This is a genomic window from Chryseobacterium vietnamense (assembly GCF_031454475.1).
GTDB lineage: Bacteria > Bacteroidota > Bacteroidia > Flavobacteriales > Weeksellaceae > Chryseobacterium > Chryseobacterium vietnamense.
Genome location: NZ_JAVDQX010000005.1, coordinates 230,687 through 284,608, shown reverse-complemented (window position 1 = coordinate 284,608; position 53,922 = coordinate 230,687). Strand labels below are relative to the sequence as shown.

Genomic DNA, 53,922 nt, shown 5'->3' with positions numbered 1-53,922 from the left:
TAGATAAGATCAAATATAACCTTGCGACCATAGCGTTTATTTAATTTAATACATTTTAACGCAGAGTACGCTAAGATATTTCTAATATTTAAAAATGATCGCAATGGCGTTTCACTCAGCAATTAACAAACTGACACACTAGCTGAACGAAGGGCCTTTGCGAACGAAATAGATAAGATCAAATATAAACATTGCAACCATAGCGTTTATTTCAACTATTCAATAGTATTAGTTGATTATTAAAATGTATATTTTTTTCATTCAAACATATAACTCCCTCAGTTATAATTTATCAATCCTGTAGCAATACAGGATTTTTTCTTGAATTAACAATAACAATATGGCATAATTTAACTCACAATCCAAAATAATATCTAATAAATAATTATATTTGGAAAACGAAAATATCAATTATAAAAAAATGAGAAGAAACCTTACTGTTTTATTTGCTTTATTGACCATAAGTTTTGCTTTTGGACAGGGAAAATACGGCAAATATCTGAATTCAAAGAAGCTTGCTTTGGCTTATAAGAGTGTGAAAGACCAAGATAAGGATGACTACTACCAACAATTCTACTGGCTGGTTAAAGCAGAGCAACTGAAAACTTATCCTCACCTTAAAGATATAAAACCTGTCGTTTTATATGAATTTGTAAAATATGTAAACCCTCAGAATCCGACCAAAAAACTGGATGCCAGAGGAAAAGAACTTAGAGCGACTGCAGAATTATCATTAAATCAATATTTTAAAAATAAAAAATTTGAAAATAATTCTGTTTTAATGTACAACCTTGAAACATATGTAGATCCTTCAAAAGGACAGTATTATACTAAGGTTGATCCGGAAAAAATCAAGGAACTTGTTCCGAAGGAATTATTTGCTTTCAACTCATTCAACAGAAATATAGGAGAAGAAAAAACCTACTATCTTTGGATTGACAAGAAAAAAGATGATCTGAATATTGTAGATATCATCCCTAGCGAAAAAGAAGACAAAGCTTTCTACGCAAGATTGAAACAATATCTTCCAAGCTATAAATTTTCAAAATACGTTCCTTCTGTAAAAAAGGGAAACAAGTCTGATAAAACAGATATCGAATATTATTATATCATGCCTTTTGAACAGAATACCGATAACATCGAATATAAAACAAAGGATTTCAAAACTTTTACCTTAAGCCAGTATAGAAAAGCCGGTGATGAATGGAAAGGAGTAGAAAAACCTAGAAAATAAATCAAAAAGTCCTGTGAAATTTCACAGGACTTTTTTAATTTTATATGGATTTCTTTATCTAAGAATCAAAGCGCTTAGAGTAAGCCGTTCTTCAAATCAAATAAGTCTGGGATTTTTTATAACCCAGCCGGTACAAAATGACAGAAGCAAATACACAACAGACATCCGTAAAAAAAATACTCCCCTTAATTCTGGCTACTGCTATTTTCATGCAAATGCTGGATTCCACAATCCTGAATACTTCTTTACCCGCTATTGCAAAAGATCTGAATGAGTCTCCACTCAATATGCAAAATGCTATTATCAGTTATGTTCTAACCCTTGCTGTTTTTATGCCAGCGAGTGGATTTCTTGCAGACCGGTTTGGGACAAAAAAAATATTTATATTTTCTCTGGTATTATTCAGTCTGGGTTCGCTGTTTTGTTCTTTGTCCCAAAACCTTACCCATCTTGTTATTTCAAGGGTAGTTCAGGGAGTTGGAGGAAGCCTGATGACTCCTGTCGGAAAACTGGCATTGATCAAAACATTTGACAAAAACGAACTGCTCAAAGCCATGAACTTTGCCATTATTCCAGCTCTCATTGGCCCTGTATTGGGACCATTAGTTGGAGGGTATATGGTAGATTACCTTTCGTGGCACTGGATATTCCTCATCAATATTCCGATTGGGGTGCTGGGAATTGTTTTGGGGTTAAAATTCATGCCCAATTACAAATCCGATGATGTTGATTTTGATTTGAAAGGTTTCCTGATTTTTGCAGCAGCTTCTCTCCTGCTTTCTGTTTCACTGGAACTTTTCGGAGACATTCAGAATATTACCCCTGTCTTATTGGTATTTATCATGGGATTCCTGTTTCTGTACTATTATTATAAACATGCAAAAAGAGGAGGAAATCCTATTTTCCCATTAAATCTGTTTCAGGTACGAACTTTCCGTGTGGGTATTGTAGGAAACCTGGCCACCAGATTAGGGATCAGTTCCGTTCCGTTGTTACTTCCATTGATGATTCAGATTGCCTATAAACAGTCTGCGGTAACTTCGGGCTGGATCATTGCGCCCATGGCTTTAACAGCAATATTTGGAAAATCCTCTGTAATAAAAATTTTAGATAAATATGGCTATCGTCAGACCTTAATGGTGAATACCTTCATTATCGGTACGCTGATCTGTCTGCTTGCCATTCCTGATATCCACACTTCTTTATATTGGTTTGTTCCCATTATTGCGATACTGGGCTTTTTCAACTCAATACAGTTCACTTCCATGAACACTATTTCCATTGCCGACCTCCGAAATTTCCAGACCAGCAGCGGAAACTCATTAATCTCCGTTAACCAGCAATTAGCAATCGGTTTCGGAATTGCCTTCGGACTGATTGTTTTAAAGCTGTTTGAAAATACAGATCTGATTAATGGCGAAATTCACAACGCATTCCGGTTAACCTTTCTCACAGTAGGAATATTAACAATTTTATCCGGATTGGTGTTCAGAAGGCTCCATATTTCGGATGGGAAAAACATGCAGTCTAAGGAGGAATAATCAGAAGTAAAGTCGTAAAATAACGAAACATAAGGCAGATCAATAAACAGTTCTGCCAATTTGCATTTTCTGTATTCTGCCCTTGCTACGAACTTAACACAGATCAATGCTTTTCGCAGATAAGTATGGTAATTTTGTTTACATAATCAACAATGTGATGGCAACTAAAAAAATAGAAATCGTAGTATCTCCAAGACCTGCACACTTTGTAGGCGATGGATTCAGGGTTCACAATTTCATTCCGGGAGTACCTGGATTGGATATGAAAAGAATGGACCCGTTTATTATGCTGGATTACAATTCAAAATTTCATTTCAATGGTTCAGACAGACCAAGAGGTGTAGGAGTACATCCGCACAGAGGCTTTGAAACGGTAACGATAGCGTATAGCGGAAAAGTAGAACACCATGACAGCGCTGGCGGCGGCGGTGTTATCGGAGAAGGTGATGTTCAATGGATGACTGCCGCCAAAGGAGTTCTCCATAAAGAATACCATGAAACGGAGTGGGCAAAAGAAGGAGGAATTTTTCAGATGGTTCAGCTTTGGGTGAATCTTCCGGCAAAAGATAAAATGAGCTGCCCAAAATATCAGGCTATTGACAACGCTGCAATGGAAAAAGTTGATCTGGGTGAAAATGGCTACATAGAAGTAATTGCCGGAGAATATGACGGCCATAAAGGACCTGCGAGTACTTTCACTCCCGTTCATATGATGAATGCCAAACTGAAAGCAGGAGGAAAGGCTGAGTTTAATTTCCCTGCCCATTTCAATACTGCAGCTCTGGTAATTGAAGGAAGCATTATCATTAATGAAGAAGAAACAGTTAAACCCGATCATTTTGCATTATTTAAAAATGAAGGTGAAACGTTTACTATCGAAGCCAAAGAAGATGCTGTGGTTTTAATCATCAGCGGCGAGCCTATCAACGAACCTATTTACCCTCATGGACCTTTTGTGATGAATTCCAGAGAAGAAATCATGCAGGCTTTTGAGGATTTTAATACCGGAAAATTCGGATACCTGGAAGATTAAAGATTTAAATTTATCTTAATCTTTGATTATTCCTTTTTTTATTAACTTTATATAATGGCAAACCTTATAGGTTTTAGAACCTATAAGGTTTAACTGTCTTTACACAATTTCCTCCTTTATAGGAAACGTGACACTTTTAGTACAAATATTATGAAACCAGAATTTGAAAATATACCTCTTGTAAAAGCCGAAAAAAGATTTGAAATAGAATTCAACGGACATTTTGCATTTATTGATTACCGCGAAACCATGCATCAGATTTCTTTAATACACACTGAAACAGAACCGGAACTGGCCGGAACAGGTGCAGCAGCTGCGGTAGTAGAGAAAACATTAAATTATATTGAAGAAAGCGGGAAAAAGCTTCTTCCATTCTGTCCTTATGTTTTCGCTTTTATCAGGAAGCATCCTGAATGGAAACGTATCGTGGATGAGAGATTTGAAGGCTATGATAAACTTTAAATTTCTATCAGCAATCATCAATTTATTTAAATAACATTTTAAAAAGTATCACATTATCATGTCAAATATTGGACTTATTATTGAAGAAAAAGCAGCAGATATCGGAAATTTCCTGGTAGGAAGACTTCTTCCTTTCCGTGAAAAAAGAGCCGTTGGACCTTTCGTTTTTATTGACCACATGGGACCTTCAGAATTGAAAGATTATCAGAATCTTGATGTTCCGCCACATCCGCATATCGGCTTATCTACATTAACTTATCTGCTGGAAGGCTCTATCTTTCATAGAGACAGTATCGGAAGCGCTATCGAAATAAAACCAGGTGCTGTTAACTGGATGACTGCCGGAAAAGGAGTGGTACATTCAGAAAGAACCCCTGAATATTTAAGACACAGTGATAAAAGACTTCACGGATTTCAGATCTGGGTAGGTCTTCCTAAGCATCTTGAACAGTCTGAACCTACTTTTCATCATATTGAAGCAGATGAAATTCCGGTTTGGGAAGAAGATGGTATCCAGTATAAATTAATTGCAGGAGAAGCATTTGGAAGAACGTCTGCAGTTCCGGTACACAGCAAATTATTTTTCATTGAAATCAAAACAAAAGAAGCAAAGAAAATAAGTATCGGAAAAGACCTTTACGGAGAAGCTGCCATGTATGTTCTGGATGGAACAGTAACTACCGATGGAAATTCTTATGGTTCAAAACAGCTGATGATCGCTAAAGATACCAAGCTTTGCGAATTTGAAATGAGCGAAAACGGAACGGTTTATCTTTTTGGTGGTGAGCCATTCGATGAAGAGCGTTTTATATTCTGGAATTTTGTTAACTCTGACAAGGAATTAATCGAACAGGCAAAGGTAAACTGGAATGATCAGAATCACGAAGCATTTCCTTTGGTTCCGGGCGATGAAAACGAATATGTTCCGCTACCTAAAGCTATTTTAAACAGAAAATAATTTCAGCCCAGCTTTATCAACCATGAAAATATTAGCATTTGCGGGAAGTACGTCTTCCACTTCTATCAACAGGGAACTGGTAAAATTTGTCCTGAAAGATTTTCAGGATGAGGAAATCAATCTGATTGACCTCAACGATTTCACTATGCCGGTATTCTCAGTAGATCTTGAAAAGAAAGGATTTCCGGATGAAGCCCATCAGTTTTTAAAAGCTATTGAAGAATGTGATGTGATTATTTGCTCTCTTGCAGAACACAACCGTTCTTACAGCTCAGCTTTTAAAAATGTCTTCGACTGGTCCTCAAGGATTAATGTAAAAGTATTTCAGAATAAACCCATGCTTCTGATGAGCACCTCTCCCGGAGGTTACGGCGGCGGAAATGTGATGAATACGGCAAAAACATTTTTTCCACAGTTTGCAGCAGATATCAAGGAAACTTTTTCATTGCCAAAATTCTATGAAAATTTTGATATGGAAAGCGGAGTCATCAATCCGGATATGCTGAATGATCTGAAAAGTAAGATACAAAACTTTAAAAACCAGGTAAAGTAAATGAATAAAGGGAGACTGGAGGCATTCAGTGATGGTGTACTTGCTATTATTATTACCATTATGGTACTTGAACTGAAAGTACCTGAGGGAAATAGCTGGACCAGTGTCAAACCTCTTCTTCCTAAGTTTCTGGCCTATATTTTCAGTTTTATTTATGTGGGAATCTATTGGAACAATCATCATCATTTGTTCCAGACGGTAAAGAAAGTAAACGGAACTATTCTCTGGGCCAATCTTCACCTTCTGTTCTGGCTTTCTCTGATGCCTGTTGCAACAGAATGGATCGGGACTACGAATTTCGCTAAAAATCCCGTTGCAGTTTATGGCATCGGCCTCATTATGTCGGCCATTGCTTACACCATTCTGGAGCATGTGATTATTCGTTGTGAAGGAGAAAATTCAAAGCTGAAAGAAGCTATTCATTCGAAATATAAAGAATATATCTCTATTGTATTTTATGTCCTGGGAATCGCTACTTCATTTTTTTATCCTTATATTGCCATAGGTTTTTATTATATCGTGGCTCTTATATGGCTGATTCCGGACAGAAGAATCGAAAAAACATTAAAAGAAAATTGATATGGAAACACACGAATATCCCAACGGAAACATTACTGTCATCTGGCAGCCTAAAAAATGTATCCACTCTGCCATATGTGTAAAAACACTTCCAAATGTCTACAATCCTAAAGAAAGACCCTGGATAAAAGCAGAAAATGCAAGTCCCGAAGAACTAAAAAATCAGATAGACTTATGCCCTTCAGGTGCATTAAGTTATAAATTCAATACAGAAAAATAATGGCGGTAACAGTAAAAGCAAGTTTAGGAAAAACAAAATATTATACAGAAGTAACAGCCGGCGAAAACACAATCATTACGGATGAACCGATTGATAAAGGCGGACAGAACAAAGGGTTTAATCCTCTGGAAATTCTGGCTACATCACTGGCAAGCTGTACGGCAGCTACATTGAGAATGTATATTGAAAGAAAAGAATGGGATGTGGAAAACATTAATGTAGAAGTAGAGCTTGAAAACTTTCCATTAACAAAAAGAGCAGTCTTCAAAAGAGATATCAGTTTTGAAGGGATTCTGGATGATGAGCAGCTGAAAAGACTGCACACCATTGCGGATGCATGCCCTGTTCATAAAATATTAACCAACGACATAGAAATATTAACTAAATTCTCATAACATGATCGAAGTAAAACAAAACAACGACGAAAAACACGGAAGTTTTGAAGCTTTCATAGATGGAAGACGCGCAGGAATGATGACATATACCTGGGCCGGAGAAGAAAGATTTATTATAGACCACACCGAGGTGGAAGAAGCTTACAACGGAAAAGGTGTAGGCAAGGAAATGCTTCTGGCAGCAGTAGATTTTGCCAGAAAAAATGATAAGAAGATTATTCCCCTCTGTCCTTTCGCTAAAGCAAGTTTCCAAAAAAGTGAGGAACTGCAGGATGTTTTAGTGAATTAATCACAGTATAACACCCTTACTATACAAACCTTTCAGAGCAACCTCTGGAAGGTTTTCTTTTTTAATTGAAACCATCGCTTAAAAGTAAATTATCCTTCACAATTTGTTTTGAAACCAACAGGAATTTAAATTCATGATTCACGACTGATCTTTTTTATATATTTGCTAAAATTTAAAAATCAAGCATGAATCCAGGAACTATCCTTTTGCTATTTGTTTTCGTTTATTTTATCGGCCTTTTGGTGATTTCTTATTTCACCAGCCGGAACTCCGATAACCAGTCTTTTTTTATCGGTAACAAGAAGAGTAAATGGTGGCTCGTTGCATTCGGGATGATAGGAACCAGCTTAAGCGGGGTTACTTTTATTTCCGTTCCGGGAACTGTTGGGAAAATGACCGGTTCCGAATATATTTACGGTGGTTTTGAGTACTATATGATGGTAATCGGGTTCTTCATCGGATATTTTATTGTAGCAGCGATACTTCTACCGCTTTATTATAAGATGAATCTTACCTCTATTTATACATATCTGGGGAAAAGATTCAATGTGGAGGCGCATAAAATCGGTTCGATCTTTTTTATAATTTCAAGAGCCATTGGAGCTACCGCAAGATTATATCTGGTAGTAAATGTTTTGCAGATATTTTTACTTCAAGGGTTGGGGGTTCCGTTTTGGGTAACCTCTCTTGTGCTGTTATTAATGGTACTTCTGTACACTTTTGAAGGAGGTGTTAAGACCATTGTTATTACAGATACCCTGCAGACTTCTTTTATGATTATCAGTCTTGTAGCATGTATCGTTTATATTTTGTCAAATCTTAATTTATCATTTGGAGAAGCATATACTATTCTGGAACAGAAAAACTACACCCATTTCATCAATTTTGATCCTAATTCCAAAACCTTTTTCCTGAAAACCATTCTGGGCGGAATTTTTATTACCATTGCTATGACAGGGCTGGATCAGGAAATGATGCAGAAAAATATCTCTGTAGATAATCTTAAGAATTCGAAGAAAAACATGCTGACCTTTGCAGGAACCCTCCTTATCGTAAATCTTGCCTTCTTATTCCTGGGAGGATTGTTATACCTTTTTGCTTTGCAACATGGTGCAGAATATGGAACTATAAATGGTGAAACAGTCACGAATATTTTCGGATTTAAAGATGCTTCCGGAAATATTAAAAACATAATGGGTGATGATCTTTTCCCGGCTTTATCGCTTCAAGGATACTTCCCTATGGCTATTTCTGTTATTTTTATTATTGGATTGATTTCTGCTTTATTTCCTTCGGCAGATGGAGCTCTAACTGCTGTAACCAGTTCATATTGTGTAGACTTACTAAACCTTAATGAGGATAAAACCAGAACTGAAAAAGAGAAGAAACGCCTTCGTATGAAAGTACACTTGATTTTCACTGTAGTTTTCTTTATTCTGATTATGGTTTTCAAAGCATTAAATGATAAATCTATCGTTTATCTGATCATGGAAATTGCAGGATATACTTATGGACCGCTTTTGGGACTTTTTGCTTTCGGAATTTTTACCAAGTTTCAGATTTCCAGAAAATACTCTATTCTTGCGGTGACTATTTTAGCTCCTGTATTAACTTATTTAATCAACCTGGCTGTTACCACTTATACAGATTATAAAATCGGAGTAGAACTCATTGTTCTTAACGGATTGCTGACTTTCATCGGTCTGTGGTTAGTAAAAAATAAACAACATTTAAGGGTCGTTTAGCGCTTATAAAACATAAAAGGGCTGCCTTCGATTGGAAGGCAGCCCTTTTTTTGGAATCAATGAATCAGATTATTCTTTAATCCATTTGATTGTTTTTTCTATGTTTTTAGATTTAACTTTAATCAGATAATCTCCCTGGACAAGGTGTGACAAGTCAAAAGTTCCTGTCTTATCATGATTCAATTTGTTATTGGCCTGAGTGAATACTAATTTGCCGCTTACATCGTATACCGTAATATCATATACTTCATTTGAATTGGTAAATTTCACATTCAGAAGTCCTTTGCTTGGATTAGGATACACTACAAACACATCTTTATTGGCCGCAATCTCATTTACTCCCAATGTCTGGGTAATCGTAAAGTTGATTGGATTAATGTTGTAGAAAACATTTGTTTCTGCAGCTACCATAATTCTTGCCTGGGTGGTATTTACGTTAGGAATAGTAACAGCTTCAGAACCATCATTCGGAGTGGAAGCCAGGATCAGCGTAGGATAAGTAAGCCCGCCATCTGTTGACAGATAAATATTGACAGTAGCTGCATTCACAGGAAATGCAGTTGTATTGGCGACATCCCATGTTACTGTCTGAGTAGAATTACCCGCCCAGTTTACTGCCGTAGCAGGTGCAGTTACATTAAAAGGTCCGGAATTTCCATCAACGGTAATAATAGCATCATCATTAGCTACTCCTGCACAACCTGCGTTATTATCTCTTACCGTCAGTCTGAATTCCATCGTTCTTGCATAAGATGGTCTAACCTCTCCTTTGGAAACTGTACCATTGATTACATCTGTAAGTTTTGGAAAATATCTGTAAGGAACGGTTACCGGTACGTATGACCTGAACAGAGGTGCATTTAATGTTGGTGCATTCCAGTCGCCAGCCGGCCCTACATCATTTTGCTCCCAGCTGTAAGTAAGTGGATTATTATCTAAATCTGTAGCAGAACCTTCCAATCTGAATGGTGTACTTTTCGGAATGGTATAATCTCCTCCTGCGTTTACTGTAGGAGCGAAATTGTTACTGGAAAGTGTGACCTGACATGTTGTTGACTGAACTTTTGTCGTAATCGATTGGTATGATTTGGTATGGAAAGTAGGAATACTGTTAGGGGCTAAATTATTTACACTTCCACAAATTCCTGCGTAAGCCATAATCGTAATTCCACTGCCTGGTTCTACAGCGTTGTTTGCACTTCGGTTTCCTCCTCCACAGCTTCCTGTTGTTGCATTAAAAGTATGAGGACCTCCAAACTGATGTCCTACTTCATGGGCAACATAATCAATATCGTAAGGATCACCAACAGGATTCGGTGAGCCGGTGATTCCTCTTCCTTTATTAGAGTTGTTACAGATTACTCCTAATCCGGCCAATCCACCACCTCCGGTACTGAAGGTATGTCCAATATCATAATTGGCATTTCCTATCAGCAGGTCAATCTGAGTCTGGCTTTCGTTAATTAATGTTCCGGCACTATCATTTCCTGTAAAAGGATCTGTAGCAGCACTGGTAAAGATAACATTGGTTTCAGTACCTACTAATACCAATCTTGATGCTACTTCCTGTTCGTATACTCCATTTACTCTGTTTACAGAAGTTACAATTGCAGAAAGCGTTTGCGCAACCGTAGGTGTTGCTGAACCCGTTGCAGCAATCGCATACTGGTGGGTACAGGCCACGGCAAACCTGAAAACTCTAATTTGAGTTCCTACGCTTGGAGCTACGGTTTTTTGTTCGCTTTTTTTTTCAAGTGAATAATCCTGATCATCTTTCAGTCCGCAAGTTCTTGGATTTTTATCAATCAAATCACTTTTTTTGTAAATGATGTAATTGTTGATATCCTGTTTTGCATAAGGATCTATATAAGAATCACCAGCCACTATAGATTTTATCTGCGCATGGAAACCCAATTCTGTAAAATCTAGTTTTATCGTAGCATATTTGTCATCAATTCCCTGTCCTGTAAAAGTGACAATCTGAGGAAACTGGCTGGCTAATCCCGGAGCCATCACGGAAGATTTCCAGATTCTGAATTTAGCTTTTGTACCGTCAGGCATTGGTAAAACAATAATCGGGGCATTATCTTTACGATCACTGTCTTTCAGTTCCGGAACTGAATTAAAATAACTTTTCATTCCAGCCACATCCAATGTATAGGTTAGTGACTTCTCCGGTTGTACGGTTCTGTTTTTAGGTTCAGCTTTAATGGATCTTTCATTAATTACTGTAAAAAAATCCTGTGCTTTTCCAGAGGAAACGGATATAATAAATATCCCCAAATAAAATAATTGTTTAATTTTCATATATAATGGTATGTAATTTTTATTCATCTAAATCATTAAACCAAAAAATAAAAATAACTAGTTAAAGGTTTATAATTCAATATTATTTGAATTATAAAATTAGTTAAATTTATCAAAATTACATATTAAAATTCAAAAAAAATTGATATTTGATAGTAAAAAATCAACAATCAACCTACCACAAAGCATTCAGCTCAATACGTGAATTTTCTTTATTAAAATAACTAATTTTATAGACTTTTGTATTTTAATTATCTTTGATCCGAATGATATAAATCTATTCAAAAATTAAACAAAATAAAAAGGAATAAAAATCAAAAAACCATGAAAAAAATTATCTCAATCTTCATTTTTTCATTAACATTTACACTCACGAGTGCTCAGGAAAATTTTGAAGTCTCAACATTAAGAATCGGACCGTTTAAAGTCTTTATGCCCAAGGTTGATGCTGAAAAAATTGCAGGAACAAAACTTACAAACTCTGATGGAGAGAAAAAAAATAGCGTAAAGTATAATGGAGAGATCATTCAAATTGATCTTTTTGACAATTATATTAATGAAGCCAATCCTAGTGTTTCTTCCATTACTTATATGACGACTACAAGTAAAAAATTTAAGACCAAAAGCGGAATCGGAGTTGGAAGCAGCCGCGATGACCTGATCAATACCTACCGAAATTACCCCAACTTCAGTGTACGTCCGGATTGGGATAGCAATGGCAAACCTATCAAAGATTCCGGTTATTTTAACATTGAAGACAGCCAGGCAGGAACGCTGTTAAGTTTTAAATTTGTTAACAATATAGTGACTGAGATCTCCGTTTATCTTAACGAAGGCTGTTAAAAGCGGAAAAATATTCAAATCATATAAAAATCCGGGGGTTATCACCAGACTTTGCATTTCCGTAAGCCGGTAAAAAATTGTAAATTCGCATACAAATAAATCAGATATAATGAGTAAAAGTATTGAAGAGTTAAAGGCTCTTACTACGCAGATCAGAAGAGACATTTTAAGAATGGTTCACGCTGTAAATTCAGGACACCCTGGTGGAAGCTTAGGTTGTACAGAATTCTTCACAGCCCTTTATGGTAAAGTGATGAACTATAAACTTCCTTTCACAATGGAAGGCAAAAATGAAGATCATTTTTATCTATCAAACGGACACATTTCTCCGGTATTCTATTCTACTTTAGCAAGATTTGGTTTCTTTCCTGTTGAAGAACTGAGCACTTTCAGAAAATTGGATTCGAGATTACAGGGACACCCCACTACACATGAAGGACTTCCGGGAATCAGAATCGCTTCAGGTTCTCTTGGACAAGGACTTTCTGTAGCACTTGGAGTGGCTCAGGGTAAAAAATTGGATGGTGATCAGTCTCTTGTTTACTCTCTTCACGGAGATGGTGAGCTTCAGGAAGGTCAGATCTGGGAAGCATTGATGTATGCAGCTGCCAAAAAAGTGGATAATATCATTTCTACTATTGACTACAACGGTCGCCAGATTGATGGTGATACGGATGATGTATTAAGCCTGGGAGATCTTCATGCTAAACTTGAAGCATTCGGATGGATTGTTTTGGAAGAAAAGAACGGTAATGATCTTGAAGCGGTGATTGCAATTCTTGAGAAAGCAAAAACAGAAACCGGAAAAGGAAAACCTGTTGCCATCCTTCTTCATACAGAAATGGGATACGGAGTTGATTATATGATGGGATCTCATGCATGGCATGGCAAAGCTCCTAATGATGAGCAGCTAGACACAGCATTCAAGCAATTGTACCTGGAAGCTCCGGCTGATTATTAATTATAAATGATAAATTATTATTGGTAAATGATTTTATAATGATCAATCTCTCATCATTTATCAATGATCAAAAACTTTAATAAAAAATGAAATATACATATACAGAAAAAAAGGACACTCGTTCAGGATTCGGAGCAGGATTAGCAGAATTAGCGGACAAAAATCCTAATGTAGTAGCACTTTGCGCAGACCTTATCGGTTCTTTGAAGATGGAGAAATTCATTGAGAAGGCTCCTGAAAGATTCTTTCAGATCGGTATTGCAGAAGCCAACATGATGGGAATTGCAGCTGGTCTTAGCATTACAGGAAAAATTCCTTTTACAGGAACTTTCGCTAACTTCTCTACTTCAAGAGTATATGACCAGATCCGTCAGTCTATCGCTTATTCTGACAAAAATGTAAAAATATGTGCATCTCACGCAGGTCTTACTTTAGGAGAAGATGGAGCTACTCACCAGGTTCTTGAAGACATTGGTATGATGAAAATGCTTCCTGGAATGACAGTGATCAACACATGTGACTACAACCAGACAAAAGCTGCTACGCTGGCGATTGCTGAGTTTGAAGGACCTGTATATTTAAGATTCGGAAGACCGGTAGTTCCTGTATTCATTCCGGAAGACATGCCTTTCGAAATTGGAAAAGGAATTATGCTTCAGGAAGGTACTGATGTAACGATTGTTGCAACAGGCCACCTTGTATGGGAATCTCTTGTAGCGGCTGATGAGCTTGAGAAAGAAGGTATTTCTTGTGAGGTTATCAACATTCACACGATCAAACCTCTTGATGAAGAGATCATTTTAAAATCTGTAGAAAAAACATGTAAAATTGTAACAGCTGAAGAGCACAACTATCTTGGTGGTTTAGGAGAATCTGTTGCAGGTATGCTTGCAAGAAGAAGACCTACAAAACAGGAATTTGTAGCGGTAAATGATACTTTCGGAGAATCTGCAACACCGGCAGAATTGATGAAAAAGTATAAAATTGATGCGGCTGCAGTAAAAGAAGCTGTAAAGAGAATTTTAGCTTAATATAAGCTATTTTATAGATACAAAACGCGGCGGTTTCTTCGAAACCGCCGCGTTTTTTGTTATGTATAGAACCACCCCGGCAAAAATTCAAAGAATTTTTGCCGCCCCTCCGGAGGGGAATAGTTATACACCATTTTTCATTGTATTAGTTTTTACCCTGATTATTATTGTTCCGGTTGATTCAAAGGTATCCCAACAGCGATGAGAACAGGGCACAAAATTTCTTTGATGTACTCATCTTCCCTTCTGTCGAAAGCTTTAGATCCGGAAAAGTAATTGCTGATTCTGTAGTTTTTTACGAACTGATTTCTCTTTTTCCCTATGGAATAATAATATCCACCTCTTTCATCATTCACAAAATAGGTCATTTCATCAAAGTTCATAAGTCTTTTGGAAAGCAATAGTTTTCTGTAAATACATTTTTCCGATTTATCAAAAATATATTTTACCGGAATTCTGAAAAGGAGGTCAAACAGGAAATAAATCATGTAAATAGCCCATAATCCTATGGCGATTTTAAACTGGTCGCCAGACACCTTCCCTTTAAAATAATATAAAATAACAGGAAGTGCAAGGATTCCCAATCCCAGCCACCATACCAGAGTGCGCAGGAAACTGTAATTGGGCATAAAGCTTATTTCGCTTCCGTTTTCTTCAAACTTATAGCGGTCTCTGATATCCATTCTCAGGATTATTAAGGTTCATAATATCTTCTGTCTCGTTGACCATTTTCTGAATTCCTTTCTGAGTAAGCGCCTGACCTATCGTAAGCTGCTTTTCTTTGCCATCAACTTCAAAATACATAGACAACACTACATTGGTAGTAATAAATCCCATATATTTTGTTGCCAGCACATGGAAATTTCTGAAGTTCTCCAAGGGATAGGTTCTTGCCGGAACAAAAATGGTATGTTTTCCCGTAATTGTTTTCCGGTCCATATCAATAATAAATTTCTTGGTAAAAAAATTGATCATAATAAGTACTACTACAGCGATAATAACATAACTGAAAGTTCTTACGCTATTAAAGAGCAATGCTGCTACGATCAGGAATATAATACACAGCACGGATACAAATACCGGCTGATTTTTAAAAATATATTGGTTTCCTTCCTGTTTATAAAATTGATAGTTGTTCATAATTAATGTAATTGTTCTTTATATTTTGTTTGAGATTGTGTTGCTATAAAAATATCTATAGAGATTGTAGTGTATAAGAGGCTTCTGAGACAATTATTTTATCGGGCTTCATATGTATATATTTAAAGTGTTTTTTTAATTCTTCATATTTTTAATTGCCCCAAGTAGCCATCCAATTCAGATATTCACTTTTGTATTCATTATCATTCAGTCTGACGATAAGATCTTTCAGGTCACTGGGTTCAAACTCATCATCTGAAACCGTGAAAATCAGGAAAATATCTTCGCCTGTGATCTTCGTGAAGAAGTTCTCATTTTTAAGTTTCTCCAGCACTTCAATACAGGTAGAATATAACTTAGTCTGAAAACCCTCAAACCATTGATCATCGTCATCGTGTTTATTAAGTTCTGCTCTCAATTGAGTACAGATGAGATCAAATTCTTTATCGGCTCCTTCCATTTCGTAGGTCCATTCTGCCGGTTCATATTTATAATAAAGAGCATCATCTTCATCTGCATTCTCTATTACTTTCAATGTATTGGCAGCAGGGCAAACCGTCATGGCTCCCTCATCGCTGTACAGAGCAAAACCGTATACTCCTTCTGCTCCATGCTTTTCATATACTTCTAAAAAAGCTTTCCTGGCCGCGTCTTCGATCTGTTGTTTCAAAATTTCAAAATCCATACTTCTTTCCTTTTTTAAAATGGGCGGTAAAATTACCTTTATCCTGTCAAATCAGCACATTGTATTCTTCATAAGACCAGCCAGTTTCATGATTATAGCTATCTTATCTTAAGAATTTTACATCGGCTTCATTTAATTATCTTCAAAAATGATCTTTTGTATCGGTTCCTCATCAGACACTATCCAATGAAAGAAAATTTATCTTCAAACATTTTTCCGATCAATGGTAAAGGTTTTTCAACATCATTGGCGGCATTAATAATTCCGGTAATCATCAGTATCAGAGGAATGAAACCGAATATCCCCAGAATTCCAATTTTCGTCATCAATAACAGAACATTAAGAATGATAGATAATACAATAGAGAAAAGGATTAATCCTAATGATTGTTTCAGATGGTATTTTAAAAGGCCGTTTGACTTTTCTTTTCCCATAACAAAGGAAATTAACCATCCAATAAGAGTGATGTAAGAAAGAATTGATAATGTTTTGTTGTCCATAACTGTAAAATTTTAAATTAATATTCTTTGATTTTCTCTGATCCAAAATTGCAACAGAAAAACATCACGGCCTTATTTTTTGCAACTACAAAATATCTTCAACCCAGATCACACATGACTACAAAACGTCTACAAAAACAAATAAAACACTGATTTTCAATACAATAAAATCAGACACCATTTTTTCTTTTTATGTAGGGAATTGACAGGTGTCTACAATTTTTGTACTTTCACCCTATGAAACTAAAGTACTCACTTTTATATTGTATACTTTTTATCTGCACCTTATACCCCGCACAGAATACACTTGTTAATGGCCTTAAAAGCCAGTTGAACAAAGATCATATTTCAACGGCAGAAAAGTTCAGGATTTACAATGAGCTTACTGAATATTACAGAGTAAGTGATCAATATGCTACAGCCGAAAAATATGTACAGCAACAACTGGAACTGGCTAAAAAGGAACAAAATTATGCAGAAGAGGTAAAAGCCCTTACCCAAAAAGGAATTATTAAGCTTAACCAGTCTGACTATAATAAAATTCCCCCTATCATCGATCTTGCCAATGAAATTGTTCAGAAAAGTAATAATAAAACAGCCGAATTATATGCCAGTTATCTGAATATCTCCTACCGGAATGCTCTTGGTGAACTGGAAAATACAATCAAGCTTACTCAGAAAATTCTTCCGATCGTTGAAAAACAACCTTCTGAAATCTTATTAAACGCAAAGCTCAATTATCTTCTTTATGGAATTTATACGGAGTGGAACGATGCTGAGAATGCCACCAAATATGCCAAAAAATCCATAGAACTTGCTGAAAAAGCGGGAAACAAAAATTTACTCAGTTCTACCTATTCGGCACTGGCTGTCTGCTACTCCTTTCAATATGAGAAAAGTGGAAACTTACAAGATCTGAAACCCGTCATAGAGATGTGCAAGAAAGCTGTTGGCCTGTATTATCAATTTCCTGGTCATGTCTCAGCCCATGTACATGCAATGGCATTGCTGAATCTTATAAACTATTATCTGGGCTATCCGGTTATGACTCCGGAAATTCGTGAGGAAATTCAGAATAACGCACACGAAATCCTGAACCTTACCCAGCACACAACTCTTAATCAGAGTATGCAGGCAGGTGCGCTTGGTGTTTTGAGCAGTCTGGCTTCACGGGACAGAAATGATGCTTTATCAGAGCAGTATCTTTTAAAAGCAGAACAGATTCTTCTTACCCAGCAGCCTGTTTATTACCGTGTGATGATCAATGTGGTAAAAAATCTTGCAGAGCTGTATGCAAAACAGAAAAACTACCAGAAAGCTTATGAGTACGAGACAAAAGTAACAGAATACAGCAATCTTCTCTTTGATGAAAGCCAGGCTGAAGCCTCCAAAAGACTGGAAGCTCAGTATCAGTCTCAAAAAAAAGAATCTGAACTCAGATCTCTTACTGAAAAAACGGCTAGTTTAAAAAAAGAAAAACTCCTTTATATCGGGCTGGGAATTATCGGATTGATTGGAGCATTCTTTATGTTCCGTTCTTATCATTTTAAGCTGCGGTATTCGATAGAAAGAGAAAATAAGCTTGATACAGAAAAGCATGAAGCAGAAATGCAGATTAAACTTCAGGAGGAAGAACAGGCCAGATTAAAGGCAGAGCAGGAACTTCTTACCCTTCAGCAGCAAAAACTCCAAAGTGAAGTCTTAGCCAGCCAGCTGCATATTCAGCATAAAAATAAAGTACTACAGCAGCTTCAAACCCGGCTTTCGGATACAGATATTAATATCCATCAGGTGGTAAAGGGAGAAAACCGTGTTGATAATGATTTCGAAAAGATCAGATTCACCATTCAGGAACTGCATCCTGATTTCTTTAAAAGTATCAGTGAGAAAGCCCAGCAAAAACTCACTCCTCTGGATTTGAAATACTGCGCTTATATCTACCTGGGAATGGATACAAAACAAATTGCCAATCTCCTCAATGTAGAACCCAAGAGTGTAAGAATGACCAAATACCGCCTGAAAAAGAAATTCGGACTGGATGAAAATACCGCCTTAGAATCTTTTTTCCAGGGAGTATTTTCTGAGTAAACAACTCCTATTTTATTTCTATTTCAAATTAAAAGCTTTTTAACCTCATGTTGAAAAGCTTTATTTTTACTATCGGAGGTTCATTTGTTCGTCTCCAAATTTTAAAAACCCAAGGTTTTCTACAAAAATTGATAAAATGCTTACACCATTTTCGGATTAAAAAACTGGATTTTAAAACAAACAAATCACAAGAAGCATACAAATAGTATCCAAAACAAGTAATTCAATATCTTATTTCCAGACTTAAATCACTTATCTTCTGGTATTGTACAATAGAAAATATTACCGTACAACCTCCTGTTAAAGCCTGTGGTTTTCTTTTTTTGGTTAATATGTAATTTATACTTTTTCGTATTCCAGATATTTCACCAAAGCCCAGCTCCCATTCAGAGTAAAATTTGCATTTGTACACAAAGCAAAATACAAATCATTTACACATTTTATCCCTACAAAGGGATCTAAATATTTATAGTTTTATCCCATCAACGTTGATGAAATATATTCTTCAAATTTAAAATGCAAGTGTACAGTGCATGATAAATAGGTAGAATTATTCACCCAGGTCAGGGTTAATTTGACACAAATGATTTATATAAAAACAATTAAAAATTACACACATGAAAAAATTAAATGGAATGAAGAGAGACTTCTCTTCTTTGGAAAACAAAAAACTGAAAAATCTTAAAACAATTCAAGGAGGCACCTATAATGTTAAATCTAACATTTCTGTTGGAGAAGGCTGTGAGGAATATGATACCTATACAGGCCCAGGAGGTACATATATAGGTAGAATTACTGTATGCAACCCAACATTAACAGCAGACTAATTTATGGAGGGCCTTGCCCTCCTTTTTTCCTATTAATGATAACTTCTTTACAAGATTATGAAACAATATATTTATTATATCCTGTTATTTATTTTAATTTCTTTCTTATCATGTAGAAATCGGGAATTGAATTACATTACTTATTACAACAAAGTAAATGAAATTGACAGTATTTACCGAATGGCTAATAAACCTGAAAAAGCCATAAAAAAATTCAAAAAATTGTTTCAGAAGTATGAACCTAAAAACCAGGAGCTTAGTGAAGAATACAAAACCTACATTAAACTTGCAGATCAGTACCATAAAAACTTTGGTGGAAAAAAGAGTCTATACAAACTTATTACATTGATCGCTCCTTATCGTAATGCCTATAAGAAACTTTATCCGCTCTGCAGGAAATATGGAATAGACAGCCTGGAAGTTAACCAAAAAGTAGCCGACTGGAAAAAAAACCTGAATAAAAGACTCGTAGACTCCTTTAGTATTGCAATGATCCGTGATCAGGAAGGAAGACCCGAAAATATAGCCCTTGTAAATAAGAATATTGAAAAAAATGCAGATCTTTTTTTCTGGACATTTGAACATTATGGGTTTCCTGATGGGCAAAAAATAGGTAAGTTTGGAAACAATGACGTTTTCATAGCTATGCCTACGTTGTTGAGCCATATGATTGCCTCAAAAAAATATCCTGAATTCAGAAAAAAATTATTCGAGTATGTAAAATCAGGCCATTGTTCTCCTCAAGAATATGCCTTAATGTCTGATACCTATGATTACTATAGAAATACTGCTGTACGGTACAGCTTACGGAACAATAATCTGGATTCTGTCCGGATTAACCACAACCGTAAAAGCATTGGTCTTCCCAGTATTAAACATTCATCTAAAATCAGAAAAGATAAATCTAAGAAAAAATGATTCTTATTCTTTCCGCTAATCAGGAAACAACAACAAATGAAGTCATTAAGTGGCTCAAAGCATTGGATAAAGCTTTTATTCGTGTACATGAAGATGACATTTTTGAAATAAAAGTATATCAAAACAAACTCCTTTTACAAAGTCAAAGAAATTGTTTTTTCATTGAAGATATTACCAGTGTTTGGTATCGAAGAGTAGGGTTACAATTTATGAGAAAAGAATATGACAACCCTTCCATTAATTCTTACATGAATGAAACTCAATATTGGCTTGAAGATTATGTAATAAAAATGCTTGAAACAAAAAGACATATTAATAAACAAAGCAACAGCCATTTAAATAAACTTCTGGTACTTGAACAGGCCAAAAACATAGGTTTGAAAGTCCCGAAATACTACTTAGCAGAAAACACAGACCAACTAATTGTGAATAAAACTATTACTAAATCTATTGCTGAGAGTATAATACTAAAATCTGTAGGTGACTTTTCTGAAGGTATTTTGTATACTTCACTTATTACAGAAAAGGAAAGGGAAAATTTCTTTATTACCTTTTTTCAGGAAATGATTGAAAAAGATTTTGAAGTGCGGGCCTTTTATCTTCATGGCAAAATCTGGGCTACTGCTATTTTTTCTCAAAATGATAAGAAGACTCAACTTGATCATAGAAAATATAATCACGAAGTTCCGAATCGGAATGTTAGATATAATCTTCCAAGAGAGATTGAAGAAAAAATACATATCCTTATGCAAGAACTTGATATCAACTGTGGTTCACTCGATTTTATAAAAGCCAAAAATGATTTTTATTTCTTAGAAATCAACCCGGTTGGTCACTTTTTAGGATTATCCGCAATTTGTAATTACACACTGGAAAAAGAAATAGCAGAATATTTATGAAAAAGAAATACAAAGAACGAAATAAGTTACCTCTAACTCTAAAGTATATAGAAAATTTCAGAGATGCTTCAGCTGAAATTCAAGATAGCCATAAGATTAATTATGTTATTACTATACAATATCAAACCGATTATTTGATGACAATGAAACCTACAAAACCTCTTGTAAGATTATTATGAGATATTTTAATATAAAAACACAAAATAAAGACATTCATTTAACGTATATAAATTGTTTGATTCTTTGCTTATTTCTATCCGCCTGCAAAAATCGAAATTATATTTTATACTATAACAAGGTAAACGAAATTGACAGTATTTACCGTGTCACACATCAGCCTAACGAAGCTATAAAGCAGTACCGAAAATTATTTCGAAAATACAAGCCCAAAAACCAGGAACGGAGGGAGGAATATGAAAATTACATAAAGCTTGCAGATCAACATCACAAAAATTTCGGAGGAAAAAAAAGTCTTTACAAGCTTATTCCATTAGTTGCACCTAATTGGGAATATAAAAAGCAAGACTCCAGCTTCATACAACTCTATCAAAAATATGGTATTGGCAGGCAGGAAATAGAATTGAAAGTTGAGGAATGGGAAAGGGGACTTAATCAAAAACTTGTAGATTCTTTTACAGTTGCGTTTAAACGTGATCAAAATAGCCGTATTAATCTAAATTATGCAGATATCAATAAAAATGACAAGAAGAATGCTGAACTCTTAAAATGGATGTTTGAGAACTATGGATTTCCTGACATGCAAAAAATAGGTTTAACGAATGGTGATTTTTTTATGCCCTCGGGACCGCTGTTACTTCACATGGCTGACTATGAAGAGCATTACCAATATTTGAAAATAAAACTATTAGAGTATGTAAAATCTGGAGAATGTCCCCCACGGGACTACGCTGCTATGGTAGATAGAAATAATTTACACCACAAAGTACCTTATACTTATGGCGTTTATCAAGGATATGAAAATATAAAAGATTCTGCTACCGTTAATCGTAATCGCAAAAGCATAGGGCTTCCAAGCTTAAATCACGCACAGTTGATTACAAAAGATTTCTTCAAAAAAATCAAAAATAAAAATTGATGCTGATCACTTCCCAACTTCACATAGCTTATGAAATACTTCAATCTATTCTCAGCAATCCTCATCACCAAAGGAGCCAGCAGAGTTCTCATTTCGGATCTACAGAGAAATGTATCGGAACTGTATCCGCTGGAGCTATACGAGATTATAGTAGAACTGAAAACCAATTCTATTGAAGCCATGATGACAAGTTATGATGAAGAATCTAAAGAAATTGTTCAGAACTACATCAATCTTCTGTTGGAAAAGGAATATGGTTTTATTACCGAGAGTGATTGGGATAGGAACTTTCCCCCTCTTTCTTATGAATATCACGAACCAAGTGCTATCACTAATCTCTTTATCGAAATGGAAGATATCGGGATTATAAAGAAGATATATCCGTCAATAGAAAATCTTGGGATTAAGCATTTGGTGATATACAGCTTGAAACCTTTACCGTTAAAAGATTGTATAGAAATTGATGAAATTTTTAAAACCTCTGTGATATCAGGAATAGAAATTTTCTCTCCGTTTCATCAGGAAGTCAACCTTTCTTTTATACAGGCTCTTCAACAAAATACGGTCAGAATATACAGTCTCATTTTTTATAATAGTCCCAAACCTCCGTTCAAAGCTAAAGATGAATATCGATTCTCATTACACTTTGTAAAAGATGACCTGAAGATATCGGCGTGTGGAAAAGTGGAACTGAGGTATTTCAACACCAACATTACTAAGGTGATCGAAGCCGTTAACCACAACTCCTGCCTGTATAAAAAGATAGGCATTGACAGAAACGGTGACATCAAAAACTGTCCGCTTATGAGTGAAAGCTTTGGAAACATCCATAAACACAGTCTTGAAGATGCAGTTAATCAACCTGATTTCAAAAAATACTGGAACCTTACCAAAGACCAAATTGAAATTTGCAAAGACTGTGAGTTCCGTTATGTCTGCACAGACTGCAGGGCATACACTGAAAATGCCCTTAAAGACATAAAAGGTATCAATAGATCAAAACCGCTAAAATGTGGTTATAATCCATACACAGCAGTGTGGGAAGACTGGTCAAAAAATCCTTTAAAACAAGAAATTTTTAATTCCCTGGAACTGAGATAATTTTTTTCATTGTTCTTGTTTTAATTGAAAACCGCTTTTAAATTGAATTTAAAAGCGGTTTGTTATCTTATTGTATTTAGTTACGCTTTATTTAAAAAACTTCCATTTCGGGATAATGGCAAGCATTCCGAAGCCTGTAAACAGGAAAAGATTGGTAACATCTGTATACAAGAATGTAGACAGGTAGTAATTGTGCATAAAGAAATGCAGCACCAGTAAAGCCGGAAACATAAAAATTCCTGCTTTTCTGTAAAAGAACATCAGCACCAGCCCTATCATCATCAGTACATCAATAGAAAAAATCACATAGAAGTACCACCTTGGAATCTGAAGGTATTCATGCTGCAGATATTCATCCACATCGATACCAAGTCCCATTACAGTAAACAACATCAAGGCTGCAAATGCCAGTATAAATCCCCATCCTTTCTTTGGGTCTTCGTCAAAATAGCTGTATTCTTCCATACCTACAAAAATAAAGAACTTATGAGAGATTTCATAAGTTCTTTTATAATTATTCGTTTAAAATTTGACTTACACAGAGATTGCGTTGATCAGTCTGTTTTTGTCACTTAAGAATTCCTCCATAGAGATCATACTTTCAGTTCTCATTACATCCTGAATGTCGTCGATCTGGTAAATAATTCTTTTAGCATCATCAGTATTCTTCGCTCTTACTTTACAGAAAATATTATATTTTCCGGAAATAACGCTAGCCTCGATTACGTTAGGAATTGTTGACAATTCTTTCAATACTTCCTGAGTACGGTTGGATTTTGTCAAAAGGATACCTATGAAAGCTGTAAAGTGATAATCCAGCTTACCATAATCGATGTTAAGAGATGATCCCAAAATAATACCTGCATCTTCCATCTTTTTCACTCTTACGTGAATTGTTCCAGCAGAAACATCCATCTGCTTTGCAATTTCAGTAAAAGGCATTCTTGTGTTTTCTACTAAGAAATCAAGAATTTTCTTGTCTATTTCGTCCAGTTGATAGTTCATATTAGTTAAATTACAATTTCTTTAAAAAATCTATGTATTTTTTGCAAATTTACGAAAAATAATTTAACTAAAAAATATATATCAAATATTAACAATAATTAACACAGATGATAAAAATCATTAAAATATTCTAATTATTTACCATTTGATTTTATAGAATCTGTTTTTATTTCACCTTTCGCGTCTGAAGTTTTTTTGTCTTTTTTCTTCTTTTTAAACAAAGAATTGAAGCTTTTACTCCACACTACCCCTCCGCCATAGGCTTGATTTGCAGAACCGTTTGTACTCACCATTCCGATGTTTGTAGGCTTGGAATAAGCACGTATAACCAATGAACCGTCATTCTTTTTAGACAAATCATATTCTACAGAACCTTCCGTGGAAAGGTAATTGTTTTGTGCACCATCTGTTTTTGATAACGGAATACCCAAACCGGTCTTGATATTGACTCTTGGGGAAAGGGCTACACTCACTCCCGCATTGGCTCTGTCTCCAAAATTCGAGTTCTGATCTCCTTTCACATAATTAAGGTCAATCTGGAATTCATTACTCATTGTATTAAGAACAGATCCCAACTGCTTCAGAAGCATATTATATCCTGATGATTCCGCTACATTTCCTACATTTACATCGAATCCACCTGTATTGGATACGTTGAAGGTGCTCAACAGCAATACAGATCCGAACTGGAGCACTTTCTCTCCTTCCTGGCTCATTTTTGCAGCTAGGGTTTCTCTTACCTGGCTGGATACATCCATTGCCGTCACATTAAGATCAATCTGCGGGTCTACCAACGACTGGGTAATATGGGCCTGCAGCAAAATACTGATAGGCTGTAGTTTCCCCATACTAAGGTATTCCCCAGCATTGGATACCATTCTGATGTAGTTCGCATTAATATCCAGCATAGGCTTCATGGCATCTCCATCCCATCTGATACTGCTGTTTCTTTCAATCTGGAAGGTTTTATTAAGAATAGCCTTAGAAACGAATGTTCCGTTATCTACTTTATAGGTACCGCTCATGGCAATATTCCCCTGTCTGTTCATATGGAATCTCAACGGATCAGCAGATCCTTTTACCGTAATATTACCTACATCATCCCCTACCAGTACATTTACAGTAGTTCCTTTATCTACAGCCAGATTAAAGTCAATGTTCATATTGGCTCCTGTCTTTTTCTTTTCTTCCAGGGTAATCAGCCCGTCTTTTCCTTCTTTCAGGAACCTCAGCATTTTAAATTCTTCCACATTGGAAGTGGAGCTGGAATTAAAGGTAAAGGTACTTCCGTTAAGTGCCTTCATATTAGGCGTTGTTATGCTTAATCCTGAAACAGGTCCGTCTACGTACAGATCTCCCTGTCCATAAACTCTTCCCCAGAACAGGTCAAAATCTTTCTGTGTGGTATTCAGCATCAACAGGTTGTCTGCTCTCATTACGAGAGATACCCCCATTGAAGAAAGGGTTTCAAACTGAATCGCCCCGGAGATATTCCCTTTGGAATTGGTTCTCCCGTCATGTACTTCAATATTATTGAGGATGGCAAGCCCTTTGGTGAGCTGAATTACAGTATCATCAAATGCATAATCCACCCCGGTAAATAAAAGTTTTAATCCAAAATCTTTTAAAGCAATATCCCCGCTATAATCCAGATTGCTGAGCTTTCCGTTGATTTTAAGATCTCCGGTAGCTTTTCCACGAAGATTTCCAAAAATAGTCTGCACAAACTGCTGCGTAAATGCCAGATCAAAATCACGCATTTCTGCGGTAAGATCAATAATCGGCGAAGAGGTATTGTTATTAACGGTTCCCGTCAGATTAAGGCTGTTGTTTCCAAGTACTCCGGCAGAGTGGACTTTTACATCAATATCATACACATTCAGTGAGAAACCGTTGGTGGCAGAAATAGAGATATCTCCCATATCATTGCCATTCATCTTAATATCATCAATGTTAAGATCTACCAGCGGCTGAAGTGTACTTTTATCCATTTTGATCTTAACACTTCCGTTCGCAAGACCTTTAATATCCATGGTATTTCCTCCGGACTGCATTTCCAGAAGTTTTTCTACCGCAAAATCATTGATATCTGCATCTACATAAAAGTCTTTTGCTGATTTAAACTGTGCTTCTTTAATAAACAGAGCACTTTTATCAGAATACACCCTCAGATTCCTGATATCAAAATCACCGGTTTTCTTTCTGTAGGTAATAGAGTGATTTAGTTCAGGACTTGTATCGATCGCCCAGGTAACTTCATTGAATTTTACCTCGGTAGGTTCAAACCTGAATACATAATCACCCGCAGCATCCGTAGACTGATCTACATTGATGGCATATTCTTTAAGCTTTTCATTGATCTCATCATCAGGACTTCCATGCTTAAATACAGTGGCCAAATGAAGTGTATTTCCATTTTCATTATTCCCTTTAAGCTCAAAATCTTTGATCACATTTTTATTATAAATGACTCTGTTGATCTTCGCATACAACTGCTGGTTAAGGTCACCTGTGTTAATTCTAATTTTAACACTATCTACCATCGCACTGTCTCTGCTGAGATTCTTACGGTCATTAATTTTATAATCAGGATTGGAGGATGCCAGCGCCTGATCAGCGTCTGTAATTTCTTCCTCCTTGGTCATAATATATTTTAAAGACGCCGCATCGAGATTCAGAATCAGATTGTTTGAGTTCCCATCATATTCACCTTCTACAAGAGCTCCTTGCGGCAATCTCAATTCGGGCAAGAAATAATTGACTAATCCCTGCTGAACATCGAACTTCAACGCAAAGTTCTGTCCGCGGTACAATTTTCTCGGAGGTGGACCTACCAATATTTTCCCTACTCCATTTTCTACCATCCCGGCAAGATCTGCAAGATTGTATTTTCCTGAAATTTTACCGGTAGCAGCTCCCGGAGCATCTACATCAATCACACGGCCGCCCGCTTCAACAAATGTTTTTAACCTGGCATTCGGAATATTGTATTTTTGGGTAGCTGTAGCAAAGTGAAGGTTATTGGCATTCACATCCAAAGTAAGATCATTAATAGAAGACATGGCCATTTTACCCTCAACCTGCCCACTTACTACCTGAGTACCGGGTTTATTGGTGAAATAATTCATGTTCAGATAAGTGACATCAGCATTCACATCCATAGCGATTCTTGAAGTACTGAAATCGATCAATCCTTTGACTGTAACTTTTGCCTGTTCATCATTAACAGTGATGAGTCCGTTATATTTTTTATGATCCAATAAACCGTCCAGATACAGATTATTGATTGTTTTATCCATAATCTCAACGCTTGTAATCTGTGATTTTGTCGTCAGACGCATGGTATTAACATCAAAGCTTTGCCCGTTAAGGTCAAATTTACCGGAAATTAAACCTACTGCTTTATTCTTTGTAATGACAGAGGTATTAAGGTCTTTCACATCCAGATAACCGGAATATTTTGGCATTGCAGTACTGTAGCCTGTGAGGGTAAGTTTGGAAATTTTCGCCTGGCCGATTCCTGTCATTAAGTTACCATTATCCACATAGATCTGATCCGGATTCACTTTTGCCGTTCCATTGTACTTCAGTTTTCCAAAATCATCTGCAAAGTTCTTCATCTTTTTAGAGATGAAAGAAGGCATCATCGCTTTTAAATCTTTGTAGGTAAAATCTGTGGAAAGATCTTTCGTTTCAATAGCAAAATTCCCTTTCAGTAAATTATTAACCTTCATTGTTTTGGTGGCAATATTCACATCAGGGTTTCTGATCAGAAAATTTTCAAGATGAAATTTGTTCAACGGACCAGTCATAACCCCAGAGAGATTGAAAGGTTTGATATTATCCCAGTTGGTTACAAAATAACTGATATCATATCCGCTTAGCTGACTTCCCTGCTGAATATTCATGTCCCAACGTACTTTGTCTGCAAAATCTGCCCAGGATCCGTCATGAAGATTAAATTTGATATCTCCCTGAAGTAAAGTATGGTCTGTATTCAGGGTAAGGTCTTTTAATGACAAAAACTGCTTCGTTAGAGACAGTTCTGTTGAAAACGTATCCACAAAGTGAGATTTCCCCCACCTTGAAGTTACAAATGACATATTATTGATCAACGCCGAAACATTTGGTCCGTTGACTTTTACGTTAGGTGCTTTTAAGTTGAATTTTGTTGCGGTAAGCCATTTTCCCTGTTCTCCGGGAGAGTTTTCATTAACAATGGAAACTTTAGAATCAATGATCTGAATTCTGGAATTTAGTTGAAAAGGAGGTTTCTTAGGGTCTCTTTTCTTCCCGTTGTCGAAGAGGTCTACAAATCTGACAAAATTGGATATACTGTCCCCTTTATAAGTAATCACCTTTACATCGGCATTCACAAGAGCCAGTGAATTAAAGCTTAGAGAATTGCTGCTTCCCGAGATGGCATTTACTGCCAGAGAAATCCAGTCTGAATCGGCACGAAACTCGCGGGCTGTAATAAAATTAAATCCTTTATAGTCTTTTACTTTTAAACCTTTTATTGTCACATCACCGAAGTAATTGACATCTACACTTTCTGTAGAAAAATCAGATTTAAAATCATTATTAACAAGTTTTAGAGCCTGATCAGCTGCCCATCTTTTGGTTACTGGAAGATTGATGGCAACAAGCACTCCACCCACCAGGAAAATTCCCAGCCAAAAGAGAATCAAGAGAAGTTTTGCCCACCATGTGTAGCTGGTAACGTCCTTTACAGCCTGTTTCCCAAACTCTTCAGCGGTTTCCACAGGATGGTGTATGGCATCCGAAGCAAGCTCAGACGCTTCTTTCACTGTTTCCCGTACTTTTCCCTCTACATTTTCAACAGTTTTCTGTACCTGATCCCCTAGGTTTTCAGCTACTGATTTTTTATTCTCATTCTCGTTATTATTCTCTAACTTTGCCATTATTATGAGCGACTCTATAATTTTAGGTATTGAATCGTCCTGTGACGACACCTCAGCAGCTATCATCAAGGGAAATTCTATTCTTTCAAACATTGCCGCGAACCAGGCCATCCACAAAGAATATGGCGGCGTTGTCCCTGAATTGGCTTCACGAGCCCATCAGCAAAATATTATCCCCGTTGTTGAAAAATCTTTTTCTAAAGCAAATATACAACAAAATGCTATCTCTGCTATAGGATTTACTCGCGGACCGGGACTTTTAGGATCTCTTCTTGTAGGAACATCATTTGCTAAGTCTTTGGCTATGAGCCTGAATGTACCTTTAATAGAAGTAAATCACCTTCAAGCCCACATTCTGGCCCATTTCATCGAAGATGCAAATCCTGTGCCGCCTACTTTTCCGTTTTTATGCCTTACCGTAAGCGGTGGACATACCATGATTGTATTGGTGAAAAACTATTTTGATATGGAAATCATCGGCAAAACTATCGATGATGCCGCAGGAGAAGCTTTTGATAAAATCGGAAAGATTTTTGACCTTGATTACCCGGCCGGACCAATCATTGACAGGCTTGCCAAAGAAGGAAATCCTGATGCTTTTACATTCAACAAACCGAAGCTGGAAAACTACGATTATTCTTTCAGCGGCATTAAAACTTCCGTATTGTATTTCATTCAGAAAGAAGTCAGAAAAAACCCGGATTTTATTAAGGAAAATCTTAATGACCTTTGTGCTTCCGTACAGAAATCAATTATTGAAATTCTGATGAATAAGCTTGAAAAAGCTGCCAAAGATCTCCATGTAAATCAGGTGGCGATTGCTGGAGGTGTATCTGCCAATTCTGCGCTGCGAAAAGCAATGGAAGACAACAAAGAAAGACTGGGCTGGAGTATTTATATTCCCAAATTTGAATATACGACAGACAATGCAGCCATGATTGCCATGGTAGCAAAACTGAAGTTTGAGCGTGGAGAATTTACCGATTTAAGAACTTCCGCAACGGCAAAATACGATTTATGAAAATACTCTTAGAAGAAAAAGTACTGGGAACTCATTCTAAAAAGAATTCCAAATATTACTGGATACTGGAGACTATTACAGGAAAAAATGATAATTCAGAAGTTTCTTTAGATTATTTTCCATCAAGCTCTGAGACAGGATATATTCAGGATATCAAAGATGAAGTTTTAAAACTAATTAATTCTGAACATCTTTTTAGTTTTCCCTACACGCCAAAGGAAGGAGATTATTTATCTATTAAAAATAATTTGAGAAAACAGGAATATTTAAATCTGATTTTCATTAATAATATCTGGATAGAAGAAATATACATGTGTTCTTACAGGGAGTGCGATACGGACATCTACACCACCATCAAAACAGGAGTTGCATTTATAAGCCAGGATATATGAAACTATTTTACGGAGAAATAACAGATCAGAAAGTTATCATCAATGATGAGGAACAGCAGCATATCGTGAAAGTTCTTCGCATGAGAGATGGAGAAAATATTCATGTGACGGATGGAAGTGGAAAACTGGCATCCGGAAAACTTGTTATAGAAGGCAAGAAAGCCGGAATTGAAGTTTCTGAGATCAAAGAAAACCTGCCGGAATTCAACCCTAAGCTTCATATCGCGATTGCTCCTACGAAGAATATTGACAGAATCGAATTCTTTGTGGAAAAAGCAGTGGAAATGGGTATCTCGGAAATAAGCATTATTGTTACTGAGAAAACAGAGCGCAAAAACATCAACATCGATAAAATCAGGAAACAAGCTGTTGCAGCATCTAAACAAAGCCTGAGATTTCATTTTCCGGTGATCAACGATGCTGTAAAACTAAGTGATTTTCTGAAAAATATTGATCCGGAACATACTTTTGTAGCGCACTGCCATGAGAATCTGGAAAGAATTGATCTTAAAAATATTCCACAACTGCAGCAACTTACCTTTTTAATAGGCCCTGAAGGTGATTTTTCTGAAAAGGAGATTGCTTTTCTGGCAGAAAATAAAGTGAGAGCAGTCTCACTCGGAAATCAAAGACTCAGAACGGAAACAGCCGGCGTTTTTGTAGCAGCCTGGAATTATTATAATATGATATAAAAACCAAAAAGAGAAGACATTGAATCTTCTCTTTTTTATTTCTGAATCTTATTTCCAGTCAATATTATTCTCTTTCAGGTATTTTTCAAAAATCTGCTGCCCGCTTCTTATTGAATTTACTGCCCAAAGGATTTGCATCCTTAAAAGTTTTTCTTCATTCAGTTTATAATCAATCCCAGACTTTATCAGCTTTTGTTTCAGTTCATACATACAAATGGATGCAGCTACAGAAACGTTGAAACTTCTGGTAAAACCATACATAGGAATAGCCAGTGTCTCGTCGGCAAAATCTAAAATCTCCTGGGAAACGCCCTCCATTTCAGTTCCGAAAACCAAAGCAATGGGTTCTGTTATTTCATACTCAGGTAACATTTTAGCGTTCTTTTCCAGTGAAACAACCACTATTTTATATCCCCGGTCTTTAATACTCCGGAAAGATTCCATATTTCGGGGAAGTTTTTCTACCTCAACCCAGGTATCTGCTCCTTTTGTTACACGAAGATTAGGTTCAAAACTGTATTCTTCCTGCAAAGCCACTACTTTATGGAAACCACAGGCTTCCACAGAACGTACAATGGCAGCTGCATTTCTAAACTGGTAGATATCTTCTACTACCGGAAGTACAAAATCTGAACTTTCTCGGGAAAAATGTTCAATTTTCTGGAGTCTTTCTTCGGTTAAAAACTGTTTTAAATATTCAAAAGTTTGCGTTAAGTCTTTCATCCGCATTTAGTTATTTTTTCAATAGCCCTATAAAACGCCGCTCTTCTCATCATATTTTCATAAAATTTTACGATAAGCGTTTCATTCATTTTCAAATCTTTGCAAATTAACGTAATTTTGACCTATGAACCCTAATCGGGCTCCAATTCTTAATTAAAATTAGTACATGAAGCGAAAAGTCCTGCTCATCTATACCGGTGGAACCATCGGAATGGAAAAAGATTACGAAACCGGAAGTCTCCGTGCCTTTGATTTTGGAAATATATTCGAAAAGATGCCTGAAATGAGGCTTATGGAATGCGAAGTCTTTGTTCATCCTTTTGCCAAACCACTGGATTCTTCGGATATGGGACCTGAGGAATGGAGGGTTATCGCTAATTATATTCACAAAAATTACGATGACTACGATGGTTTCCTGATCCTTCACGGAACGGATACGATGTCTTATACCGCATCAGCATTAAGTTTCATGCTAAAAGGATTAAGAAAACCTGTCATTATGACAGGCTCTCAGCTTCCGATTGGTGATCTGAGAACGGATGCCAAGGAAAATCTTCTGACCAGCCTTTATTACGCCAGCCTTTATGAAAATGATGAAGCAGTCATTCAGGAGGTGGCCATTTACTTTGAATATAAATTATTAAGAGGAAACAGAACGTTGAAATATTCTGCTGAGTATTTTGATGCCTATTCAAGTCCGAATTACCCTATTCTCGGACAGTCCGGAGTTCATTTGAATATTATTAAAGATAACCTGTTCCGTTGTGATCCCACAGTAGAGTTTCACGTGGATGAACATATTTCCGAAGATATTTTATTCTGGAGAATTTTTCCGGGAATGCATCTGAGCCACTTCAGGGAAATCCCTAAAATGAAGGTTCTTATTCTTCAGGTTTTTGGTTCCGGGACCATTTTCAGCAGTGCAAAAACTCAGGAAACGCTTCAGGAAATCAGAGATAACGGGACCGAAATTGTGGTGGTAAGCCAGTGTATTTCAGGGGGTATCTCATTTGGAAAGTATGAAAACAGTAATATTTTCTCCAGAATCGGAGCGATCAGCGGAAGAGACATGACTGCAGAAACTGCGATTACCAAAGCCATGCACTTAATTGATAATCCAAGTTACTCCGGAAGCTTTGCCGATAACTTCACCAGAAGTCTTTGTGGAGAAATTACAGATTAATTTGTAAGAATAATTTGGATATTCCAGAAAATACACTATTTTTGCAATCTCAAAAAGAGAGGTGTCCGAGTGGTTGAAGGAGCTACCCTGGAAAGGTAGTATACGGGTAACTGTATCGAGGGTTCGAATCCCTTCCTCTCTGCAAGAAACAAAAGCCTGTGCGAATGATTAGCACAGGCTTTTTTGTGATTAAGATTTTGATACCTTTTCTCATAGGTATTTATACTCACTCTAATAATTGGTAATTTATACGCTACAGCATATTTGTTATTCTCCGTTACTTTGATACACAATCTAACAAACTAAAAACCAAACCAATATGACATCAACAAGTGTAAATGCAAATTCTTCAGGTCAGTTAGTACTTGGAAACGGAGCACAATTCTGGGTGTATCTTTCCCCACAAAATGATACCTCAAAAATGATTTCTACATGGCGTGTAACTTTTTCACAGGGAGACTGGAGTGATTTCATCTCAAGTGAAAATCCTACTAAACAGATTCAGACTCCTAATCTTTCAGGAATCTTCGAAATTAGGGTAGAATTATTAAGCGGATCTACCGGTACATGGCGCCAGATTCCACCTCAGGCCGGAAGTCATAATGAAATAGGCTGTAATTCCAACTGTGCGTCTATGGTAGGAATTGTTGCGGACAGTACAAATCCTCCTATCGGAGCTATCAATGCCCATTTCTGGACCACATGGGATGCTATGTGCGGAGTAAGACAGAACTAGTATGTAAATAAAACAGTCCTTAAAACTAAATAGCCACAGTATGTATATATTGTGGCTATTTATTATATACCATAAAAATCAAATCATTACATCATTAATGTATAAATACAGAGTCACTTTTCCACAAACTATTAACAAGTTATCCACATTTTGTCCACAATTATAAATTTTAACTTTTCCTCTTAGAAAGTTTTATTCCTAATTCTATCCTAAATCAGGTCTTTACTTTGTCTTGTTTTTAAACAGTATTAAAAGATTTTGAATAAACATTCTATGGACAAAGCCTCTAATTTTGCTATCACGAAAGATTCTCTCTGCGTATCAACAGTATTCTCATCCGTCTTATGGTTTCGCAGGTATTTAAAATTAACCCTAAAACAGGTATCCACATTATTGAGCATGAAAAAATTTTTTGCAGGATTATTTTTATTGGGATGTATAGGAACATCGCTTAAAGCACAGATCAGTCCGCCTGGATTGGGAGATGCCAACAATGCGTTCTGGGGAGCCTTCGGAGTGAAGCGACAACTTGATTCTTTGGGTAAAAAACAGGCATTGAGCTATGTCGCCATCGGGAGAAAAAGCAGTCTGGATGACCATAACCTGTTTTCGAAGCAAGCGATCATTGTTTTAAATCATGAAGTTTATCATTCCTTTGCTCCACACCAGCAGTATAGTTATGCATTAAGTTACCGACGTCAGCCACAGTATGAAAGCACAGCTCCTTATGATAAGGAAAGTACAGAACAGGAATTCAGAATTTACGGAAGATATGCCTATACTTTTGATCTCGGCAGGAAATGGAAACTTAAAAGCACCATACGTCAGGAATTCAGGAAGTTTTTTGATGCAGACTTTCACAAGGTGGAAGAGGATTTTCAGTTGAGAACACGGATCAAGAGTCAGCTAACCTATAATTTATCTCCTAAGAATAATCAGAAACTGGCCTTGAGTGCAGAAGCCCTGTTTTCTATAAGCCATCTCAACGAACCGGATTCTGAATGGAGTTCATTTGGATATCGTGAAATGCGTATTTCGGCGTATTATATGTTTACAATTCCCAATTCTCCTTTTACCGTAGATATAGGATATATGGATAATCTGATCAGAGACAGCAGAAGTATTCATCATGGAGGTGTTCATTATCTGGCAGCAGATCTGGTATGGAATATTCCTTATAAAAAAAGCAAATAATACACGTAAGCAAGTATTCATCCAATTACAATACAAAATCCCGATCATTACTGACCGGGATTTTTGGTTGAAAAACATAAGTTTTCCGCAATATAATTAAGTATGAATGTTTGGTGTAAAATTTTAATTGCATAAAGTCAGAAACTGACGGCTCAACTGCACGTTGAATTTTGCTTCCGCTCTTGAGCGTGCATAAATGGTCTGTTTAAAAGCATGCACAGTTTTTAATTTCTGATCTATAAATTCTGCAATCTGAACAACAGAAAAAAGAAAGTCTCTGTATACTGCCATATTAACGGTCTGGCCATAATACGGAAGATAAGCTTTTAAAAAAGGTATTGCTTTCTGATGACGATTGTAGCTGATACAGTACCCTACTCCTTCCATTGAAGTAATAATGCTGTAATTATTAATATAGTCCTGAATATTTTTATTTCCGTCCAGAGCATGAGTATTTTTTGAACAGAATTTATTGATCTTATCCAGAATATGCTGGGCATACTCCATCATGGAGATATTTTTAAATTCAAATACCTGATTCATTCCGTTGGATGGGGAAATTCCGTTTTCACTATCAATACAGAAAGAGATTCCTATTTTTTCATGATAGGGGAAAAAGCAGTCTTTCACTTCAATGGAGGCATCCGGCTTTAGCGTGTCATCTGCAAAATTATAATACACATAGGGCCTGTAAAGCTCAGCAAGCGCTTCCAGATAATCTGTTTCGCTGGTATTATGATATTCTTCAAACCATTTTTCAAGGTTATCGTAATAATTGCTTTCAAAGTCGTTAAAGTTTAAGTAAAATGGCAATTCCATAGCTCTGTAATTTTGATATGACAAAGCTATATCCGTAATGCGACAAAACTTGACGTAATATTTTTTTTTGTAAAAAAGATTTGAAAGATTGTTAAGCCAATAGTCAATCATTATTAACGCTAAGGTTCGCAAGGTTTGTTGGGTAACGTTTTATATTTTGTTCGCAAAGGCACTTCGTTCAGCAAAGAACTTAGTGTATACATTGCTGAGTGAAACGCCTCTGCGACCGAAAAAAAATAAACATCATAGAAACTTTGCGAACGCTGCGTTTAATAATATGCGAACTTATATTAAAATTTACAAGCCTGCGAATTGACCATTCACAATTCACAATTGACATTTATTTATCATAATTCTTCATGATGTATTCAAAGTAATGGATCATTTTCAGATAGTTTTCAATACTAAGATATTCATTGGTGCTGTGAATACTTTGCTGTTCGGCACTGTTGATCTTAATCGGCATGAATCTGTAAACGTTTTTGCTTACAATTTCATATTTACCGGCATCAGTTCCAGCCATGGTAAGATATGGAGTAACAATAGCTCCGGGATGAATTTCTTTCACTCCTGCTTCTATTATTTTAAAAGCTCTTGTATTGGTTGGAGAAATAGCAGAGGCTTCTCTTGTATTATCAATTTCTTCTACTTCAACATCAAAACCTTCAGTGGCTTTAGCAATGTGATCTCTTACATCTTTCACCGAATTTCCGGGAAGTAACCTGAAATTAACTACAAATTCCACTTCGGGAGAAAGTACATTGGTACCATCACTTCCCTTCATCATCGTTAAAGCTGTTGTAGTTCTAACCAAAGCATTGGTTGTATTATTTTTGGTAAGCTGGGAAATCAGTACTGGTTTTAAAAGCCATTGATTCGCCAATGCCATTCTTGTGGTAAAAGGCATTTCACCTCCGATATTATTAAAAAATTCTTTGATTAAAGGGGTAATAACAGGCTTCATCTGGTGATCTTCCAGACGCTGCATGATAACGGCAGCTTTTCCGATTGCGCTTTCCATAGGAGGCATAGAAGAGTGTCCGCCCAGCCCTTTTACTTTGATTTTTGCAGAAAGAAAACCTTTTTCTGCACATCCTACTACGGCAACATCTGTATCAATTCCGGCTACATTTCCTTTTCTCATAATCAATCCGCCTTCGTCATAGACCGCATCGAACTTCAATCCTTTTTTCTTAAAATAATCGGCGATCTGCATCGCTCCTTTTTTTCCGCCTACTTCTTCATCAAAACCAAAAGCCAGATAAATATCACGCTGTGGAATCTGTTTGTTTTTGATCATAGAATTCATGGATTCCATAAGGGAGAACAGCATTCCTTTCATGTCTATGGCACCTCTTCCATAGATTCTTCCGTTGGCAACAGCTCCTGAAAAAGGGGCAAAATCCCAATCTTCAGCTACTTTTGAAACAGGCTCGGACGGGTTATCATCGGGACGGAATATATTTTCTTGGTTATTTTTAATATCAGCATCTCCGGGAGGAACTACATCCATATGAGAAAGGAATAAGATGGGTTCCAGAGCAGGATTGCTTCCTTTAAGTCTGAACACCAATCCGTATTGGTTTACCTCAACATTTTCTGTGTTCTGATAGACTAACGGATAAGAAGCTTTTAAATAGGTTTTGAACTGTTCAAACGGTGCATAATCAAATTCACCCAAACTACCTGTAGAAACGGTGGGTACTTTTATTCCTCCTGAAAGTCTCATGACTGCAGAATCATTTTTTACAGGTTTCCAGCCCTCACCTGCGCCAATAGTATTTTTCTTAAACGGATAGGTGTAGGTTTTGATCAATACTACAGCAGCCAGAATGACTACGATTCCCAAAAGGATTAAAAGAAATTTTTTCATAGCGGATAGTTTGTGAAGTGATTTTATTCTATAAATATAAAAAAGTATTTCATGCCTGACAATTTAAAACCCGGCTTTTTCAATCAACAAATCCAGCCCTTTAACAATTTTAAATTAATTAATCATGTCCCTTTGATAAAAACAAGATCGTCATTGGAATAAAGAAAAAAAATGAAGAATATTCTGCACGTTATCTCCAGCGCAAGAGGAGATCTGTCTTACAGCATAGGGCTCAGTTCAGCTCTTTCGTATACCAATAGCATTGTGAGTGAAATCCGTGAAGCAGATATTATTGTTATTGGAACACTGGAATCGTGTGGGACAGTTTAAAGATAAAAAAGTATATCTCGCTGTTGCTTCGGGCGGTAGAAGTGCTGAAGATGCTCCGGATTATATTGCTGCTTATCTCAAAGATGTTTTCAGAAATTATACGGGAACTACTGATGTGGAAACCTATTGTATTGAAGGACTATGAAAAATGGTTTTACAGCGGATTAGGAAAGTATTCTGAAAGAGTTTTGATGGTGGATAATAGGGTTTGTTTTTAACGCAAAGTTTTCAATTATTAATATTGAAGATAAGGGAGCAAAGGAAGAATCAACAAGTTGATTGGATGAAGCTTTGTGATTTTAGTAATGTTATTAATTTGCCTTTAATGCAAGGGCACGAAGGTTTTTTAATATTGCTTTGTTTTATAAGGCGCAAGAACATTTCGCCTGCGCTCAATGTGAGATTTTCAGCAAGGAAGTTATGATAGAATTGTGCCTTATAAAACTATTACTATACATGTGTTTGTGATAAACCTACCTCTTCTAATTCAGGATTTCGTTCATTTCGGTTAAAATGATAGGTTTTCCATCTGTGATTACGATGGTATGTTCGTGCTGGGCCATATAACCGCCTTTATTGCCTACCATGGTCCAGCCGTCTTTTAATTCTACAGCGATATTGGAATCGGTGGAAATAAATGTTTCAATAGCCACTACAGAGTTTTTCTTGAAACGTCTGGAATCAAAACGGTTTCTGTAGTTCAGCAGTTCATCAGGCTGTTCGTGTAAGCTTCTCCCTACTCCATGGCCTGCAAGATTCTTAATAACTTTAAGACCTCTTTTTTTGGCTTCTGTTTCCATTAAATGTCCTATGTCTGCTATTTTCACACCGCCTTTGATATTGTTGATAGCTTTTCTTAAAATATCTTTGGAGGCCTCCACCAATTTTTGATGTCCGTGAATATCTTCTCCAATCACGAAGGAACCACCGTTATCCGCCCAATATCCGTCCAACTCTGCAGAAACATCAATATTGATCAGATCGCCTTCTTTCAAAATCCTTTGATCTGTTGGAATCCCGTGACAGAATTCATTGTCCACACTGATACACGTCCATCCTGGAAATCCATATGTAAGATAAGGTGCTGATTTTGCTCCGAAGCCTTCCAGTATTTTGGCTCCATATTCGTCCAGATCTTTGGTGGTCATACCGGGTTCGGCGTAATCCATCATCTTCTTCAGCGTATAGGCAACAGCTTCACTTACTTTTTGCATTCCGAGCATCTGATCTTCGTTGGTAATTGACATCGTTTTGTTTTGATTGTTATTGAGAACTACAAAGTTAGGAAATTAAAATATTACAGTATGCCCTATTTCCACTGCTCGAATCTATTTATTGAAAATATAGTGATTACCCCCTTCACCAACCCCCTCTACCCCCTTGGGTAAGGGGGTAGATCCAGTTATCTAAGGGGCTAAAGGGTGTTCCATAACGGTCTCCAGCTGTTTGAATAAGGGGTGACAGGCACTTATAGAACGGTATGGAGACTGTTATGGAAGGGGTTACAAGCTTTTCCGAAGGGACTGAAGAGAGTTCAATAACGGTCTCCAGCTACTTGAATAAAAGGCTATAGGGACTTATGAAAACAGTTGAGATGGTTGTAAAATAGTTATATCTATTTGATAAAGTGTCCGAAGGTACTTACAATAGTGTCTGAAGGCATTTCTTAAATGGTTGGAGACAGTTTACGAAATGGTTACAGCAAATTAATGAGCAACTGCGGACACGTACTGTAGTAACCGAAAGCACTTCCGAAGCTGCTGGAGACCGTTTATAAACCAGTTGCCGACACTTTACTACATATGGCCGGAATATTTTACCGGATATTTTTTAACCTTTACTTTACAGAATGTATTATCTTTGAATCTTCACAAATTGATTAAAGAATGGACTACAAAATACATCAGGGAAGAAATGTAAAACGTTTCAGAGAAATGCTGGGCATCAAGCAGGAAGCATTGGCGCTGGACTTAGGTGAAGACTGGAACCAAAAAAAGATCTCTTTACTTGAACAAAGAGAAACCATCGAAAACCAGCTACTCGAAAAAATATCCGAAGTACTGAAAATCCCCGTAGAAGCTTTTCAGAATTTTGATGAGGAACAAGCTGTGAATATTATTTCTAACACATTTAATATTGATAAAGATGCTTACATAGGAAATTCCAAACCTACTTTCAACATCAATCCTATTGAAGAAATTAAAAAACTTCACGAAGAAAAAATCGCGTTGTATGAGCGTATGCTGAAGGAAAAGGATGAAATGATGAGCAGACTGGAAAAGCTGCTTGATAAGTAAGAGAGTTTATAAAACATACACTTTTAATAGAACGAAAAACCACTGCTGTGCAGTGGTTTTGTTTATTTGTGGACACGAGCGGGGGTTTTATTTACAGACACAAACGATGTTTAACTAATATCAAATCCATACATCCATTTATTCAAAATTCCATCTGAACTACCCAGATCTACTGCATCCATAATTTTTTCAAAGGAAGAGCATATGTACTCACGATCTTCAGTATCTAAATTATATGTATCGAATCGAATAACATTTTTTGATATAAGATTTACATAATCTTTATCATTAAAATTATTCTCTACTCCTGATATAAATTCATCAATAATATTATTAAATAAATTTATTAATACTGTCTTATTTTCTTCGTCAGCTAAACCAGGATAAAAACCTTCTGATTCGAATGTTATTTCCTTTTTTACATTTTCTAGTTGTTCAGTCTTGTTTATCATATCAAGTTTTTTTCTTTAAAAAAGTTTTCCAAATCCTTTTTGAATTGATCCCAATCAAAATCCTTGATTTTTTTCTTAATTGAATCTAAAGAATTTAATGATAAAAGAATTTCTTTTGCTACAATTTTTTTACACTCTTCGTCTGATGAATTTTGAAATTCTTCAAAATTTAATTTTAAATTATATTCTAAATTATTTTCTATAGTATAGGCAAAATCTTCATCATGAAATTCTTTTTTTCCTTTTGTATATACAGGCTTTCTTACTTTAAAAAAGTTTTCAAAATTAGGACTGACACAAATCACTCCTATAACAATACTTTTTAAATCGTTCCCATAGTTTTTTACTTTAAAATACTTCTCTATATCATCAGACAATTGTGTAATGATGTGTTTGTGTTTAACTTCTCTAGAAGAAGTTATTGCTAATCCAAAATCCATTTTTTATCTAAAAATTTTATTTCCAGAAGGTAATGCTCCATTAATCATAAAATAACCATAAATCATTATCTTTTCTTGTACTTTTCCTTTATTTCCAAGATGATCTCTATACTGGTAAATATAACGGCTTCTCTACAAAAGAGAGTAAAAGCCACTGCAAAAACAGTGGCTTTTTGTTTTATTCACGGACACGAGCGAGACGCTCGCGCCAGCGGGGGGGGTCTTTTTACCAACACATCTGAAACACCTGATATGAACGCTAACACTAGCTTGCAGTTTGTTGCTTATGTATTTAATTATTTTTTTCAAACTCGTATTTTAGCATTTCATCAGGATCACCTTCCCATATAAAAATATTCCAAGGTGGGTTATTTCCATTGATACCTTGCCCTGAGATATAAAATAAAATTTCCCCTTTTGTTCCCTCGGGTAGATTATATTTCATAGTAATTCCATTGTCTATATTATCAAGAATACCACTTTCTACATTTTCTGTAAACTGCCAAGTTCCTTCAGCATTTAATTCTCTATTTTTATTTTTTGGAAAACTACTGATTTTATAATGATCGACCCCTTTCAAAATACAAGTTCCATTTTTATTTAATTTGATATATGCATTATCAGATGACTTCCAAGTTCCTATAAAATCTGATTGTTTTGGCTTAGTTTCACCACAACTATATAACATAATTGTTAATAGTGTAATTAATAAATATTTTAATTTTGTTTTCATTTTAGATATAATACTTCTGTCCAGTGAAATGATTGAGTAGTTTTAGACCCCCAACCTGTTTTAAATTTTTCATTAATAAGTTTCCCCGCTGTCTGTTGCCAAATTGGAAGATAGCCAAGCACAGGAGGGCGCGACGCAGATTGCATTGTAGAAGAATTTTCAACATGAAATGAAACAACTACACTCTTATTATATGCTGCTGCCGTGTATTCTAAGTTATAAGATCCTAAATATGTTACTGCTAAATTCCCTGTTAACCCGCCTGTTAATAACGTTGAATAATCTTTAAGATAAAGCCCAACTCCTTTTATACCACCTAGCTTATAAGAATTTGACCCCTCTAAACTACTTTGACTTAAAGCCATTTTAGATAGGATAATATCCCTAGTGGCTTGTACATGACTATGTTGTCTTAACATTTCTGTCATTAAGTCTCCATTAGTAAAATCTCGATGTCTCGGACCTGTTCCTGAAAGCCACTCTACACCTAATTGCCAAGGAGTTATTTCTTTATTTGAAGGAAAATTTTCACGCCTTAATTTCAGCATGTTAAATTGTCCCACTCCAGTGACATTTGGGTCAGAATCCTCATAATCTGTCCACCATTTCAAAGTACCATTCTGATTAACCAATCCGCCACTTCCCCCATTATAAAATGCATCCATCAGATCTGCAAACGCCTGTGTCTGTACGAAGGGTCTACTTCCCGAACCACCATGATCACCACCATTCCACATAGTTTTTAAATTACCCCCAAATCCTGCACTTTCATAAGAACTGCCAAACCAGCTGCTTCCATATAACGTCGTATTCTGATCAAAATTCCAGAATAAGGCAGAATCATGCTCTCTCTGTGAGGCAGACACATTTTGCATTCCATCCGGATCAATAAACATCACAGGATTATTATAAGCATAAGCATAGGTACTCCATTCTCTGGATGTTTCTGCCAATGGATCTATTACACCCCATCTTCCAAGGTCCGGCATATACATTCTTGCCCCATAATCATACATTCCACTTTCCTGAAGTTCTTTACCATTGTATTTGTACTGATAGGCATTCTGAGTAGTGGCGGTATAATTATGCATCATCCCGAAAGGATAATAGTTATTCACTTCTACAATTTCCCCCGGTTTCCAGTCATCAATACAAAATTTACCACTACACATAGAAGCATTGTATCTTCTTGGCTGGATGATCCCGTCCTTATTGGTGTCTGTATAGCTAAGTCTTATATTTCCGAGATGATCTTTATAATTATAGACATAACGTTCATTCAGTACATCATAATATCCTTCTGCTGTGGGAATAATTCTCAGTTTCAAAACCGGGATCTCATTTGGATCAGGTTGGAAAATTCCTTCTCCATTCCATGATTCTATTTGGAAGGTAGATTTATACTGAAGTCCGTCCAGGTAATCTGTTTCCATATCTCCAAAGAGCTTCTTTACCTTTACACCATCCGCTCTGTAGGTATATTGGGTTACTTTAGCGTTTTGTGTAATTTGTTGCGGTAAATTTAGATAATTATATTGAATAGCAGAAATACCTTTATCAGGATTGCTGATCATATTTCCGTTTCCGTCTGAGCTGTCATTATCATAGCCTATGGTTCCGGGATTAGCCATATAAGGATAACCTGATGGGTTTTGCTGCTCATCGGTAACCCTGATCAGTTTATTTCCTGTATAATCGTACTTCAGATTATCTATGGCCAGAGCTGTTGTATTTCCAATGGCCAGTTCTCCGGATCTTTTCAGTCTCGTGATATTTCCGTTCAGATCGTATTCCATACTTTCAAAATACTCTTTCGCCGTTTCTTTCCCTGCCTTTTGGTAAAAGCCTGCAGAAAGTCTGTTTAAAGCATCGTAAGAATAGCTGTATCTTTTCAGAGGTTCGTTTTCTTCCGTCAGGGTCTTCCAGGATACTTCGGCAATGTTTCCGTTAAACCTTGGCTTTACCTTCAAATTAGGATAATCAGGATTGGGAGTTTCCAGCCCTTCTACCTGGTTATAATTCATCTTATATCCAAAAAGATCATTCCCAAGATTAGCAGGATCATTGATCTGAGTCATCCATCCTCGGATATTATACTGGTAGTCAATCGTCTGAAGAGGCTGGGATATCTGGGTTCCACCCACTTTTTTATTTAAAAGCTGGGAAAGCTCGTTATAGGTATTTTGCGAAAGGATCTCTACTGCATTGTTATCAATCTGGTGTTTGTGTACCAGCAGTCTGCCCTGGCTGTCGTACTCATAATTTTGGGTAATGGTCTTTTCAGGATCACCCGCCAGCCTTTTATGGTAAGCTTTGGTTTGTTTAATAAGTCCTGCAAAATCGATTTCAGACTCAGTCTTGGTATATCCTCCCAAATGATTGATGGTATGCGATCCTACTACTCTTCCTTTGGTATCATACCAGATATAGTTCTTTGTCCAGCCATTATCTTCAATATTCCTTACATAAGCAGCTGTAGGCAGGGTTTTCGTACTGATCACACTGTTCTGGGCATCCTGAGAAAGAATATCCTGCCCCATGACCTGAGTGGGCGCAGTAGGAGTTCCGGCAGGATAGATATCATAATAATTAACAGACAAAATACTTTCAGGGGTAAAATATACAGCTGTATAATAAATATTCATTCCATTCCTTACAAAACCTGTCGAATGGCGCGCATCATAAATAACCAAATCCTTGATCTGATTCTGTAATGTTGCCCTACTGTCATTAGAACTGAATATTCCTGTATAGACAATCCTTCCAAACTGATCATACTTGGTCATCATCCATTTTCCAGATCCTCTCATATTAGCATCCTGGCTAAGCATAAGCCTGTCGGCTTTATCATACACCAAGTATTCCCAGCCTTTTCCTGGTAGTTTCTTTTCTACCAGCCTGTTCCAGCCGTCATAACGGTATTGGTAGCAAAGATTATCCAGCGTGGAAGCAGAGACCGCACCGGAAACAGAAGCCAGCGGGGGAAGAGTATATGCCAATTGGTTGAATTCATTATACACATAATAAGTATCCGCCTTTTCGGTAGCGCTGAGCATTTTTCTGGCAAGAACCATTTGTCCCTGCTTGTTGGTAAACTCTATGGTAACATTACCGTCTTCATCAGTTACCATGTTTTTGGCTAAAGTATTAACAGCATAGTTTCCATTGTTGGAAAGAATACTGTTTGTTCTTCCTTCTACCCATGTTGTCGTAACAGTATATTTTGTGACCTCACCATCTTTGTTGGCATCATAAGAAAACAGGATAGGCTTATTACTCCAGGCATTTCCTAAAGGGGTTTGCTGCTGTATCCTTTGCAGCGGAGAGTTTTCCACGAGTTTCTCAGAATAAATCTTTTCATTACCGTATAGAGAGGAGGCATTGGCAAGCGGAGAGGGGTAAAACGCTCCATTTTGTGTTCCTGTCTGTGGTACCGGAAGATAATCTTTTACCTGTCTTCCATAGGTATCATATTCTGTATGGCTTACGATATCATTTCCCAAAGGAGAGGCTTTAATGGCTACGCCCTGTACCGGTCTTCCCCAACTGTCAAAATACTGTACGTTTTCTGAAGTTTTGGTACAATCGTTATTCAGACATGTTTTGCTGTAAATATAATTTTCAGAAGCCGTTAGGTTGGTCTGCGCAAAGCTGAATGTCACAAACAACAGACTGAGTATATTTAAAAAATTTTTCATGGTATGGTGCTTATTGTTTGTTGTGATACTGATATTCTTTTACGGTTTTATACGAGATGTTTCCTCCTGCATCTTTTTCCATTTTTTTTACCTTCTTCAGTCTTCCTGCATCATCGTATTCATACACTTCCCTGAAACCTGATGGTGGAGTTGTACTTGTCATCCCTACTAAAGGATCATAGGAATAGGTGGTAACAATATAATTTGCCAATGCAGGGTTTTGCCTGAACGTATCAAGGGCATTAATAAGATTTTGTTCTGACTGTTGTGCAGTCATTCCCTGAGGCTGTATATAATCGTCATTGGAAGCATTTACAATAGCCGTGATAGCAGCTTGCGGGATGTCTGATAATTTGGCTCTGTCTATTTTGGCAATGAGTTGTGTTTTATTATATCCATAAATAAAGGTCGTGGAAATTCCCACTGCGGATGTTATCTGCTGAAGATTTCCTTTATCATCATACAAATCAAATGTTCCGGTTTCCTTCTTAGAACCGTCTGCAATATTGGTTGCCAATACAGAGGTAGGCATCAGAAGGGAAGGATTATTGTACAATGTTTCTGCTCTGGACAATATTTTCCCGTTTTTCTTTTCTTCTGTAATCACAGGAACGCCTGTCATGTAGGCATTTTCAAGTTTCTGGTAAGCAGACAGCCCTATCGGATAGGTATAAGTCTTTTCAGCAATGTCACCATCTGTAGTCATCTTTGTATAGATGGATTTTAAGTTAGAACCGCTGACTGTAGTTTCAGATTTACTTTCCAAAAATCTTCCTCCAGGATAGAGCGCCTTATTGGTATTGATGCTTTTCTTTATGTAGGCTGGTTTTGAAGTCATTTTGGAACCTGCTAAGAAGCTATATTCGTTATCGGAAAAATTATCCAGTTCATAATCATACAATTCTGTGGTCAGAAGGGTATTCTGATCATCATAATTTTCTTTTTTGGAAAGCAGTCCTCCTTTGGTGATATTGTAATAAGGCCAGAAATATTCAGGAGATGATCCTCCTACGGTTTGCTGTTTAGGATAATCATCTGGATTTTTAAATGTATAGCGTACAGACCCCTTACCCGCTTCTGAAACTTTTACATTTTTGTACAGGACATATGTAGTCCACAAACCGTCGTCAATGTCTCTCTCATTGTTAAATAAATATCCACTTGCACTGTCAGGCAGATCAAAAGAATCATAAGTGTAATTTACACTTCTCTGTGGAGTTGTATCATTGATATCTTTATAATACTTAATATTTTTTATCCTCGAATGTACTCCTGATTTTCCATTTCTGAAAGGTCCCGGATATACCTTTACTTCCGAACTGCCGAAAGTTCCATTGGCTTTTGCTTCTCCTGTGCGGACGATTTCCAGGGTATAATCTCCCGGATAAGCATCCAGATTATATATTTGATTGTAGAGATTATAAGTAATGGTAAAGGTGGGAATAATAACTTCAGTTCCTCTTTTTAAGGTAATCTTCAGGTTATGTTCTTTAGGTTTGAATGGTGGTGGTGGTGGATCAGGGCGTTCATAATCTGTAATATTGAGGACAAATCTGAAGTTTTTCTTTACCTGCTGATTTCCAGGAATATTGAAGTTGTAAACCAGAGATTGAGTGGTATTAATCGTCCCACTGTTAATAGCAGAAAAATACTGAATATTAGGATAAGATATCTCACTGGTTCCTACAAGACTGGCAAGAAATGCAGGATCATTAAAATTAAAATACAGTTCTCCTGGTTCATAGTTATATTCAGTGACCCCACCTGTTGGAGATATCATTTTTTTCAATGATCCATCCCCTGAAGGATAGGTGTACACAAAAGTGTTCTTTTCTATAGGAGTCCCGCTTTTATCATTTTTAATAACAGAATTCAATATCCTTTTCTTTTGTGCAGCGGCAGTTCCTACAGAAAGCATGGTGTAATTAAATGCATAAGAATACAACGTTTCTCCGGCAGGATTTTTCATGTATATTTTCTGTAAACTATAGGGATCACTGGTAGCCTCTGCATTTGCATCTTTATTTTCCAGCGTTTCATCATATACATAGTCAAATGCTACCTGCCCTTTGCGGCTGGTGATGCTTTTGATTTTATTCTGCTGAAAGATTAAGTATTGATTATTGGTTCCTTTGTATTTTGTTTTTTTATCATAGGTTACCGCTGCTGTTTCTACCCCGATAGGATTCAGAATACGGGTAAGGTAATAAGCTGTTTTGTATTCATTTCCCATAAAAAACTCTCCACAGCTATATCTGGCAGCATCAAAATCTGTAAAAATATATTGGTATCCGTTATCTGCGGTAATGGTAAAACTATCTGCTTTAAAAGTTGCCGTATTACTGTTTCTTACATAATCAATTTTGACATGGTTAGGGGTAAGATTAATGAGGGTAAACGTATTATTTACAATATCCCTTTTTATACTGAACTTTCCGGATAATCCCGGAAGATTATAGTAGTAGATATCATCAAATTCATTTTTCAGATAATTGGCAGAACCCGCATTATCATAGCATTCATCCAGTTCATTAATAATCTTTTTATAGATCACGGCAGCTCCAAAGAATGACCAGCCTGCTCCCACATCACTCGCTGTACTGGACTGATAAATACTTTCTGTATTATAACCTAATCCCATTGGCCATGCTGTATCATCTGAAAGCGGTGCATTCAGAAGAGGAAGTCCTATTTCAGGAAGCCCTGAGGATAATGACATGGGTACATCGGAATAACGGGACATGGCAGCCATGGATGGCGACGCAACAGGAGTCGTTACAACATCTCCCACATTTAGCTGAGAATATCCCTTTTGTACCATCATGGACAATAAGGATACTAGTATAACTTTTCTTCTCATCAGTTTATTTCTTAATTAATTTGGCATTTGCCGTTTTATTGGTATCAGTTTTTATCGTCACCAGATAAGCTCCCTGAACTAAAGGCTGGGTATTGATTTTGGTAACTTTATTCTTTGTTTTAATATTTTGAAGCTGCCTTCCACTCATATCATATAACAGAATATCTGCTTCTTTAAAATCGAAGCCGATTTCTACATAAGCGTAGTCAGAAACAGGGTTTGGATAGATTTTGATATCGTATTTTTCGATTAATTGGTCTACCTGTTTATCTCCCAGTTTCACGATTTTCCAGTTTTCTTTACCTAATTCTTCTGCACTGGTTCCAGCGAGAATAATGGAACCGTCTCTGTTGAGTTTTAAATCAGAAAGCCTTTCTTCTTTTTGTCTGGATTCTCCTTTTACGTGTTTTCTCCACTGCTCATTGCCATTTTGGTCCAGATAGAGCATCCAGAAGGTCTCATCATCGGTTTGGATTCTTCCTTCAGCCTGAGTATATCCACCTAATAAAATCCCTTTGGAAGATTGATCATCTGCCGAATGAAGAACGTTCATTCCCATTAGAATATCTCTGTTTTTGAAATTGTAGGATTTCTGCCACTGCTCATCACCTCTTTCATTTAAAGCAATCAGCCATAAGTCTGTTCCTTCTTCAATGCCCAAGGTTTTGTTTCCCGATCTTTCTGATCTTGATTCTCCACCAATGATAAAGCCAGTTGAAGTTAATGCCAGGGTTCTCAAATGATCATCTCCTTTACCTCCGAAGTTCTTCTCCCATTCTACTTTTCCGTTTTTGTCCAACTTGACAATCCAGTAGTCGCCCTCACCAAAGTTTTCAGTTTGTTTCGAGTTTCGGGATATGGGATTCGGGTTTTGAACGTTTGATGCAGAACCCGAACCTCGCATCCCGGAATCTTGTTCAGAACCCGAAACACGAACCTCGGAACTCCTTGAATAAATCCCAAGTAATGCCCCACCATCTTTTGTTGGAATCATCTTCTCTACTTCATCCAATCCTTTTCCACCTAAAATTAATTGGGAGAGTTCTTTTCCATCTTTATCAAGTTTTGTAATCAAAACATCTTTTGAACCGTATCCTTTGGGTGAGTTCTGTATATTTCCGGCCACAAAGAATCCTAAATCGGTAGTTTGAATAACAGATCTTGCTTCTTCATCAGAAGAACTTCCCAACGTTTTCTGCCATAGTTCATCACCAAATTCATTGATTCTGATCAACCAGATATCTGAACCGCCTTTGGAATCGTCTTTTTTATCTAATCCTTTTCCGGAATAAGATGTTCCGGCCAAAAGAAATCCGCCATCCTGAGTAGTAACAGTCGCCGACAGATAATCATGATTTGATCCTGAGAAATATTTTTCCCAAACCTCCTGTCCCTGTTGGTTCAGTTTGACCAGATGAAAATCATAACCGTTGTTTTGCTTACTGCCTGAAGCCTGTTGCTTATTGCTTTGAATAGAACTTCCTGTGATCAGATACTGTTGATCTATGGTTGTAGTGACCTGGCTTAGAAAATCCTGGGTAGAGGATTGGATGTCTTTCTGCCACACCACTTCCTGAGCAGATACGCCCAGAATTGTGCATAAAGTGAATGCACTGAGATAAAGTTTTCTCATTCTCGTGTTGTCATTTTTTGAGTTAGTAATTAGTTTATTAAAACGAAGCGAATTTAACACTTTTTAAGATACGACAATCACAATACTTCAACCTGCTATAAATCATACTATTAATAATCAAATTTCCTTTATATTGTATTACAATTTATCTTATTATGATGCAAAAATATCTACTCACAGCGACAGAACCTGTCGTGTTAAAAAGAAAAAAGGGCCAACTCAAAAGAATTGACCCTTCCAAAAAACATTAACTGTTTATTGATAGAATTATGATGTTTTATTTCCAGCCTCCACCTAAACTTTTATAGATGTCGACTACAGTACTGAGCTGTTTTTGTTTTGCTTCGATAAGCTCCATTTTGGCATCCAATGCATCTCTCTGGTTCAAAAGAACTTCAAGATAATCTGCTCTGGAATTACGGAACAACTGATTGGCAATATCAATAGACTGATCCAGGGCTTTCGTTTCCTGTGATTTCAACTGATAATACTGATCAATATTTTTAACCTTCGACATCAGATTGGCAACGTCCAGATAAGCGTTCAAAATGGTTTTATCATATTCGTATAATGCCTGAACCTGTTTTGCATCTGCAGTCTGGAAATTAGCTTTTATCGCACTCTTATTAATAAGTGGCCCTGCTAATTCACCCACAAGATTATATGCTATTGATTCCGGTAATTTAACAAGATAGGATGGTTTGAAAGCTTCCAACCCTAAGGTTGCAGAAATTTCCAAAGAAGGATAAAATTCTTTTCTTGCAGCTTCTACATCCAGTTTTGAAGCCTTTAATTCCAGTTCTGCCCGTTTGATATCAGGACGATTGGCTAATAACTGAGACGGGATTCCGGTATATACTGTAGGAGGAATTGTAGACATAAAGTTTTCCTTTGTTCTCACAATCGGTTGTGGATATCTTCCCAGAAGAGCATTGATTTCGTTTTCCTTCTCAGTGATCTGCTGACGGATTGTATATTCGGCTGCTTTGGATTTTGCCAGTTCTGCTTCAAATTTTTTCACAGCAAGCTCCGTTGCAGCAGCGGCTTCTTTCTGAATTTTGGAAATTTCAAGTGCTCTCTGCTGAAGCTTGATATACTGTTGTATAATATCCAATTGATTATCAAGTGCCAATAACTCATAATAATTATCTGCTACTTCTTCAATAAGATTAGACAAAACAAAGTTTTTCCCTTCTACTGTAGAAAGATAATGGGCTACTGCAGATTCCTTCTCCGTTCTGAGCTTTTTCCAGATATCAATCTCCCAGCTTGCATTTAATCCTGCTTCAAAATTTCCAAGCGGATCCGGCATTTCTTTTCCAGGTTCAATTTGTGTTGTTGCATCACCTGCTCCTTCACTGGTATAACGACCTGCTTTTTTTAATCCTGCTCCTATTCCCGCAGAGACAGTTGGAGTCAATCTTCCTTTTTTAGCTAAAACACCACTTTTAGCAATTTCAATCTCCTGAAGCGTGATCAGGAGCTCCTGATTATTTTTTAAAGCCGTTTCAATCAGCGTTACAAGGTTAGGATCTGTAAAGAACTGTCTCCACGGAGTTGTTCCGCTATTACTGTTAGCATCCTGCTGTTCTTCCTGATTAAAATTTTGAGGAATATTTTCTTTTACCTCGTCTTTTATGACAGTCGCCATTGGCGCCTTACAGCTTGCAAGTACAAGCGATAAGGCAATGGCTGTGATTATATTTTTAGTCTTCGAATTTTCCATCATGTTCATAAGGTTCAGTTTGTTCTGTTAAAGGATTCTCTTCTTCATATCTGGCCAATCGTGACTTATCGGCAATTGTTCCGAAGATATAATACAGTCCAGGGATAATCATCAATCCGAAAATAGTCCCGATTAACATTCCTCCTGCTGCTGCAGTACCAATGGTTCTGTTACCAACTGCTCCCGGTCCTGTTGCGATCACAAGAGGAATCAACCCCGCAATGAAGGCAAATGATGTCATCAAAATCGGGCGGAAACGAATGGCAGCACCTTCAATAGCCGCTTTTGCTACAGGAATTCCCTCTTCAGCTTTCTTCTGTACAGCAAACTCGACAATTAATACCGCATTTTTACCCAAAAGTCCGATGAGCATGACCATGGCCACCTGTGCATAGATATTGTTTTCCAATCCTAAAAGCTTTAAGCATAAAAATGCTCCAAAAATACCTACCGGAAGAGATAAAATAACCGGCAGCGGAAGGATGAAACTTTCATACTGTGCGGAAAGAATCAGGTAAACAAATCCTAAACATACCAGGAAGATAAATACGGCTTCATTACCACGGCTTACTTCATCTTTAGAGATCCCTGCCCAGTCGATACCAAAACCTCTTGGAAGTGTTTTATCCGCAACTTCCTGAATCGCTTTGATCGCCTGACCACTACTGTATCCTGGTGCCGGAGTTCCACTCACCTCGGCTGAGTTATACATATTATGTCTCGTGATCTCAGATAATCCGTATACTTTTTCCAATCTCATAAAGTCTGAGTAGGGAACCATCTGATCTTTATCATTTTTAACATACAGTTTCAACAGATCAGTCGGTAGGGCACGATATTGAGGACCGGCCTGAACAATTACCTTATACGGCCTGTCAAAGCGGATGAAACTCGTTTCATAGTTGGAACCAATCAATGTAGAAAGGTTATCCATTGCTTTTTCAATCGTCACTCCTTTTTGTTCTGCAAGATCATTATCAATCTTAAGCATATATTGCGGGAAACTTGCGGAATAGAAAGTAAATGCTGATCCCAATTCCGGACGTTTTTTAAGCTCCTTCACAAAATCGTTACTTACCTGTTCCATTTTATGATAGTCTCCACTTCCTGCCTTATCCAGCAAACGAAGTTCGAAACCTCCTGCGGCTCCATATCCCGGAACGGAAGGCGGCTGGAAGAATTCAATATTGGCTCCCGGAATATTTTTGGCCTTTTCTTCGAGCTTTTCAATGATTTCGGCAGCAGATTCTTTACGCTCCTCCCAGCTTTTCAGGTTGATCAGACAGGTTCCTGAGTTGGATCCGGTACCTTCAGTCAAAATCTCATATCCTGCTAAGGATGAAACAGATTGTACACCGTCAATGTCTTCAGATTCTCTCAAAAGCTCTCTTGCAATCTGATTGGTCCTTTCCAATGTGGACCCCGGAGGTGTCTGAATAATGGCATAAATCATTCCCTGATCTTCAGCCGGAATAAATCCTGAAGGTAAAGAATTGCTCAGGAAGAATGTACAGGCACAAAATGCTAATAACAAGGGTAATGTTATTGTCTTTTTCGTCACTGTTTTATTCAAAAGCTTCTCATATTTCCCGGCACCTTTTGTAAAGATGTTATTGAACTTATCAAGGAAAATAGTAATTGGAGTTTTCTTTTTAGGTTTTCCGTGGTTATTTCTTAAGATCAATGCACACAATGCCGGTGTTAAAGTAAGTGCCACTACCCCTGATAAAATAATGGATGAGGCCATTGTAATAGAGAACTGACGGTAGAATACCCCAACCGGTC

49 protein-coding genes and 1 tRNA gene (1 of these 50 running past the window's edge) are annotated in these 53,922 nt (G+C 36.8%); 30 read left to right on the top strand and 20 right to left on the bottom strand.

Going from position 1 to position 53,922, the window contains the following annotated elements:
- Positions 1-391: 391 nt before the first annotated feature.
- From J2786_RS19795 to J2786_RS19745, 11 genes are all read left to right on the top strand, one after another.
- Positions 392-1,234, top strand: coding sequence for a hypothetical protein (locus tag J2786_RS19795; protein WP_047427954.1), 843 nt, complete (start codon positions 392-394; stop codon positions 1,232-1,234).
- 137 nt (positions 1,235-1,371) lie between these two features.
- Positions 1,372-2,775 carry an MFS transporter gene (locus J2786_RS19790; RefSeq protein WP_047427956.1) on the top strand — a complete coding sequence of 468 codons (1,404 nt, stop codon included), beginning with the start codon at positions 1,372-1,374 and terminating at the stop codon, positions 2,773-2,775.
- A 157-nt stretch (positions 2,776-2,932) separates the two neighbouring features.
- Positions 2,933-3,808 (top strand): pirin family protein, encoded by an 876-nt coding sequence (locus tag J2786_RS19785; RefSeq protein WP_047428590.1) that lies wholly within the window; start codon positions 2,933-2,935, stop codon positions 3,806-3,808.
- Positions 3,809-3,958: 150 nt separating this feature from the next.
- Positions 3,959-4,270 (top strand): GNAT family N-acetyltransferase, encoded by a 312-nt coding sequence (locus J2786_RS19780; protein ID WP_047427959.1) that lies wholly within the window; start codon positions 3,959-3,961, stop codon positions 4,268-4,270.
- Between the two features lie 58 nt (positions 4,271-4,328).
- Positions 4,329-5,228 carry a pirin family protein gene (locus tag J2786_RS19775; RefSeq protein ID WP_047427962.1) on the top strand — a complete coding sequence of 300 codons (900 nt, stop codon included), beginning with the start codon at positions 4,329-4,331 and terminating at the stop codon, positions 5,226-5,228.
- Positions 5,229-5,250: 22 nt separating this feature from the next.
- Entirely contained in the window at positions 5,251-5,781 is a 531-nt protein-coding gene (locus tag J2786_RS19770; protein WP_047427966.1) for an NADPH-dependent FMN reductase, read from the top strand.
- Entirely contained in the window at positions 5,782-6,360 is a 579-nt protein-coding gene (locus J2786_RS19765; RefSeq protein ID WP_047427967.1) for a TMEM175 family protein, read from the top strand.
- Between the two features lies 1 nt (position 6,361).
- Complete coding sequence (locus tag J2786_RS19760) at positions 6,362-6,580, top strand: (4Fe-4S)-binding protein (RefSeq protein ID WP_047427970.1); 219 nt, start codon at positions 6,362-6,364, stop codon at positions 6,578-6,580.
- Complete coding sequence (locus tag J2786_RS19755; RefSeq protein WP_047427973.1) at positions 6,580-6,975, top strand: OsmC family protein; 396 nt, start codon at positions 6,580-6,582, stop codon at positions 6,973-6,975. Before J2786_RS19760 ends, J2786_RS19755 begins: the two co-directional genes overlap by 1 nt.
- A gap of 1 nt (position 6,976) precedes the next feature.
- Positions 6,977-7,264, top strand: a complete 288-nt coding sequence (locus J2786_RS19750; protein WP_171006298.1) for a GNAT family N-acetyltransferase — start codon at positions 6,977-6,979, stop codon at positions 7,262-7,264.
- 185 nt (positions 7,265-7,449) lie between these two features.
- Positions 7,450-9,009, top strand: a complete 1,560-nt coding sequence (locus tag J2786_RS19745) for a sodium:solute symporter (protein WP_047427976.1) — start codon at positions 7,450-7,452, stop codon at positions 9,007-9,009.
- Between the two features lie 69 nt (positions 9,010-9,078).
- Here the strand turns inward: J2786_RS19745 and J2786_RS19740 are convergent, their stop codons facing one another.
- On the bottom strand, positions 9,079-11,316 hold the full coding sequence (locus J2786_RS19740) for a reprolysin-like metallopeptidase (protein ID WP_185097525.1): 2,238 nt from the start codon (positions 11,314-11,316) through the stop codon (positions 9,079-9,081).
- A gap of 324 nt (positions 11,317-11,640) precedes the next feature.
- On the opposite strand from J2786_RS19740, the gene J2786_RS19735 reads away from it, so the two are divergent.
- The 3 genes from J2786_RS19735 (at position 11,641) to J2786_RS19725 (ending at position 14,151) form a co-directional block, all read left to right on the top strand.
- A complete protein-coding gene (locus J2786_RS19735) occupies positions 11,641-12,159 on the top strand; it encodes a hypothetical protein (RefSeq protein ID WP_047427979.1) in 519 nt (172 codons plus the stop codon).
- 76 nt (positions 12,160-12,235) lie between these two features.
- Positions 12,236-13,120: a transketolase gene (locus J2786_RS19730; protein ID WP_226798753.1), complete on the top strand. Its 885-nt coding sequence runs from the start codon at positions 12,236-12,238 to the stop codon at positions 13,118-13,120.
- Positions 13,121-13,206: 86 nt separating this feature from the next.
- Positions 13,207-14,151: a transketolase family protein gene (locus J2786_RS19725; protein WP_047427986.1), complete on the top strand. Its 945-nt coding sequence runs from the start codon at positions 13,207-13,209 to the stop codon at positions 14,149-14,151.
- A gap of 164 nt (positions 14,152-14,315) precedes the next feature.
- Here the strand turns inward: J2786_RS19725 and J2786_RS19720 are convergent, their stop codons facing one another.
- The 4 genes from J2786_RS19720 to J2786_RS19705 all read right to left on the bottom strand — a co-directional run bounded on the left by J2786_RS19720 (position 14,316) and on the right by J2786_RS19705 (position 16,476).
- Entirely contained in the window at positions 14,316-14,834 is a 519-nt protein-coding gene (locus J2786_RS19720) for a hypothetical protein (RefSeq protein WP_310026454.1), read from the bottom strand.
- Complete coding sequence (locus tag J2786_RS19715) at positions 14,812-15,291, bottom strand: hypothetical protein (RefSeq protein WP_052186829.1); 480 nt, start codon at positions 15,289-15,291, stop codon at positions 14,812-14,814. The genes J2786_RS19720 and J2786_RS19715 overlap by 23 nt, the downstream gene beginning before the upstream one ends.
- A gap of 151 nt (positions 15,292-15,442) precedes the next feature.
- Positions 15,443-15,976, bottom strand: coding sequence for a DUF4303 domain-containing protein (locus tag J2786_RS19710; protein WP_047427988.1), 534 nt, complete (start codon positions 15,974-15,976; stop codon positions 15,443-15,445).
- Between the two features lie 179 nt (positions 15,977-16,155).
- Positions 16,156-16,476, bottom strand: coding sequence for a magnetosome magnetite crystal formation protein family (locus tag J2786_RS19705; RefSeq protein WP_047427991.1), 321 nt, complete (start codon positions 16,474-16,476; stop codon positions 16,156-16,158).
- A 237-nt stretch (positions 16,477-16,713) separates the two neighbouring features.
- Between J2786_RS19705 and J2786_RS19700 the strand changes: the two genes are divergently transcribed.
- The 6 genes from J2786_RS19700 to gwsS all read left to right on the top strand — a co-directional run bounded on the left by J2786_RS19700 (position 16,714) and on the right by gwsS (position 23,405).
- Entirely contained in the window at positions 16,714-18,564 is a 1,851-nt protein-coding gene (locus J2786_RS19700) for a helix-turn-helix transcriptional regulator (RefSeq protein WP_047427994.1), read from the top strand.
- 617 nt (positions 18,565-19,181) lie between these two features.
- A complete protein-coding gene (locus tag J2786_RS19695; RefSeq protein ID WP_047427997.1) occupies positions 19,182-19,391 on the top strand; it encodes a TIGR04139 family peptide modification target in 210 nt (69 codons plus the stop codon).
- Positions 19,392-19,517: 126 nt separating this feature from the next.
- Positions 19,518-20,309 (top strand): hypothetical protein, encoded by a 792-nt coding sequence (locus J2786_RS19690; protein WP_156121345.1) that lies wholly within the window; start codon positions 19,518-19,520, stop codon positions 20,307-20,309.
- On the top strand, positions 20,306-21,208 hold the full coding sequence (gene gwsG / locus J2786_RS19685; RefSeq protein ID WP_047428002.1) for a grasp-with-spasm system ATP-grasp peptide maturase: 903 nt from the start codon (positions 20,306-20,308) through the stop codon (positions 21,206-21,208). Before J2786_RS19690 ends, gwsG begins: the two co-directional genes overlap by 4 nt.
- Before the next feature lie 175 nt (positions 21,209-21,383).
- Complete coding sequence (locus J2786_RS19680; protein ID WP_047428009.1) at positions 21,384-22,304, top strand: DUF6624 domain-containing protein; 921 nt, start codon at positions 21,384-21,386, stop codon at positions 22,302-22,304.
- A 30-nt stretch (positions 22,305-22,334) separates the two neighbouring features.
- Positions 22,335-23,405 carry a grasp-with-spasm system SPASM domain peptide maturase gene (gene gwsS, locus J2786_RS19675; protein WP_047428012.1) on the top strand — a complete coding sequence of 357 codons (1,071 nt, stop codon included), beginning with the start codon at positions 22,335-22,337 and terminating at the stop codon, positions 23,403-23,405.
- A gap of 87 nt (positions 23,406-23,492) precedes the next feature.
- On the opposite strand, the gene J2786_RS19670 is transcribed toward gwsS, so the two are convergent.
- The 3 genes from J2786_RS19670 to J2786_RS19660 all read right to left on the bottom strand — a co-directional run bounded on the left by J2786_RS19670 (position 23,493) and on the right by J2786_RS19660 (position 29,335).
- Entirely contained in the window at positions 23,493-23,870 is a 378-nt protein-coding gene (locus J2786_RS19670) for a hypothetical protein (protein WP_047428015.1), read from the bottom strand.
- A gap of 69 nt (positions 23,871-23,939) precedes the next feature.
- On the bottom strand, positions 23,940-24,410 hold the full coding sequence (locus J2786_RS19665; RefSeq protein ID WP_002984446.1) for an Lrp/AsnC family transcriptional regulator: 471 nt from the start codon (positions 24,408-24,410) through the stop codon (positions 23,940-23,942).
- Between the two features lie 134 nt (positions 24,411-24,544).
- The gene (locus J2786_RS19660) at positions 24,545-29,335 is read right to left on the bottom strand and encodes a translocation/assembly module TamB domain-containing protein (RefSeq protein ID WP_047428017.1); all 4,791 of its coding nucleotides are present in this window, start codon (positions 29,333-29,335) and stop codon (positions 24,545-24,547) included.
- A 4-nt stretch (positions 29,336-29,339) separates the two neighbouring features.
- Here J2786_RS19660 and tsaD point away from each other — a divergent pair, with 4 nt between their 5' ends.
- From tsaD to J2786_RS19645, 3 genes are read left to right on the top strand one after another with little or no spacing between them, the layout of a single operon-like run.
- On the top strand, positions 29,340-30,356 hold the full coding sequence (gene tsaD, locus J2786_RS19655) for a tRNA (adenosine(37)-N6)-threonylcarbamoyltransferase complex transferase subunit TsaD (RefSeq protein WP_047428019.1): 1,017 nt from the start codon (positions 29,340-29,342) through the stop codon (positions 30,354-30,356).
- Positions 30,353-30,748: a hypothetical protein gene (locus J2786_RS19650; RefSeq protein ID WP_047428021.1), complete on the top strand. Its 396-nt coding sequence runs from the start codon at positions 30,353-30,355 to the stop codon at positions 30,746-30,748. The genes tsaD and J2786_RS19650 overlap by 4 nt, the downstream gene beginning before the upstream one ends.
- A complete protein-coding gene (locus tag J2786_RS19645) occupies positions 30,745-31,440 on the top strand; it encodes an RsmE family RNA methyltransferase (RefSeq protein WP_047428025.1) in 696 nt (231 codons plus the stop codon). Before J2786_RS19650 ends, J2786_RS19645 begins: the two co-directional genes overlap by 4 nt.
- Before the next feature lie 48 nt (positions 31,441-31,488).
- Here J2786_RS19645 and J2786_RS19640 read toward each other — a convergent pair whose 3' ends face one another.
- Positions 31,489-32,169 carry a TrmH family RNA methyltransferase gene (locus J2786_RS19640; RefSeq protein WP_047428028.1) on the bottom strand — a complete coding sequence of 227 codons (681 nt, stop codon included), beginning with the start codon at positions 32,167-32,169 and terminating at the stop codon, positions 31,489-31,491.
- 160 nt (positions 32,170-32,329) lie between these two features.
- Here J2786_RS19640 and J2786_RS19635 point away from each other — a divergent pair, with 160 nt between their 5' ends.
- From J2786_RS19635 to J2786_RS19620, 4 genes are all read left to right on the top strand, one after another.
- Positions 32,330-33,346: an asparaginase gene (locus J2786_RS19635; protein ID WP_142018714.1), complete on the top strand. Its 1,017-nt coding sequence runs from the start codon at positions 32,330-32,332 to the stop codon at positions 33,344-33,346.
- 55 nt (positions 33,347-33,401) lie between these two features.
- A tRNA-Ser gene (locus J2786_RS19630) sits at positions 33,402-33,488 on the top strand.
- A gap of 177 nt (positions 33,489-33,665) precedes the next feature.
- The gene (locus J2786_RS19625) at positions 33,666-34,082 is read left to right on the top strand and encodes a hypothetical protein (protein ID WP_047428034.1); all 417 of its coding nucleotides are present in this window, start codon (positions 33,666-33,668) and stop codon (positions 34,080-34,082) included.
- A gap of 399 nt (positions 34,083-34,481) precedes the next feature.
- Entirely contained in the window at positions 34,482-35,276 is a 795-nt protein-coding gene (locus tag J2786_RS19620) for a DUF2490 domain-containing protein (protein ID WP_052186831.1), read from the top strand.
- 123 nt (positions 35,277-35,399) lie between these two features.
- On the opposite strand, the gene J2786_RS19615 is transcribed toward J2786_RS19620, so the two are convergent.
- Both J2786_RS19615 and J2786_RS19610 read right to left on the bottom strand, forming a co-directional pair.
- Complete coding sequence (locus J2786_RS19615; RefSeq protein WP_047428036.1) at positions 35,400-36,095, bottom strand: hypothetical protein; 696 nt, start codon at positions 36,093-36,095, stop codon at positions 35,400-35,402.
- A 340-nt stretch (positions 36,096-36,435) separates the two neighbouring features.
- Positions 36,436-37,968: a M20/M25/M40 family metallo-hydrolase gene (locus tag J2786_RS19610; RefSeq protein ID WP_047428040.1), complete on the bottom strand. Its 1,533-nt coding sequence runs from the start codon at positions 37,966-37,968 to the stop codon at positions 36,436-36,438.
- Positions 37,969-38,139: 171 nt separating this feature from the next.
- Here J2786_RS19610 and J2786_RS19605 point away from each other — a divergent pair, with 171 nt between their 5' ends.
- Both J2786_RS19605 and J2786_RS19600 read left to right on the top strand, forming a co-directional pair.
- Positions 38,140-38,298 (top strand): hypothetical protein, encoded by a 159-nt coding sequence (locus J2786_RS19605; RefSeq protein ID WP_226798742.1) that lies wholly within the window; start codon positions 38,140-38,142, stop codon positions 38,296-38,298.
- Entirely contained in the window at positions 38,267-38,443 is a 177-nt protein-coding gene (locus tag J2786_RS19600) for a hypothetical protein (protein ID WP_226798741.1), read from the top strand. Before J2786_RS19605 ends, J2786_RS19600 begins: the two co-directional genes overlap by 32 nt.
- A 337-nt stretch (positions 38,444-38,780) precedes the next feature.
- On the opposite strand, the gene map is transcribed toward J2786_RS19600, so the two are convergent.
- The gene (map, locus tag J2786_RS19595; protein ID WP_310026432.1) at positions 38,781-39,545 is read right to left on the bottom strand and encodes a type I methionyl aminopeptidase; all 765 of its coding nucleotides are present in this window, start codon (positions 39,543-39,545) and stop codon (positions 38,781-38,783) included.
- A 639-nt stretch (positions 39,546-40,184) separates the two neighbouring features.
- On the opposite strand from map, the gene J2786_RS19590 reads away from it, so the two are divergent.
- A complete protein-coding gene (locus J2786_RS19590) occupies positions 40,185-40,595 on the top strand; it encodes a helix-turn-helix domain-containing protein (RefSeq protein ID WP_310026428.1) in 411 nt (136 codons plus the stop codon).
- Between the two features lie 110 nt (positions 40,596-40,705).
- On the opposite strand, the gene J2786_RS19585 is transcribed toward J2786_RS19590, so the two are convergent.
- The 8 genes from J2786_RS19585 to J2786_RS19550 form a co-directional block, all read right to left on the bottom strand.
- Positions 40,706-41,047: a DUF4844 domain-containing protein gene (locus J2786_RS19585; protein ID WP_310026425.1), complete on the bottom strand. Its 342-nt coding sequence runs from the start codon at positions 41,045-41,047 to the stop codon at positions 40,706-40,708.
- Positions 41,044-41,487, bottom strand: coding sequence for an Imm44 family immunity protein (locus J2786_RS19580; RefSeq protein WP_310026423.1), 444 nt, complete (start codon positions 41,485-41,487; stop codon positions 41,044-41,046). Before J2786_RS19580 ends, J2786_RS19585 begins: the two co-directional genes overlap by 4 nt.
- Before the next feature lie 292 nt (positions 41,488-41,779).
- Positions 41,780-42,220 (bottom strand): hypothetical protein, encoded by a 441-nt coding sequence (locus J2786_RS19575; RefSeq protein WP_216445308.1) that lies wholly within the window; start codon positions 42,218-42,220, stop codon positions 41,780-41,782.
- Positions 42,217-45,918, bottom strand: a complete 3,702-nt coding sequence (locus J2786_RS19570) for a DUF6443 domain-containing protein (RefSeq protein ID WP_310026418.1) — start codon at positions 45,916-45,918, stop codon at positions 42,217-42,219. Before J2786_RS19570 ends, J2786_RS19575 begins: the two co-directional genes overlap by 4 nt.
- A 10-nt stretch (positions 45,919-45,928) precedes the next feature.
- Complete coding sequence (locus J2786_RS19565) at positions 45,929-48,778, bottom strand: hypothetical protein (protein WP_310026415.1); 2,850 nt, start codon at positions 48,776-48,778, stop codon at positions 45,929-45,931.
- Between the two features lie 4 nt (positions 48,779-48,782).
- The gene (locus tag J2786_RS19560; RefSeq protein ID WP_047428054.1) at positions 48,783-50,411 is read right to left on the bottom strand and encodes a T9SS type A sorting domain-containing protein; all 1,629 of its coding nucleotides are present in this window, start codon (positions 50,409-50,411) and stop codon (positions 48,783-48,785) included.
- 277 nt (positions 50,412-50,688) lie between these two features.
- Positions 50,689-52,146 carry a TolC family protein gene (locus J2786_RS19555; RefSeq protein WP_310026411.1) on the bottom strand — a complete coding sequence of 486 codons (1,458 nt, stop codon included), beginning with the start codon at positions 52,144-52,146 and terminating at the stop codon, positions 50,689-50,691.
- On the bottom strand, positions 52,118-53,922 hold the 3' portion of the coding sequence (locus tag J2786_RS19550; RefSeq protein ID WP_047428059.1) for an efflux RND transporter permease subunit. The gene runs 1,387 nt beyond the window's last position; 1,805 of the gene's 3,192 nt are visible here — the last part of the coding sequence; its start codon lies off the right edge, out of view; it ends in the stop codon at positions 52,118-52,120. Before J2786_RS19550 ends, J2786_RS19555 begins: the two co-directional genes overlap by 29 nt.

Bases quoted from the DNA above. Each gene is read 5' to 3' on its own strand.
- J2786_RS19790 (WP_047427956.1), top strand. From the start codon at position 1,372: ATGACAGAAGCAAATACACAACAGACATCCGTAAAAAAAATACTCCCC.
- J2786_RS19785 (WP_047428590.1), top strand. From the start codon at position 2,933: ATGGCAACTAAAAAAATAGAAATCGTAGTATCTCCAAGACCTGCACAC.
- J2786_RS19780 (WP_047427959.1), top strand. From the start codon at position 3,959: ATGAAACCAGAATTTGAAAATATACCTCTTGTAAAAGCCGAAAAAAGA.
- J2786_RS19775 (WP_047427962.1), top strand. From the start codon at position 4,329: ATGTCAAATATTGGACTTATTATTGAAGAAAAAGCAGCAGATATCGGA.
- J2786_RS19770 (WP_047427966.1), top strand. From the start codon at position 5,251: ATGAAAATATTAGCATTTGCGGGAAGTACGTCTTCCACTTCTATCAAC.
- J2786_RS19765 (WP_047427967.1), top strand. From the start codon at position 5,782: ATGAATAAAGGGAGACTGGAGGCATTCAGTGATGGTGTACTTGCTATT.
- J2786_RS19760 (WP_047427970.1), top strand. From the start codon at position 6,362: ATGGAAACACACGAATATCCCAACGGAAACATTACTGTCATCTGGCAG.
- J2786_RS19755 (WP_047427973.1), top strand. From the start codon at position 6,580: ATGGCGGTAACAGTAAAAGCAAGTTTAGGAAAAACAAAATATTATACA.
- J2786_RS19750 (WP_171006298.1), top strand. From the start codon at position 6,977: ATGATCGAAGTAAAACAAAACAACGACGAAAAACACGGAAGTTTTGAA.
- J2786_RS19745 (WP_047427976.1), top strand. From the start codon at position 7,450: ATGAATCCAGGAACTATCCTTTTGCTATTTGTTTTCGTTTATTTTATC.
- J2786_RS19740 (WP_185097525.1), bottom strand. From the start codon at position 11,316: ATGAAAATTAAACAATTATTTTATTTGGGGATATTTATTATATCCGTT.
- J2786_RS19735 (WP_047427979.1), top strand. From the start codon at position 11,641: ATGAAAAAAATTATCTCAATCTTCATTTTTTCATTAACATTTACACTC.
- J2786_RS19725 (WP_047427986.1), top strand. From the start codon at position 13,207: ATGAAATATACATATACAGAAAAAAAGGACACTCGTTCAGGATTCGGA.
- J2786_RS19720 (WP_310026454.1), bottom strand. From the start codon at position 14,834: ATGGATATCAGAGACCGCTATAAGTTTGAAGAAAACGGAAGCGAAATA.
- J2786_RS19715 (WP_052186829.1), bottom strand. From the start codon at position 15,291: ATGAACAACTATCAATTTTATAAACAGGAAGGAAACCAATATATTTTT.
- J2786_RS19710 (WP_047427988.1), bottom strand. From the start codon at position 15,976: ATGGATTTTGAAATTTTGAAACAACAGATCGAAGACGCGGCCAGGAAA.
- J2786_RS19705 (WP_047427991.1), bottom strand. From the start codon at position 16,476: ATGGACAACAAAACATTATCAATTCTTTCTTACATCACTCTTATTGGA.
- J2786_RS19700 (WP_047427994.1), top strand. From the start codon at position 16,714: ATGAAACTAAAGTACTCACTTTTATATTGTATACTTTTTATCTGCACC.
- J2786_RS19695 (WP_047427997.1), top strand. From the start codon at position 19,182: ATGAAAAAATTAAATGGAATGAAGAGAGACTTCTCTTCTTTGGAAAAC.
- gwsG (WP_047428002.1), top strand. From the start codon at position 20,306: ATGATTCTTATTCTTTCCGCTAATCAGGAAACAACAACAAATGAAGTC.
- J2786_RS19680 (WP_047428009.1), top strand. From the start codon at position 21,384: ATGAGATATTTTAATATAAAAACACAAAATAAAGACATTCATTTAACG.
- gwsS (WP_047428012.1), top strand. From the start codon at position 22,335: ATGAAATACTTCAATCTATTCTCAGCAATCCTCATCACCAAAGGAGCC.
- J2786_RS19670 (WP_047428015.1), bottom strand. From the start codon at position 23,870: ATGGAAGAATACAGCTATTTTGACGAAGACCCAAAGAAAGGATGGGGA.
- J2786_RS19665 (WP_002984446.1), bottom strand. From the start codon at position 24,410: ATGAACTATCAACTGGACGAAATAGACAAGAAAATTCTTGATTTCTTA.
- J2786_RS19660 (WP_047428017.1), bottom strand. From the start codon at position 29,335: ATGGCAAAGTTAGAGAATAATAACGAGAATGAGAATAAAAAATCAGTA.
- tsaD (WP_047428019.1), top strand. From the start codon at position 29,340: ATGAGCGACTCTATAATTTTAGGTATTGAATCGTCCTGTGACGACACC.
- J2786_RS19650 (WP_047428021.1), top strand. From the start codon at position 30,353: ATGAAAATACTCTTAGAAGAAAAAGTACTGGGAACTCATTCTAAAAAG.
- J2786_RS19645 (WP_047428025.1), top strand. From the start codon at position 30,745: ATGAAACTATTTTACGGAGAAATAACAGATCAGAAAGTTATCATCAAT.
- J2786_RS19640 (WP_047428028.1), bottom strand. From the start codon at position 32,169: ATGCGGATGAAAGACTTAACGCAAACTTTTGAATATTTAAAACAGTTT.
- J2786_RS19635 (WP_142018714.1), top strand. From the start codon at position 32,330: ATGAAGCGAAAAGTCCTGCTCATCTATACCGGTGGAACCATCGGAATG.
- J2786_RS19625 (WP_047428034.1), top strand. From the start codon at position 33,666: ATGACATCAACAAGTGTAAATGCAAATTCTTCAGGTCAGTTAGTACTT.
- J2786_RS19620 (WP_052186831.1), top strand. From the start codon at position 34,482: ATGAAAAAATTTTTTGCAGGATTATTTTTATTGGGATGTATAGGAACA.
- J2786_RS19615 (WP_047428036.1), bottom strand. From the start codon at position 36,095: ATGGAATTGCCATTTTACTTAAACTTTAACGACTTTGAAAGCAATTAT.
- J2786_RS19610 (WP_047428040.1), bottom strand. From the start codon at position 37,968: ATGAAAAAATTTCTTTTAATCCTTTTGGGAATCGTAGTCATTCTGGCT.
- J2786_RS19605 (WP_226798742.1), top strand. From the start codon at position 38,140: ATGAAGAATATTCTGCACGTTATCTCCAGCGCAAGAGGAGATCTGTCT.
- map (WP_310026432.1), bottom strand. From the start codon at position 39,545: ATGTCAATTACCAACGAAGATCAGATGCTCGGAATGCAAAAAGTAAGT.
- J2786_RS19590 (WP_310026428.1), top strand. From the start codon at position 40,185: ATGGACTACAAAATACATCAGGGAAGAAATGTAAAACGTTTCAGAGAA.
- J2786_RS19585 (WP_310026425.1), bottom strand. From the start codon at position 41,047: ATGATAAACAAGACTGAACAACTAGAAAATGTAAAAAAGGAAATAACA.
- J2786_RS19580 (WP_310026423.1), bottom strand. From the start codon at position 41,487: ATGGATTTTGGATTAGCAATAACTTCTTCTAGAGAAGTTAAACACAAA.
- J2786_RS19575 (WP_216445308.1), bottom strand. From the start codon at position 42,220: ATGAAAACAAAATTAAAATATTTATTAATTACACTATTAACAATTATG.
- J2786_RS19570 (WP_310026418.1), bottom strand. From the start codon at position 45,918: ATGAAAAATTTTTTAAATATACTCAGTCTGTTGTTTGTGACATTCAGC.
- J2786_RS19565 (WP_310026415.1), bottom strand. From the start codon at position 48,778: ATGAGAAGAAAAGTTATACTAGTATCCTTATTGTCCATGATGGTACAA.
- J2786_RS19560 (WP_047428054.1), bottom strand. From the start codon at position 50,411: ATGAGAAAACTTTATCTCAGTGCATTCACTTTATGCACAATTCTGGGC.
- J2786_RS19555 (WP_310026411.1), bottom strand. From the start codon at position 52,146: ATGAACATGATGGAAAATTCGAAGACTAAAAATATAATCACAGCCATT.